This is a genomic window from Tistrella mobilis (assembly GCF_039634785.1).
Taxonomy (GTDB): Bacteria; Pseudomonadota; Alphaproteobacteria; order Tistrellales; family Tistrellaceae; genus Tistrella; species Tistrella mobilis.
The window spans coordinates 286,537-344,207 of sequence record NZ_JBBIAB010000006.1 but is presented as its reverse complement, the minus strand read 5'-3'; the positions used below and the strand labels follow the sequence as shown (position 1 = coordinate 344,207).

Annotated in this window: 49 protein-coding genes and 1 other RNA gene (2 of these 50 only partly in view); 10 read left to right on the top strand and 40 right to left on the bottom strand. The window is 68.7% G+C overall.

Annotation, left to right across the window (positions count from 1 at the left end):
* From WI697_RS11415 to WI697_RS11335, 17 genes are all read right to left on the bottom strand, one after another.
* Nucleotides 1–467, bottom strand: partial view of a DUF6920 family protein gene (locus WI697_RS11415; protein WP_345958533.1) — the 5' portion only. The gene continues 388 nt to the left of window position 1, outside the view; 467 of the gene's 855 nt are visible here — the first part of the coding sequence; the start codon lies at nt 465–467; the stop codon falls past the left edge of the window.
* A 62-nt stretch (nt 468–529) separates the two neighbouring features.
* Nucleotides 530–1,153: a TetR/AcrR family transcriptional regulator gene (locus tag WI697_RS11410; protein WP_345958532.1), complete on the bottom strand. Its 624-nt coding sequence runs from the start codon at nt 1,151–1,153 to the stop codon at nt 530–532.
* Between the two features lie 76 nt (nt 1,154–1,229).
* Complete coding sequence (locus tag WI697_RS11405; protein ID WP_345958531.1) at nt 1,230–2,351, bottom strand: ABC transporter permease; 1,122 nt, start codon at nt 2,349–2,351, stop codon at nt 1,230–1,232.
* 3 nt (nt 2,352–2,354) lie between these two features.
* Entirely contained in the window at nt 2,355–3,479 is a 1,125-nt protein-coding gene (locus WI697_RS11400) for an ABC transporter permease (protein WP_345958530.1), read from the bottom strand.
* Nucleotides 3,476–5,230, bottom strand: coding sequence for an ATP-binding cassette domain-containing protein (locus tag WI697_RS11395; protein WP_345958529.1), 1,755 nt, complete (start codon nt 5,228–5,230; stop codon nt 3,476–3,478). Before WI697_RS11395 ends, WI697_RS11400 begins: the two co-directional genes overlap by 4 nt.
* A gap of 4 nt (nt 5,231–5,234) precedes the next feature.
* On the bottom strand, nt 5,235–6,254 hold the full coding sequence (gene hlyD, locus WI697_RS11390; protein WP_345958528.1) for a secretion protein HlyD: 1,020 nt from the start codon (nt 6,252–6,254) through the stop codon (nt 5,235–5,237).
* Complete coding sequence (locus WI697_RS11385; RefSeq protein WP_345958527.1) at nt 6,251–6,913, bottom strand: CerR family C-terminal domain-containing protein; 663 nt, start codon at nt 6,911–6,913, stop codon at nt 6,251–6,253. The genes hlyD and WI697_RS11385 overlap by 4 nt, the downstream gene beginning before the upstream one ends.
* Before the next feature lie 133 nt (nt 6,914–7,046).
* On the bottom strand, nt 7,047–8,162 hold the full coding sequence (locus WI697_RS11380; protein WP_345958526.1) for a ferritin-like domain-containing protein: 1,116 nt from the start codon (nt 8,160–8,162) through the stop codon (nt 7,047–7,049).
* Between the two features lie 214 nt (nt 8,163–8,376).
* Complete coding sequence (locus WI697_RS11375; protein WP_062767534.1) at nt 8,377–9,129, bottom strand: Phenylacetic acid catabolic protein; 753 nt, start codon at nt 9,127–9,129, stop codon at nt 8,377–8,379.
* Between the two features lie 317 nt (nt 9,130–9,446).
* Nucleotides 9,447–9,926, bottom strand: a complete 480-nt coding sequence (locus WI697_RS11370) for a hypothetical protein (RefSeq protein WP_062767532.1) — start codon at nt 9,924–9,926, stop codon at nt 9,447–9,449.
* Nucleotides 9,923–11,188 (bottom strand): radical SAM protein, encoded by a 1,266-nt coding sequence (locus WI697_RS11365; RefSeq protein WP_296721108.1) that lies wholly within the window; start codon nt 11,186–11,188, stop codon nt 9,923–9,925. The genes WI697_RS11370 and WI697_RS11365 overlap by 4 nt, the downstream gene beginning before the upstream one ends.
* A gap of 219 nt (nt 11,189–11,407) precedes the next feature.
* Complete coding sequence (locus WI697_RS11360) at nt 11,408–12,589, bottom strand: aromatic ring-hydroxylating oxygenase subunit alpha (protein WP_296721111.1); 1,182 nt, start codon at nt 12,587–12,589, stop codon at nt 11,408–11,410.
* A 320-nt stretch (nt 12,590–12,909) separates the two neighbouring features.
* Nucleotides 12,910–13,380 carry a PaaI family thioesterase gene (locus WI697_RS11355; RefSeq protein ID WP_345958525.1) on the bottom strand — a complete coding sequence of 157 codons (471 nt, stop codon included), beginning with the start codon at nt 13,378–13,380 and terminating at the stop codon, nt 12,910–12,912.
* Nucleotides 13,377–13,862, bottom strand: a complete 486-nt coding sequence (locus WI697_RS11350) for a MaoC family dehydratase (protein ID WP_345958524.1) — start codon at nt 13,860–13,862, stop codon at nt 13,377–13,379. The genes WI697_RS11355 and WI697_RS11350 overlap by 4 nt, the downstream gene beginning before the upstream one ends.
* 91 nt (nt 13,863–13,953) lie before the next feature.
* A complete protein-coding gene (gene ligA, locus WI697_RS11345; RefSeq protein ID WP_345958523.1) occupies nt 13,954–16,065 on the bottom strand; it encodes an NAD-dependent DNA ligase LigA in 2,112 nt (703 codons plus the stop codon).
* 94 nt (nt 16,066–16,159) lie between these two features.
* Nucleotides 16,160–17,836 (bottom strand): DNA repair protein RecN, encoded by a 1,677-nt coding sequence (recN, locus tag WI697_RS11340; protein WP_345958522.1) that lies wholly within the window; start codon nt 17,834–17,836, stop codon nt 16,160–16,162.
* 76 nt (nt 17,837–17,912) lie between these two features.
* Nucleotides 17,913–18,791 (bottom strand): outer membrane protein assembly factor BamD, encoded by an 879-nt coding sequence (locus tag WI697_RS11335; RefSeq protein ID WP_385998281.1) that lies wholly within the window; start codon nt 18,789–18,791, stop codon nt 17,913–17,915.
* Between the two features lie 819 nt (nt 18,792–19,610).
* Here WI697_RS11335 and WI697_RS11330 point away from each other — a divergent pair.
* Complete coding sequence (locus tag WI697_RS11330) at nt 19,611–20,093, top strand: helix-turn-helix domain-containing protein (RefSeq protein WP_145978423.1); 483 nt, start codon at nt 19,611–19,613, stop codon at nt 20,091–20,093.
* 95 nt (nt 20,094–20,188) lie between these two features.
* Here the strand turns inward: WI697_RS11330 and lpxC are convergent, their stop codons facing one another.
* From lpxC to WI697_RS11215, 23 genes are all read right to left on the bottom strand, one after another.
* Nucleotides 20,189–21,154, bottom strand: a complete 966-nt coding sequence (gene lpxC, locus WI697_RS11325) for a UDP-3-O-acyl-N-acetylglucosamine deacetylase (RefSeq protein ID WP_345958521.1) — start codon at nt 21,152–21,154, stop codon at nt 20,189–20,191.
* 349 nt (nt 21,155–21,503) lie between these two features.
* On the bottom strand, nt 21,504–23,069 hold the full coding sequence (gene ftsZ, locus WI697_RS11320) for a cell division protein FtsZ (RefSeq protein ID WP_062762405.1): 1,566 nt from the start codon (nt 23,067–23,069) through the stop codon (nt 21,504–21,506).
* Between the two features lie 80 nt (nt 23,070–23,149).
* Nucleotides 23,150–24,385 (bottom strand): cell division protein FtsA, encoded by a 1,236-nt coding sequence (ftsA, locus tag WI697_RS11315; RefSeq protein ID WP_014747835.1) that lies wholly within the window; start codon nt 24,383–24,385, stop codon nt 23,150–23,152.
* A gap of 114 nt (nt 24,386–24,499) precedes the next feature.
* Nucleotides 24,500–25,444, bottom strand: a complete 945-nt coding sequence (locus WI697_RS11310; protein ID WP_062762406.1) for a cell division protein FtsQ/DivIB — start codon at nt 25,442–25,444, stop codon at nt 24,500–24,502.
* Complete coding sequence (locus WI697_RS11305; protein ID WP_345958520.1) at nt 25,432–26,346, bottom strand: D-alanine--D-alanine ligase; 915 nt, start codon at nt 26,344–26,346, stop codon at nt 25,432–25,434. Before WI697_RS11305 ends, WI697_RS11310 begins: the two co-directional genes overlap by 13 nt.
* Nucleotides 26,343–27,353 carry a UDP-N-acetylmuramate dehydrogenase gene (murB, locus tag WI697_RS11300; RefSeq protein ID WP_345958519.1) on the bottom strand — a complete coding sequence of 337 codons (1,011 nt, stop codon included), beginning with the start codon at nt 27,351–27,353 and terminating at the stop codon, nt 26,343–26,345. The genes WI697_RS11305 and murB overlap by 4 nt, the downstream gene beginning before the upstream one ends.
* Nucleotides 27,353–28,777, bottom strand: coding sequence for a UDP-N-acetylmuramate--L-alanine ligase (murC, locus tag WI697_RS11295; RefSeq protein WP_345958518.1), 1,425 nt, complete (start codon nt 28,775–28,777; stop codon nt 27,353–27,355). Before murC ends, murB begins: the two co-directional genes overlap by 1 nt.
* Entirely contained in the window at nt 28,774–29,997 is a 1,224-nt protein-coding gene (gene murG, locus WI697_RS11290; RefSeq protein WP_345958517.1) for an undecaprenyldiphospho-muramoylpentapeptide beta-N-acetylglucosaminyltransferase, read from the bottom strand. The genes murC and murG overlap by 4 nt, the downstream gene beginning before the upstream one ends.
* Nucleotides 29,994–31,115, bottom strand: a complete 1,122-nt coding sequence (locus WI697_RS11285; protein ID WP_062762412.1) for an FtsW/RodA/SpoVE family cell cycle protein — start codon at nt 31,113–31,115, stop codon at nt 29,994–29,996. Before WI697_RS11285 ends, murG begins: the two co-directional genes overlap by 4 nt.
* Nucleotides 31,112–32,578, bottom strand: a complete 1,467-nt coding sequence (gene murD / locus WI697_RS11280; protein WP_345958516.1) for a UDP-N-acetylmuramoyl-L-alanine--D-glutamate ligase — start codon at nt 32,576–32,578, stop codon at nt 31,112–31,114. The genes WI697_RS11285 and murD overlap by 4 nt, the downstream gene beginning before the upstream one ends.
* Nucleotides 32,579–32,595: 17 nt before the next feature.
* Nucleotides 32,596–33,684 (bottom strand): phospho-N-acetylmuramoyl-pentapeptide-transferase, encoded by a 1,089-nt coding sequence (gene mraY, locus WI697_RS11275; protein ID WP_345958515.1) that lies wholly within the window; start codon nt 33,682–33,684, stop codon nt 32,596–32,598.
* 53 nt (nt 33,685–33,737) lie between these two features.
* Nucleotides 33,738–35,195: a UDP-N-acetylmuramoyl-tripeptide--D-alanyl-D-alanine ligase gene (locus WI697_RS11270; RefSeq protein WP_345958514.1), complete on the bottom strand. Its 1,458-nt coding sequence runs from the start codon at nt 35,193–35,195 to the stop codon at nt 33,738–33,740.
* Nucleotides 35,192–36,682 carry a UDP-N-acetylmuramoyl-L-alanyl-D-glutamate--2,6-diaminopimelate ligase gene (locus WI697_RS11265; RefSeq protein ID WP_345958513.1) on the bottom strand — a complete coding sequence of 497 codons (1,491 nt, stop codon included), beginning with the start codon at nt 36,680–36,682 and terminating at the stop codon, nt 35,192–35,194. Before WI697_RS11265 ends, WI697_RS11270 begins: the two co-directional genes overlap by 4 nt.
* The gene (locus tag WI697_RS11260) at nt 36,669–38,564 is read right to left on the bottom strand and encodes a peptidoglycan D,D-transpeptidase FtsI family protein (protein WP_296715932.1); all 1,896 of its coding nucleotides are present in this window, start codon (nt 38,562–38,564) and stop codon (nt 36,669–36,671) included. The genes WI697_RS11265 and WI697_RS11260 overlap by 14 nt, the downstream gene beginning before the upstream one ends.
* Nucleotides 38,561–39,028 (bottom strand): cell division protein FtsL, encoded by a 468-nt coding sequence (ftsL, locus tag WI697_RS11255; protein ID WP_296715930.1) that lies wholly within the window; start codon nt 39,026–39,028, stop codon nt 38,561–38,563. The genes WI697_RS11260 and ftsL overlap by 4 nt, the downstream gene beginning before the upstream one ends.
* On the bottom strand, nt 39,025–40,029 hold the full coding sequence (gene rsmH, locus WI697_RS11250) for a 16S rRNA (cytosine(1402)-N(4))-methyltransferase RsmH (protein WP_345958512.1): 1,005 nt from the start codon (nt 40,027–40,029) through the stop codon (nt 39,025–39,027). The genes ftsL and rsmH overlap by 4 nt, the downstream gene beginning before the upstream one ends.
* Complete coding sequence (locus tag WI697_RS11245) at nt 40,026–40,574, bottom strand: division/cell wall cluster transcriptional repressor MraZ (RefSeq protein ID WP_385998293.1); 549 nt, start codon at nt 40,572–40,574, stop codon at nt 40,026–40,028. The genes rsmH and WI697_RS11245 overlap by 4 nt, the downstream gene beginning before the upstream one ends.
* Nucleotides 40,575–41,137: 563 nt before the next feature.
* An RNA gene (rnpB, locus tag WI697_RS11240) (RNase P RNA component class A) lies at nt 41,138–41,572 on the bottom strand.
* A gap of 50 nt (nt 41,573–41,622) precedes the next feature.
* Nucleotides 41,623–42,414 carry a peptidoglycan recognition protein family protein gene (locus WI697_RS11235; RefSeq protein WP_345958511.1) on the bottom strand — a complete coding sequence of 264 codons (792 nt, stop codon included), beginning with the start codon at nt 42,412–42,414 and terminating at the stop codon, nt 41,623–41,625.
* Between the two features lie 22 nt (nt 42,415–42,436).
* Nucleotides 42,437–43,369, bottom strand: coding sequence for a DMT family transporter (locus WI697_RS11230; RefSeq protein WP_062763598.1), 933 nt, complete (start codon nt 43,367–43,369; stop codon nt 42,437–42,439).
* Nucleotides 43,366–45,234 carry an ABC-F family ATP-binding cassette domain-containing protein gene (locus WI697_RS11225; RefSeq protein WP_062763675.1) on the bottom strand — a complete coding sequence of 623 codons (1,869 nt, stop codon included), beginning with the start codon at nt 45,232–45,234 and terminating at the stop codon, nt 43,366–43,368. The genes WI697_RS11230 and WI697_RS11225 overlap by 4 nt, the downstream gene beginning before the upstream one ends.
* A 186-nt stretch (nt 45,235–45,420) precedes the next feature.
* Nucleotides 45,421–46,458, bottom strand: a complete 1,038-nt coding sequence (locus tag WI697_RS11220) for a curculin domain-containing protein (RefSeq protein ID WP_345958510.1) — start codon at nt 46,456–46,458, stop codon at nt 45,421–45,423.
* 123 nt (nt 46,459–46,581) lie between these two features.
* Complete coding sequence (locus WI697_RS11215; RefSeq protein ID WP_062763600.1) at nt 46,582–47,328, bottom strand: TerB family tellurite resistance protein; 747 nt, start codon at nt 47,326–47,328, stop codon at nt 46,582–46,584.
* Nucleotides 47,329–47,710: 382 nt separating this feature from the next.
* On the opposite strand from WI697_RS11215, the gene WI697_RS11210 reads away from it, so the two are divergent.
* From WI697_RS11210 to WI697_RS11170, 9 genes are all read left to right on the top strand, one after another.
* Nucleotides 47,711–48,691: a TRAP transporter substrate-binding protein gene (locus WI697_RS11210; RefSeq protein ID WP_062763601.1), complete on the top strand. Its 981-nt coding sequence runs from the start codon at nt 47,711–47,713 to the stop codon at nt 48,689–48,691.
* Between the two features lie 158 nt (nt 48,692–48,849).
* Nucleotides 48,850–49,407: a TRAP transporter small permease gene (locus WI697_RS11205; RefSeq protein WP_062763602.1), complete on the top strand. Its 558-nt coding sequence runs from the start codon at nt 48,850–48,852 to the stop codon at nt 49,405–49,407.
* Between the two features lie 19 nt (nt 49,408–49,426).
* Nucleotides 49,427–50,737: a TRAP transporter large permease gene (locus WI697_RS11200; RefSeq protein WP_345958561.1), complete on the top strand. Its 1,311-nt coding sequence runs from the start codon at nt 49,427–49,429 to the stop codon at nt 50,735–50,737.
* A 76-nt stretch (nt 50,738–50,813) separates the two neighbouring features.
* Nucleotides 50,814–54,455, top strand: coding sequence for a hydantoinase B/oxoprolinase family protein (locus WI697_RS11195; protein WP_345958509.1), 3,642 nt, complete (start codon nt 50,814–50,816; stop codon nt 54,453–54,455).
* A gap of 10 nt (nt 54,456–54,465) precedes the next feature.
* Nucleotides 54,466–55,053: a winged helix DNA-binding protein gene (locus tag WI697_RS11190; protein ID WP_062763604.1), complete on the top strand. Its 588-nt coding sequence runs from the start codon at nt 54,466–54,468 to the stop codon at nt 55,051–55,053.
* 140 nt (nt 55,054–55,193) lie between these two features.
* Nucleotides 55,194–55,658 (top strand): type II RES/Xre toxin-antitoxin system antitoxin, encoded by a 465-nt coding sequence (gene parS, locus WI697_RS11185; protein ID WP_345958508.1) that lies wholly within the window; start codon nt 55,194–55,196, stop codon nt 55,656–55,658.
* On the top strand, nt 55,655–56,158 hold the full coding sequence (locus WI697_RS11180) for an RES family NAD+ phosphorylase (protein ID WP_345958507.1): 504 nt from the start codon (nt 55,655–55,657) through the stop codon (nt 56,156–56,158). The genes parS and WI697_RS11180 overlap by 4 nt, the downstream gene beginning before the upstream one ends.
* Before the next feature lie 93 nt (nt 56,159–56,251).
* Nucleotides 56,252–57,115: a LysR substrate-binding domain-containing protein gene (locus tag WI697_RS11175; protein WP_345958506.1), complete on the top strand. Its 864-nt coding sequence runs from the start codon at nt 56,252–56,254 to the stop codon at nt 57,113–57,115.
* A protein-coding gene (locus WI697_RS11170; RefSeq protein ID WP_231889375.1) for an HPP family protein crosses the window boundary here: on the top strand, nt 57,115–57,671 show its 5' portion. It continues 241 nt past the right edge of the window; 557 of the gene's 798 nt are visible here — the first part of the coding sequence; its start codon is at nt 57,115–57,117; the stop codon falls past the right edge of the window. Before WI697_RS11175 ends, WI697_RS11170 begins: the two co-directional genes overlap by 1 nt.

Here is a 57,671-nt window from a genome sequence, read left to right as displayed (position 1 = left end):
TCGTCGACCACGGTGACGAGGCCCAGGATCCGGGCCTTCATCTCCATCCGGCCGTCGGCGAAAGCATCCCAGGCGCGGGCGTGAATGCCGGGCAGGATCGGCGTGCGGGCGGCGAAGGCGAGCGCCGGCACCCCCAGCGCCACGGTCTGGCTGGCGGTGGTGGGGGCAAAGCCTTCGGTGCGCGGCCGGCGGAAATCGCCCGCCATCTCCATCTCCACCAGCCGCACGCCGGCGGGCGGGCCGTCGGGGAAGGTGAAGCGGAGATAGGCCCGGACCGGCGTCGGCAGGGCCGCCAGCGCCGCGGCATCTGGATCCGGCGGCATGGCGGCCCGGGCCGCCACCCGCACCCGGTCGACATGGGCGGCGATCTCCGCCCCGGTCCGCCAGCTGCCGATCAGCACCGCGATCAGCACGGCCGCCACCACGCCGCCGGCCACCAGGGCCGCGGTTCGCCAGAGTCTGCGCATAAAGCCCCCTTCCCCGCCGTCATCGGCCGGTGGGTGATGCATGGATGGGTTGGAAAGATTGATCAGCCGTCGGGGTGACCGTTCCCCAGGATCAACCCCATAATGGTGTCGACGACGCCCCGGCAGAGCGCCGCCGCGGTCTCGCCCCGGGCCGGTGCGCGGCCGGCGGCGATGAGGGAGGCGGCGCCATGCACCGCCGACCAGAGGGTGAAGGCGACCAGCCCGGGATCGCGCCCGGGCAGCAGCCCTTCGGCCTGCACCGCCTCTACCGCCCCCCTGAGCAGGGTGAGCGAGGTCATGCCCGGATCGGCCGCGAAGGGATCGCCGGCAAGATCCGGCAGCGGCGGGGGCGCGAACATCAGGCGGTAGAGCGCCGGATGTTCCGCGGCGAAGGCCAGATAGGCAAGCCCGCCCTCGCGCAGCCGCGCCACCGCATCGCCGGCCGTGCGGGCGGCGACGGCGAGCTTGGTGTCGTAGAGCCGCCGGAAGCCTTCGTCATGGACCGCCCGGAGCAGGGCATCACGATTGCGGAAATGGTTGTAGAGCGCGGGCGCGCTGCAGCCGATGGCGGCCGCGACCTCGGCCATGGTCAGCGCCATGGGGTCACGCTCCTCCAGCAGGCGGATGGTTTCGACCACCGCCCGGCCGGGAATGTCGATCGCCTGATCTTTGCGCGGGCGTGCCACGACCTGCCTCCGGTTACTGAACGACATTAAATTAATGACATTCAGTAATGAGGTCAAGCCCGGTTGACGCTCTCGCTCACTGCAGCCGGCCACGGACGAAGATCACCGCCACCGTGAGCGTCACCGCCGCAATGACGGCCAGTGGCCAGAGATTGGCTGCCACCTCGGAAGCCGGCAATGCCTTCACGAACGAGCCTTCGACGATGATCAGGAAGTGCTTCAGCGGGATGGCCTCTGCCATCCAGCGCAGCGGCCTCGGCATGTTGTCGACCGGCGTGGCGAAGCCCGACATCAGGATCATCGGCACGACCACTGCGAAAGTGCCGAGAATGGCCTGCTGCTGTGTGGCGCAGAGCGAGGAAATGACCAACCCCACCCCGACGACCGAGAGGATGAACAGCATCAGGCTTGCAATCAGCAGCGGGAAGGAGCCGGTGAAGGGAATACCGAAACCAAAAATGCCCGCCAGGATCATGATCGTGCCGAGCAGGCTGCCGATGATCAGCGCCGGCACCGTCTTGGCCAGGGTGATTTCTCCCGGTGTGGTGGGGGAGACCAGCAGCTGGTCGAAAGTGCCAAGCTCGCGCTCGCGGGCAATGGACAGGGCCGTCAGCAGCAGCGCAATGGTGGTGGTCAGGATACCGGACAGTCCCGGCACCACGAACCAGCGGTAAATGAGATTGGGGTTGAACCAGTGCCGCAGCGCCACCGCCTCGCCCGCCGCAGCCCCTCCGGCTTCTCCACCCCGGATGCGTGCCCCCAGTTGTTGGGCGATGGTGGAAACATAGCCGTTGGTGATCTGGGCCGCATTGGCGCGGCGGCCATCGAGCAACAGCTGCGCCTCGGCGGTCTCTCCACGCTCCACCCGCCGGGAGAAATCGGGCGGGATGGCGAGTGCCGCGATCACCGTGCGGTCGTCGATCAGCCGGGCCAGCGCCGCCTGATCATGGACCGGGTGAAGCCGGTGTACGAAACCCGCCGCTCCGATCCGGGCCACGAGTTCGGTCGACCAGCGGCCCTGATCCTGATCGTAGACGGCGATATCGACATTGCGCACCTCCAGCGTCACCGCGAAGGAGAAGACCAGCAGCTGCATCAACGGCGGCACGATCAATACCGTGCGGCTGCGCGGGTCACGCAGGATGCTGAGCAGTTCCTTGACGATCTGGGCGCGGAGACGCGGCGGAACGAGGCGCATGGGTCAGCTGTCCAGGCTCTTGGCGGTCCTGAGCCGCGCGATGATGAAGAACACCGAGCCGATCGCCAGCATGACCAGCAGATCCGGCAGCAACACCCGCCAGACATCCCCGGCCAGGAACACCGTCTGCAGGGCGGAGACGAAATAGCGCGCCGGTACCAGATTGGTGAGCATCCGGATCGGCCAGGGCATGGAGGCGATCTCGAACAGGAAGCCCGACAGCATGAAGGCGGGCAGGAAGCCGGTGAGCAGCGCCACCTGGGCCGCAACGAACTGGTTGCGGGCGATGGCCGAGATCAACAATCCCTGCCCCAGAGCCGGCACCAGAAAGGCCGCGGTCAGGGCCAGCAGCGTCCCCCACGAGCCCCGCAACGGCACATCGAAGACGTATATGGCGAGAAGTGCACATCCCGTCGTCGTCATGAGCCCGAGCGCGAAATAGGGGAGCAGCTTGCCCACCAGAATCTCGGTCACCGACGCCGGGGTGGAGAGGATCGCCTCCATCGTGCCACGCTCCCATTCCCGTGCCACGACCAGTGCGGTCAACAGGGTGCCGATCATGGTCATGACGATCGCGATGGCCCCGGGAACCAGGGCACGCCGGCTCTCCAGCTCGGCATTGAACCAGAAGCGCGATACCAGCGAGACGGCGGGCGCTGCTGCCCCCTCACGCCCCGCCTGCCAGGCCGCCACCAGCCCCAGCGTGTAGTTGGCGACGAAACTGGCGGTGTTGGGCTGGGAGCCGTCGGTGATCACCTGAACCAGCGGCGTCTCTCCCGTCTGAAGCCTGCGGGTGAAATCCTGCGGGATGACCACATAGCCGCGCAGCCGCCCCGCCACGACGCCGGCTTCGACATCACGCCGGTCGCGGGCGGGGGTGACGGTGAAATAGCGGCTGCCGGCAAAGGCCGCCGCCAGCGAGCGGGCCGCGGCATCATCGGTTTCCGCCACCACACCCACCGGCACCCGGCGGATGTCGAGTGAGACCGCGTCGGCATAGAGAAACAGCATCACCACCGGCAGCACGAAGGCGATCAGGATCGCCGACGGGTCCCGCAGAATCTGCAGGCTCTCCTTGACGATCAGAGCCGCAAGCCGTCCGGGGTCGAAGCGCCGCACCGGTGTCATGCACCCGCCTCCTGGTCTGCGTCATGCGCCTCGATCAGCCCGATAAAGGCTTCCTCCATGGTCGGCTCCGGCAGATCCCGGGTCACGACCCGGGCCTTGAGCGCATCGGGCGTGTCGAGGGCGATCAGTTTCGACCGGTACATCAACGCCACCCGATCGCAGTATTCGGCCTCGTCCATGAAATGGGTGGTCACCATCACCGTCACCCCCTTGCGGACCAGGCCGTTGATATGGGTCCAGAATTCGCGGCGGGTGATCGGATCGACGCCCGAGGTCGGTTCGTCGAGGAACAGCACCGGCGGCCGGTGCATCAGGGCACAAGCCAGCGCCAGCCGCTGGCGGTAGCCAAGCGGCAGATCTCCTGGCGCCCCCGTCAGATGACGGCCGAGCTGGAAGGTCTCGATCATCTCCTCGACCCGCGCCCGCCGCACCCGCCCCTCCAGCCCGTAGACACCGGCCGAGAACTCAAGGTTCTGACGGACCGAGAGCAGGCCATAGAGCGAAAATTTCTGCGCCATATAACCAAGCTGCCGCTTCGCCTCGCTGGTCGCCCGGCGCAGATCCAGCCCGGCGACCTCCGCCGCACCGGCGCTTGGCCGCAACAGGCCGCAAAGCATCTTGAAAGTGGTCGATTTGCCCGCACCGTTCGGACCGAGCAGGCCGAAGATCTCGCCGCGGCTGACCTCGAAGCTGACATCCTCGGTGGCGGTGAAGGTGCCGAAGCGCCTGGTGAGATGGTGGCAGGATACCGTCACCTCCGTCTCCAGCCGCACCGGATCCATGCGTTCGGCGAGCAGTGAAGTGCCGCCAGGGCCGCCGCCGAGCAGATCGATGAAGGCGTCCTCGAAGCGCGGCGTCACCGTCTCGACCCGCGCACCGGTTTCGGCGGCGATCGGTGCCAGCAGATCTGGCGTACCGCCCTCGCGCAGCACCAGGCGGACGGCGTCACCCTGAATGACCCCGTCGCTCACGCCCGGCAGGTCCAGCGCCTGGGACAGGACCTGCCGGCGATCACGCCGCGGCCCGGCCAGACGGAAGCTGCGGTCATGGAGCCGCGCGGTCAGCCCGGCCGGCGCACCGTCATATTCCAGCCGGCCTTCATTCAGCAGCAACACGGTCTCGCAGCGCTCGGCCTCGTCGAGATAGGCCGTGGACCAGACCACCGCCATCCCCTCCCCGGTCAACGCCTCGACCATCCGCCAGAGGTCCTGGCGGCTGACGGGATCCACCCCCACACCGGGCTCGTCGAGCAGCAGCACCCGGGGTGTACCCATCAGCGCGCAGGCAAGTCCCAGCTTCTGCTTCATGCCGCCCGAAAGCCGCCCGGCCAGTCGGCTGGTGAAAGGGCCGAGCCGCGTGAAACCGAGCAGGCGCTCGAAAACCGGTTGCGCCCTCCGCGGCGCGATGCCGCGCAACCTGGCATAGAGGCGCAGATTCTCGATCACCGAGAGGTCTTCATAGAGCCCGAAGCGCTGCGGCATGTAGCCGATCGACGGCGCCACCCGGTCGCGGTCGTGGCTGACATCGACCCCGGCCAAACGGATGGTGCCGGCATCGGGAACCATAAGTCCTGCCATCAGTCGCATCAGCGTCGTCTTGCCGGCACCATCCGGCCCGACCAGCCCGGTCAACCGGCCACGCAGGATCCGGGCATCGATGCCCTTCAACGCCTCGACACCGGGGAAGCTCTTGACCACACCCGCGACATCGACCGCGACGGCGTCATCCCCTGCCGGCGCGGCTGCCGCCATGGCGTCAGCCCTCCCTGTCCAATGTCACCGTTACCGGCATGCCCTGGCGCAGCCCGTCATCGGCATCGGTGACCACGATCCGCAGCCGGTAGACCAGATCCGTGCGAAGCGCCGTGGTCTCGACCGATTTGGGCGTGAACTCGGCGCGGGGAGAGACGAAACCGATCCGCCCGTCATAGACCCGACCGCCGCTATCGGTGGTGACCCGAACCGCCACGCCCGGCACGGCACGTCCAAGATCCGGTTCCGCCACATAGGCGCGGACATAGACCGGATCCTTCAACGACAGGGTATAGACCGGCGTGCCCGCGGCGGCCATGCTGCCCGGTTCCAGAATCCGGGCGAGGATGGTACCGGCGGCAGGCGCCGCAAGCCGGGCATCCTCCAGCGCCGTCAGCGCCTGATCGCGCGCCGCCCCGGCCGCCGCCAGTGCCGCCTCGCCGGCGGCGATGTCTTCGGCCCGCGCACCGGCTTCGAGCAGAGCAAGCGCCTGACGGCGCGCCTCCAGAACTGCCGCCGCCTCGTCGCGGGCGGCACGGGCGGCATCTGACTCGCTTTCGCTCACCACCCGGGAGCCGACCAGAGAGCGCTTGCGCCGATAATCGATCTCGGCGAAACGCAGGGTCGCCTCGGCCTGGGCCAGCAGGGCGGCGGCTTCGGCGATCTCTTGCGGCCGGTTGCCATTGCGCAGCCGGTCGAGCGATGCCTGCGCCTGGGCACGTTCGGCTTCGGCGCGGGCGGCCGCATCGCGGAGCGGCCGGTCGTCGAGCACCGCCACCACATCGCCCGCCTGCACGGCATCACCTTCCTCGGCCGCCATTTCCGCGACCCGCCCCCCCTGGCGGAAGGCGAGCGCCACCTCGCGGATGTCGACATTGCCGTAGAGCACCAGCCGGCCATCGTTGGCCGCCCCGGACACAAGCCGGTCCCGCAGCCACCCATTGGCCGGCGGCCAGAACAGGCCGATGCCGACCGCAGCAGCCACCCCCCCCAGAAGCAGAGCGACACGCAACGCGGGTTTCATGAGCGATCTCCGGCCGGGACAAGCATGGCGGTAAGGTTGCGGCGAAGCTGCCCCTGGATTGCGACGATCTCGTCCGGACCGATCGCCGGCCGGTCAATGATCCGGAGCACCGCGGCCCGTGCGACCCGGAAGACCAGCATCTGGCCCATGATGGTCGCCACCACCAGCCGTGGATCCCCTGCCTGTGCCACGGGATCGATATGTTGCACCAGCCGGATCAGACCACGCGAGACTGGCCGCATCAACCCGTCGTGAAGCAGGGCGAAAGCCGCCGTCGGCGATTGCTGTTCACGTACCACAAGCCGCGCCCAGGGATTGCTCTCGGTTCCTGCCATGAGGAGGATGAAAGCGTCGGTCATCCGGAACAGCAGGGCGAGCCCGTCCTCGCGACCCGGAGGAGGGTCGCCATCCAGCGCTGCCTCGATCTCCGCCAGGACGGGGCCGATCCGGGCACGGATCTGCTCGACGATGTCCGCAAACACCGCCAGATACAGGCCTTCCTTGTTCCGGAAGTGATAGCCGATCAGCGCCTGATTGACCTTCGCCGTCTCTGCGATGGTACGCGTGCGGGTGGCATCGAAACCGTCGCGTCCGAACACGTCGATCGCCGCCCGGATCAATGCCTCCCGCGTTGCATCGCCACGTGTGGCCTGTGTCATGGCTCCGGGTGCCCGTGCAGATGGGGTTCAACTCAGTTTGATTGATCAGATGATTTAGTCAAATGATTAAATAGCTGTCGTCGTGAAAAAGGGCTGACCCGGCGGATCAGCCCCCTCATTCGTCTGGACGTGCTCAGGCTGCGGTGTCGTGGCGGCTGCGGCGCGCGGCGTTCACGCCGGCCAGGAATTCCAGGCCCTCGGCAGCGATGGCATCGCCCACCGTGCCCTCGCCCTCCCCCGCCAGCGCGCCCAGATCGACCCACTGAGCATAGAGCGGCCGGGTCCGGTCGGTGATGATGCCCGCATGCAGCAGGGTTTTGACCAGCACCCGGAAGACATTGGTGCTCTCGGACATCTCGGCGCGGCGCACCTCGGAGGTGTAGCTCTCTTTCATGGCATCCCGCACCCATTCCCAATCGAGCCCCAGCGGCGCATAAAGCGCCTGCTTCTGGCTGGGATGGAGCATGTTGAACATCAGGATCTGGAAGCACTGCGCCGCCCAATCCTCGACGCCGTTGCGCGCCTTCTCGTCCATCATCGGCAGGGCGTCGCGGCCCCAGAGCTTGCCGGCGCGATGATGAAAGGCCTCGTCGGTCATCACCAGCTGGGTCAACCGGCGCAGCACCGGGTCCTGGCTCTTGGAATGCAGGCTGGCGAAAATGCCCATGGCGAGGCCTTCGACCAGAAGCTGCATGCCGACGATCTTGCGCGGCACGTCGGTCAGGTCGACCAGTTCCTTCAGCAGCCCGCCCAGCACGTCGGAGGCCGGCATCGGCGCCCCCCAGCGGGTGTGGATATAGCGGCTGAACGCGGTCACGTGGCGGGCTTCCTCGCGCGCCTGGTTGGCGGCATATTCCACCACCCCCGGATCGGCGAGCATGTGGCAGAGGCTGGCCGACAGCGACAGCGCCCCCTGCTCGCCATGCAGCACGCTCGACAGCCACCAGCGCGCGCTTTCATTGGCGAACCAGACCCGCTGTCCGGCGGTCAGCCGGTCGGCGACGGCGCTGTTCAGCTCGGGCACGATCGAGGCCGGCATGACCGTCTCGGTGGCCATGTCGAACGGCTCGTCGAAGCGGATATAGGCGGTGTCGAGCGGGTCCCAGAAATGGCGATGGGTCTCGGCGATGATCTCGTCGAACAGATCGGTGCGCTCGGCATAGCGCGGCACCCGGATCTGATCGAGGAAGCCGGCCGGTCCGACCGCTCGGAAGGCACCGCTCCGGCTGACGCTGGTGGTCTCGGGCATGGATGTCTCGTCCCCTGACTGATACGGACCTGGGCCGATATGGGCCTGGGCTGATACGGGCCTGGCTGCTCCGGCCGGATGGCATCGGACGCGGATCACGCCTCTTGTTCTTGTCTTAAGGATAGAGCGATTGACGTATACGTCAATCATGGGGCGCGCGGCATGATCCGGCCATCGGCCGGCAGCCGCGCGCCCCGACGGAAACCGGTGACGATCAGAGGAACTTCCGGTTCGCCTCGGCCGCCGGCACCTTCAGCCCAAGCACCTCGACCCGCGGGGTGATCTGGGCGATGAAGCGCTGGCGGGCTTCTTCATTGGTGTACTGGCGCAGGCCCCACTTCACATAAAGCGGCGAGCGCTTGCTCTCGGAGCTGCCGAACAGGTCGAGCGTGATCGGCCAGGCCTTTTCCAGCATCGCCTGGGCATCCTTCAGCCCCTCTTCCGTCTGGCAGTATTCCCAGACGATCCGGTAGCCCTGGGCGACGTGGTTGTGCTCGTCGATGATGACGCTGGTGCACATGTCGGCGAGCGGCTTGTACGAGCTCTTCGACATCTCGTGGATCTGCGCCAGCACCGCCGCCTCGCCGATGAACGAGAACATGCCGCGGCCCAGCCAGTTCTCGATCCGGCGCACGCCCTCGGTGCGGTAGAATTCGCGCTGATCCAGATGCTGCTGCAGCATATAGGCGGTATCGACGCCGATCTCGTCCAGCACCGCCTTGCCGCGGATATAGTGATCCATCTCCTCGGCGGCGCGCTCGCAGCACACCTTGCGCTCGAAGGCGGTCGGCGCCATCGGATAGAAGATCTGGATGTAGTCGTCGGCACCGGTCAGCTCGCCCTCGGTATGGGCGCGCAGCTGATGGATCACCAGCTCCTGGTACTCGTCCGGCATCTCGCGGAAGGCCTTGGCATCCGGCACGAGCAGCCGCTCCCCGGCGGCAGCATGAGCGGTCTGTTCGGTCATCTTGAGCGTTCCTTTTTTGGTGGTCCCTCGCCGGGCGGGCGCTGCCGCGCCCTTGGCCGCCGCCTCAATGGCGGCTTGAACCGACCCGGGGGTCGGTTCCGGAGGGAGAGTGGTGGTGGTCATTCCGTAGTCCCTCTGCCCAGGCGGCCACTGCCGTGGCCTTGGCCGCCGCCTCAGTGGCGGCTTGAACCGACCTCGGGGGTCGGTTCCGGAGGGAAGTGGTGGTGGTGGTCATTCCGTGGTCCCTCTGCCCAGGCGGGCGCTTCGTGCCCTTGGCCGCCGCCTCAATGGCGGCTTGAACCGACCCGGGGGTCGGTTCAAAGAGGGGGGCTGATGGATGTCGGTGGCTGGTTGACGGCGGTGACGACGCCCGCAGCGCGGACGCGGGGGCCGCCGCGGGCGTCGGAGATGGTGGCGGCAAGCAGGACCGTGCCGGTGCCGGCCTGGCCCTCGATTTCGGCACGGGCGATCACCCCCCGGGGCAGGACGGGGCCCAGCCAGCGCTGATCCAGCGAGACCAGGCGCGAGGGGGCATCGCCCAGAACGGCGGCGGCGGCGGCCCGCATGGCGCGTTCCATCAGCGCCTGCAGGATGCCGCCATTGATCAGCGCGCGTTCGGCGCCGCCCTTGTGAAAGGGCTGAAGACGGGTGATGGTCGCGATCGCCGCATCGGGGCCGTCGGCCTCGACCCGGATCGCGTTGTGCAGCGCCACCGGCTCGGCCGAAAGCCGGGCCGCAGCCAGGGCGATCCCGGCTGCGGCGTCGGTTTCCGGTGCATCGGCCGGCAGCACGGTCACGCCACCACCTCCGGCGCCCGGACCCGGACCTCGCCCGCCTCTGCCGCCTCGCGGCCGGCAACGGCGGCCAGAAGCGGGTTCGGCAGGGTTTCGCCATGGGCCAGATCGACCGAGACCTGCGCGGCATGGCCGTCGCCGATCGGGTCCATCACCGCCTGGCGGCGGCCGGCATCCTTCGTCCAGTGGAACGGACCCCAGATGAACTGCTTCCAGTAGCTCTCGGCCATCTCGACCCAGGTCTCGAGCATCACCTTGTCGGTGAGGAAGCGGTCCATGCTGACCACCATCCACGAGATCACCGCCTGGCTGTCGCGGCAGCCGTTGCAATGGCCCGAGGTGCAGCAGAACTTCACCGTCTTCAGGTCCGCCGCCCAGGTGTTGAAGAAGGGCAGCACCGGGTTGCCGTTGACCAGCCGGTCGGCATGGCCGGCATGATCCTGCGACAGCGACGGGCAGACGTCATAGCCGAAGCGGCCGAAATGGCTGCGGCCGGTGATCATGGTGCGGATGTAATAGGGCGTGCTGACCACGGTGTCGGGATATTTCGCCCGCACCCGAAGCGCCTCTTCCAGCAGCTCTTCCTGCCGGGCAAGCGCCGTCGGATCCTCGGCGTCATAGGCGCTGTAGAAGTTGAAGTTGACCCGGTTGCCGTTGTCGCGGATCCGGACCACCGTCTCTTCGATATGCTCGATGCCGGTCTCGGTCAGCGCATAGATGAAGCCGGCGCGCGGGTCGTCGCGATAATTGCCGAGCGCGGTCTCGAACAGGCCGCTGAAGGTGCGGCCGCTGGGCTTGATGCCGCGCAGCTGGTCGTCCATCGGCCCGCCGCCGAACAGGGTGAGGCCGATCGCGACGTTCTCGAACCCCTCCATCGGCAGCCGGCGCAGCCCGTTGGACGAGATCGTCACATAGGGCATGTGCTTGACATACAGCCGCAGCCGGTCGGGAAAGAGCGTCGGCTCGCCGCCGATCACCAGGGCGGCATTCACCCGCCGTTCCTTGGTCTCCTTGATCAGAAAGGCTTCCAGCGCCTCGGCATCCTTGGCCTCCCGCGTGGCGGTGTCGTGGCCGTATTCGAAGAACCAGCAGCCCTTGCAACGGATGTTGCAGGCGTTGGTGAGGTGATATTCGCTGACGCGGATCTTGCGGGAGAAGCGCAGCACCGCCTGCAGGCGGTCGCGAAGCTCGTCCTCGCCGTCGAGCAACGCCTCCAGGCGTTGCATGCGTTCGCGCGTTACATTGCGATTTTCGTCGGTCTTCATCCGAGGCAGCCCCTTCGTCGTCGTCGTTTCGCGGTGTCGTTTCGCGGATCGGCGGGGGTCGCAGATTGAGAGCCGGGCGGGCACGCACCTCCCCCGGCCGGGCGCGTGGAACCCACGCGCCCGCAGGAGATCAGGTGGTCGTGTCGCTGTCGTGTCGCCGCGCCGGCTCAGGACCCGGCAATCACGGGGTCCGGGATCATGGGATCACGGGCCCCGGGATCACTCGGCCGCTTCGGCATAGCGGACCCAGTCGGCCTGACCGTTCAGCATCGCCTCCACCTCCTGGTGGAACCAGGCGAGGGCCTGTTCGTAACGGCCGAAGACGAAATGATCGTTGGCACCGGAATTGAGCGCCGCCTGAATGGCTTCGGAGCGGTCGCTGTCCTCTTCGGTCACCTCGAAGACGACATGCATGCTCTTCGACCAGATGTCCTGGGCGGTGGCGCTCTCCAGATATTTCGGCGGCACCAGCGTGTAGGCCGGCAGCTTGCAATTGTCGATGCCGTCGGGCCAGACCTGGAAGATGGCGCAATGATCGGGCAGCACCGCCAGCATCAGATTGGGGAAGATGGTGTAGAGCACGGTGGAATGGTCGCGCAGGTTCCAGGTCTCGCGATCCTGATCGCGGATCTCGGGGATCGAGCGCTTGGGCAGCACCACCCGGGCATGCGGCGACAGCCGGTCGAAGGCGGCGGTGTTGTCCAGGAAGACCGGCCAGATGGTCTTCGTGTGGGTGCGGCGGGTGTGATAGTTCTCGAGGAACGTATCCAGCGCCAGCTTCCAGTTGGTCTTCTTCTCCAGCTGGGCGGGCCGCCAGACGACGTAATCGGCGGTGCCGATATGCTCCAGTTCATGCGCCATCGGCCCAAGCCAGGCATCGACATCCACCTTGGGCGCGGTCGGGTCCACCTGGACGAAGACGAAGCCGTAGCGCTCGGCGCAATGCAGCCGGCGCAGGCCCATCTCCTCGCGCTTCATGTTCGGGAAGCCTTCCGCCGCGGGCACGCCGACCAGCTTGCCGTCGGTGCCGTAGGTCCAGGCATGATAGGGGCAGACGAAGCTGCGCTTGTGGCTGCCGCATTCCTCCCAGACCAGCTTGGTCCCGCGGTGGCGGCAGGCGTTCACGAAGGCGTTGACCGAACCGTCCTGGGTGCGGACCAGCAGGATCGGCACCCCGGTCACGTCCATGGTCTTGTAGTCGCCCGGCTTGGGCAGCTCGCTGCCATGGGCGACGATGATCGGGTTGCGGCGGAAGATGATCTCGACCTCGCGCTTGTAGCGCTCGGGATCGGTATAGCGGCTGACCGGGTTGTGATACTCGGCCGGGTCCATTTCCGTGGTGCGGCGGTCGATCATGTCGAACACACGGTCGATCAGATGCACCTGGGTGGCGTGATCCATGGCGTCCTCATCGAATTATTGATTTTTAGAGCATCGGGTCGTGTCTGCGGACGGGCACGCATCCGGTGTGGACGGCTGGCTGCCCTAGGGACTCAAACTCGGTTCAAAATATACCTGTGGTTGTGGTCTATCGCAATGCACGAAATAGATGAATCATAATCTACCAATGATTCGAAATCTTCGACTCCGGTGCGATCCGGATGATGGACGTGTGCAGACGCCGGAAAGATTTCGGGGGACAGCCCCGGCCGTGCATATGGCAGGCGGGTCCGTCCCCCGGATGCGGGCATGGATGCAGGTATGCAGAGGCCGGAGCCCCGTCACTTGCGCGGGTGCAACACCGCGCAGGTCGTCGTCGCATGGGCGTAAAGCGTGCCGTCGGGACCGATCAACCGGCCTTCGGCCGTTCCCAGCATGCGGCCGGTATGAATGGCGCGGCCGATGGCGCGCACCGGGCTGACCGTCACCGGCAGGGCCCGCACCATGTTGACCTTCAGCTCCACGGTGGTGGAGCCGACCCCCGCCGGCATCAGGCTGTGGATGGCGCAGGCGACCGCGGCATCCAGCAGGGTCGCCATATAGCCGCCATGGGCGACGCCCATGCCGTTCAGCACATGCGGCCCGGGTTCGGCGACGATTTCCGCCTCGCCGGCTTCGATCCGTGCCAGGCGGAAGCCCAGCGTCTCGGCGATCGGCGACAGCGAACGGCCGCCATCGATATAGGCCTGCAGCTGCGCCAGCCCGTCGAGGCCGGCGATGTCACGGGCTTCGGCGTCTCCGGTCGCGCTCATACCACCACCACCCGCCGACGGAGCATCCACATGCTGCGCATGGTGCAGATCACCTCGTCATTCTGGTTGTAGGTCTTGTAGAGCAGTTTGACGATACCGCGGTCCGGCTTCGACCGGCTGGGGATCACCTCGGTCACCTCCAGCTCCAGACGGATGGTATCGCCGGGACGCATCGGCTTCAGCCAGCGGACCTCGTCGAGGCCGGGCGAGCCCATCGACGCGGTCGAGACGATCTGCGCCTCCAGCACCAGCCTGAAGCCGAGCGCGAGGGTATGGAAGCCGCTGGCGATGATCCCGCCATAAATGCTGGCGGCAGCCGCTTCGCGATCGACATGGAAGGGCTGGTTGTCGAACTGGCTGGCGAAGGCGATGATCTCGTCTTCGGTGACGCTGCGCGCGGGCGTGCGGAAGACCTGCCCGGCGGCGAAATCCTCGAAATGGAGATCTTTAACGGGCGGGGTGGCGGCGATGTCTGCGGACATGGGATCGGGCTACCTTGCTGCGGGTCTCTTCCTGCGGACCTTTGAAACGAACGTTTGATCCGCAGGAGTATGCCCGTTTCCGGCGGCCCCGTCAGCCTTCGCCGTTCTCCGCCGCCCCGCCGGTCGCTTCAAGGAACTCGTCCTCGGTCCAGACCTCGACGCCCTTCTCGCGCGCCTTGGTGAGCTTAGAGCCCGCCGCCGCCCCGGCAACCAGGATGCTGGTGGCCGACGAGACCGAGCTTGCCACGGTGGCGCCGTGCTGCTCGGCCCGGCGCTTGGCGGAATCGCGGGTCAGCTTTTCGAGCTTGCCGGTGAAGACCAGGGTCTTGCCCGACAGGCTGCCCGATACCTGCGCCGGGATGTCGGCCTCGATCACCTCCACCTCGGCGATCAGGGCCTCCAGCACCTCGCGGTTATGCGCCTCGGCCATGAAATCGGTCAGCGCCTCGGCGACCACCGGGCCGATGCCGGCGATGGCGTCCAGATCGGCCCGGGCCGGGCTTTCCGGGTCGGCGGCGGCTTCGAGCCCGGCGCGCCAGGCATCAAAGGTGAGGTAGTTGCGCGCCAGCAGCTTCGCCGTGTTCTGGCCGACATGGCGGATGCCCAGGGCGAAGATGAAGCGGTCGAGCGGCAGCCGGCGCCGTGCCTCGATCGCCGCCAGCAGGTTGTCGACCGATTTGCGGCCCCAGCCGGCCCGCTTCGTGAGGTCGATCTCGCCGGTTTCCTGGCGCTGCGGCAGGGTGTAGATGTCGACCGGGCTGCGGATCAGCCCGTCCTCGAAGAAGGCTTCGACCTCCTTGCGGCCCAGCCCCTCGATATCGGTGGCATCGCGGGAGACGAAGTGCTTCAGCCGCTCCACCGCCTGGGCCGGGCAGATCAGCCCGCCGGTGCAGCGCCGCACCGCCTCTCCCGGCTCGCGCACCGCATGCGATCCGCAGGCGGGGCAGACGGTCGGCGCCTCGAAGGGCCGGGTGTCGTTCGGCCGTTCGGCGACCACCACCTCGACCACCTGCGGGATGACGTCGCCGGCACGCTGCACCACCACCAGATCGCCGATCCGGATGTCCTTGCGCGCGATCTCGTCCTCGTTGTGCAGGGTTGCGCGCGAGACGACCACGCCGCCCACCGTCACCGGCTCCAGATGCGCGACGGGGGTAAGCGCCCCCGTGCGGCCGACCTGGATCTCGATGCCGAGCAGGCGGGTCTTCGCCTGTTCCGCCGGGAATTTATGCGCGATCGCCCAGCGCGGCGCCCGTGCCACCTGGCCCAGCAGCGCCTGCCAGTCCAGCCGGTCGATCTTGTAGACCACGCCGTCGATGTCGTAATCGAGCGCATGGCGCCCGTCGCCGATCTCGCGATAGCGTTCCAGCAGCTCGTCGGCCCCCCGGCACAGCCGGCGCAGCGGGTTGACGGTGAAGCCGAACTGCTCAAGCCGGTCGAGCGCCCCCCACTGGGTTGCGGCCAGCGGCGCCGAGACCTCGCCCCAGGCATAGGCGAAGAATTTCAGCGGCCGCTTGCGGGTGATCTCGGGGTCCAGCTGGCGCAGCGATCCGGCGGCGGCATTGCGCGGATTGGCGAACAGCGCCTCGCCCGCCTCGGCCCGGCGCTCGTTCAGGGCGGCGAAATCGGCCTTGCCCATATAGACCTCGCCCCGCACCTCGACCAGATCGGGGGCGTCGTCCGGCAGGGTGTCGGGCACGTCGTCGATGGTCAGCATATTGCGGGTGACGTCCTCGCCCTCGGTGCCGTCACCGCGGGTCGCCGCCACCACCAGCCGGCGGTTCTCGTAGCGCAGACTGGCCGAAAGCCCGTCGATCTTGGGCTCCGCCACCACCGCAAGCTCGTCGTCTTCCCTGAGGTTCAGGCCCTTGCGCGCCCGGGCCAGGAACTCGACCACGTCCTCGTCCTCGAAGGCATTGGCAAGGGAGAGCATCGGCCGGGCATGGCGGACCTTGGCGAAGCCCTCGGCCGGGGCCGCGCCCACCGTCCGGGTCGGGCTGTCCGCCGTCTGGAGTTCCGGGTAAAGCGTCTCCAGCCTGATCAGATCGGCGCGCAGCCGGTCGTAATCGCCATCGTCGATCTCGGGCGATGCGTCTTTATAGTAGCGCTGATCGTGATAGCGGATGCGCTGGACCAGGACCTTGTGGTTCTGACGCGCCTCTTCGAGCGTGGGCTGCATCACGGTCTCGTTGCGGTCGGTCATGGCCGGAAGGCTCCCTCAAGGACGCGATAGCGAAGGATGGGGGCGCGAGATGTACGACGAGCCGGCGCCGGGGGCAAGCCCGGCGGTCCGCCGCTCAGCTGCGCACGGCCAGGCTCATCAGCCGGTCGGCGGCGGCCCGCGCCTCGGCGGTGAGTTCGGCGCCGGACAGCATGCGGGCGACCTCTTCGCGCCGCTCGGCCGCGGTCAGGGCCCGCACCTCGGTGAGCGTGGTCTCGCCTTCGACCCGCTTTGCGACCCGCAGATGCAAGTCACCACGTGCCGCGACCTGCGGGTTGTGGGTGACGACCAGAACCTGAGCATGGCCGCCCAGGCGCTGCAGCCGCTCGCCCACCGCATCGGCGACCGCACCGCCGATGCCGCTGTCGACCTCGTCGAAGACCAGGGTGCCGGCGCTGGCGGTGCGGGCCAGAACCACCTTCAACGCCAGCATCAGCCGCGACAGCTCGCCGCCGGATGCCACCCGGGCGAGCGGCCCCGCCGGCGCGCCCGGATTGGTGCGGACCATGAACTGGCAGCGCTCGATGCCCTCCGGACCCCAGGCGTCTTCCGGCAGCGGATCGAAGGCGACCGCGATCTCGACCCGGCCCATGCGCAGCGGCCCGAGTTCGGCCGCGATCGCCTTGATCAGCTCGTCCGCCGCCGCCTTGCGGGCCCGGCTCAACCCCTCGGCCGCCTTGCGATAAACCGCGCGCGCCTCGGCGGCCGCGGCGGTCAGTTTGGCCGCGACCGTGCCGCCACCGTCGATCAGCTCCAGCCGGGCGCGCAGCTTCCGGGCAAGCTCGGGCAGGTCTTCGGTCGTCACCTGATGGCGGCGGGCAGCCGCCCGCAGGGCATAGAGCCGGTCCTCCACCACCTCCAGGCTGTCCTCGCCCAGATCGAGGTCGGCAAGCAGCCGCTCGACCCCGGCCACCCCTTCGCCGATCTCGATCGAGGCGCGCTCCAGCCCGGCCCGCAGCTGGCGGACCCGCTCGTCGGTTTCGGCATCGGGCAGGCGCTGCAGGGCGCGATCGGCATCCAGCAGCCGCACCTCGAGCGTCGGCTCGCCGTTCAGCGCATCCAGCGCCGCGTTCAGCGCCGCCACGATCCGATCGGCATTCTGCAACCGCTGGCGGCGGTGGACCAGATCCTCCTCCTCCCCCGGCTGCGGCTTCAGCTTGTCGAGATCGGCGAGGCTGGTGCGGAGATGATCCTCTTCGCGCCGCACGGCCTCGGCCTCGGCCTCGGCGCGGTCGCGGGCGGCGTCGGCCGCCTGCATTTCGCGGAAGCGGCGCGCCACCTCGGCCTTCAGCGCCTCGTGGCCGCCGAACTGGTCCAGCACCTCGCGATGGGTGCGCGGGTCCAGCAGGCCGTGCTGATCGTGCTGGCCGTGGATTTCGACCAGAACCTCGCCCAGCTGGCGCAGCAGACCCACGCCGACCGCCCGGTCGTTCACCCAGGCGCGGCTGCGGCCATCGGGGGTGACGGTGCGCCGCAGGATCAGCGGCAGCGCCGCCGGTATCTCCTGCTCGGCCAGCATGGCCAGCGCCGGATGATCCTCCGCCACCTCGAACACGGCGGTGACCGAGGCCTGGGCGGCACCGGCGCGCACCAGCCCGCTGTCGCCCCGCGCCCCCAGCGCCAGACCCAGCGCGTCGAGCAGGATCGACTTGCCGGCACCGGTCTCGCCGGTGAGGACGGCAAGGCCGGGGCCGAGGTCGAGATCGAGCCGGTCGATCAGAACCACGTCGCGGATCGAGAGACTGGCGAGCATCCGGTCTTCCGTGACGATTGCGAAGGAAACAGCGGGTCGGGTGGGTGGCGGAACGGGACGGCGGGCGGGTAACGGATCAGAAGACCGATTTGAAGGCCCGGCTGATCCACGACCCCTTGTCTTCCACCGGCTGAAGATTGCGGCCGGTGAGCAGGGCATAGCTGTCTTCGTACCAGTCGCTGCCGGGATAGTTGTAGCCCAGCACCGCAGCGGCCGTCTGGGCCTCGCGCTCGATGCCCAGCGACAGATAGGCCTCGACCAGGCGGTGCAGGGCCTCGGGCACATGGGTGGTGGTCTGATAACGCTCGATCACCGTGCGGAAGCGGTTGATCGCCGCGATATACAGGCCGCGGGTCAGATAGTAGCGGCCGATCTCCATCTCCTTGCCGGCCAGATGGTCGCGGGCAAGGTCGATCTTCAGCCGGGCGTCGCGGGCATAGGCGCTGTCGGGGAAGCGGCGCACCACCTCCTGGAAGGCCTCCAGCGACTTGCGGGTCATCTCCTGGTCGCGACCGACATCCGAGATCCGCTCGTAATGGCAGAGCCCGACCAGATAATAGGCATAGGCGACATTGGGATTGCCGGGATGCAGGTCGATGAAGCGCTGCGCGGTGGCGATCGCATCCTCGTACTGATTGGCCTGATAATAGGAATAGGCCGCCATCAGCTGCGCCTCGGTGGCCCAGGTCGAATAGGGGTGCTGGCGTTCGACCTCGTCGAAGCTCTGGGCGGCCTTGCGATACTCACCCTGATCGAGTTCGTTCGCCGCCTGGGCGTAGATCTGCTCCACCGGCCGCTCGACATAGGCGGGACGGTCGTCATCGTCGCTCGAGCATGCGGCAAGCGCCGCCACGCACGCCGCCAGAAGGCCGGCCCGCAGGATCCTGTGGACCCGGGTCACGGCTGTCGCCGTCCGCATCGCGATCGCCCGTTCCGTTGCGACTGCCTTCGCCATCCGTTCCCCGTCATGCTGCTCGGTGTCATGTCACGTCTCTGCCGGCCCTGGCCGGGCGGCCGCTACTATATCATTCCTGATCCGCACGAACAGAGGCGTGGCACCCTCTCCGCATATCCGTGCCAGCGCCTGCGGCCATACAAGGCCAGCGCCCGCGGCCATGAGGGACCAGCGCCCGCGGGCACGCAGGATATGTGAGGAGACCTCCTCATTTCGAGGCCGGAACACTTGCATTCCCTGTGAAAAGACCCGGCGCCCCGATCCGGGGACGGGAACGATGCGGCCGACGACCGCCGTCCAGCGATGGTGCAACATGCACAACGTCAATGCCTTCGCGTGATGTACACCCCGCCGCAGCGCGCCGCCCTGCGCAGCCCGGCGCCTTGGTTTCAAGTCCTGAACCCTGTCCCCTGCGCTCCGGATATGGTCGCGGAGCGGCATTTAAAGTCTGTCGGCAGCTGGCTCAAGAAACGCCATGCTCACATCCCGAGAAATGGGCCAACATCCGATATTTACCATTTCTTCACCACGCCAAGGATTTCTGAGTTCATTCTACAAAATCCTTGATTCGCGTCGATATATTCCCATAAACCCAACGACGATCCAATAATTACACTATTGCGTTTTGCAAATCGTCACAAAAGAAGCCAGATGCCATAAGCCCTGCCATTTGATGGGCAACCGAGGGTGTTATCAGTTTACGGCAGTTTCTAGCGAAAATGCCATAAACGATTGTTTTGGTGCCCGCTATGTCTCTTAGCCCACCAAGAATGATTACTCGAAGTTCTGTTTGACAAAGTTGTTCATGAGACCGCAAATATGAGCAACAAAAACATGCATAGAGACGCCTGCGCTATGGGGGAACTGGCTAGACGTGTCGATAATTTCGTCGGGGAGCGGATCCGGCTGCGGCGGACGCTGCTTGGCATGACCCAGGAACACCTGGCGGCGGCTCTCGATATTTCGTACCAGCAGGTGCAGAAATACGAAACCGGACTCAATCGTGTGAGTGCGGGCCGCCTTTACGAAATCTCGACCAAACTTGGCGTACCGGTCGCCTTCTTCTTCGACGGTCTGGAAGAGATTGCCGACAGCATCGATCCGGATGCGCCGAAAGAGCATGGCGGCAAGAACCGCTCGACCATCGAACTCGTCCGGTATTTCACCGACATCACCGACCAGACCCTGCGGACGGCCATCATCCGTCTGATCAAGGCCCTGGCCGAAGGCAATGGTCAGCGGGGCGAACGCTCGGACGACCTCGACATGACCGACCTTATGGATGACGACCGGCCGCATTGAGCGCCGGTTCGCCATCCGACGACACATCAAAGGCCCGCATCGTATCTCACGATGCGGGCCTTTGATCGTTTCCGGCTGGTGCCGCGGTGGCCGGTTCAGGCGGCCTCGACCGCCCGTGCCGTATCGACCTCGTGGCAGCTGGTGTAGCGCCAGGCGGTCGGGTCGGCAAAAAGCGCATGCAGCAGGGCGTTGTTCACGCCATGGCCCGGGGCCACGCCTTCGAACCGCGCCAGCAGAGGGGCACCGGCAAGATAGAGGTCGCCCACGGCGTCCAGCGCCTTGTGACGCACGAATTCGTCGGCATAGCGCAGGCCTTCGGGGTTCAGCACCCGATCGCCTTCGACCACCACCGCATTGTCCAGCGAGCCGCCGCGGCCGAGGCCGGCTGCGCGCATCTGCTCCACCTCGTGGGCAAAGCCGAAGGTGCGGGCCGCGGCCAGCTCCGACGAGAAGCCCCGGGCGGTGAGGTCGATCACGATCCGCTCGCGCCCGATCACCGGGTTGGCGAAATCGATGGTGACGTCCAGGGTCCAGCGGTCGGCCGGCAGCAGGCGCACCACCGAACTGCCCTGCACCAGCTCCACCGGCTTCAGCACCTCGATGAAGCGCCGGGCAGCCGGCTGCTCGATCATGCCGGCCCGCTCGATCACCTGAATGAAGGGGCGCGAGCTGCCGTCCATCACCGGCACTTCCGGGCCGTCGATGTCGATGATCAGATTGTCGATGCCCATGGCGGCCAGCGCCGCCATCAGATGCTCCACCGTCGACACCGTCGCCGCCGGCCGGTCGCCGGTGGCGGGCACGCCCAGCATGCTGCACAGCCGGGTGTTCACGATCGTGTCGTGGCGGGCGGGCACCACAACGCCGCCCATATCGGTGCGGCGAAAGATGATGCCGGTATCTGCGGCGGCCGGGCGCAGCACCATTTCCACCGGCGCACCACTGTGAAGGCCAACGCCGCTGCACCGCATCGGCACGGCCAGCGTCCGCTGGCGCACCACGCCCTGCGGCGCGGTGGTGCGGAGGAAATCGGCGCTGTCGCGGATGTCGTTCAGGTACACGGGTTTTGCTCCGTTGCGGTCACGTCCGGATCGGGTGCGATCCGTCAGTGAACAGGTAGCAAGCCCGGCGTACAGGCTCAAATCACTCTTTGTTACCGATTGTAACAACACCGCTGCATGAAAACGCCGGCCCGTGCCGCAAGGGCACGAGCCGGCGCCCGCCTGCGCGATGCCGAGCGACCGGACGCGCAAGAGCGTTCGCAACCACCCGCCCCGCCGGCGGAGGCTGCCGGGGGCGGGGCCGGGGGTGGTGCGTTCATGTCGGAGGGACCGGCCGCACGCATGATTGAGCGCGCGCAGCCCGGGGTTCCCTTGGTATCGTCGTCGATCCGCGGCGTCGCCGCAGCCGTCAGTTCGCCTGGCGACGCAGGAAGGCCGGGATTTCCAGCAGGTCGTTCTCCTCGTCAGCCGGCTGCTGACGCGAAGTGGCGCCGCCATCGACATGGTCGAGGCGCGGCGCACGCCGCGGCTCTTCCGCCGCCGGACGGGCGGTCGCCTCGCTCTCGCGGCGATGGGCGCCGGTCATGCGCTGCAGGAACGAGAACTTGCGCGGCGCCGCCTCGGTCGCCGGGCGGTCATCGACCACCGCCCGCGCAGGCTGCTGCTCCACCGCGCGCGGTGCCGGCTCCAGCGCCAGCGGCTCTTCGGCCGCCTCGATGCGGGTGGGCTGACGCTCGGGCGCACGCACCGGCTCGGGCGCGATGAAGCTGCCGTCCTCGACCTCGCCGCGGGGCATCTGCGGCTGCGCGCTGCGGCCACCCTCGCTGCGGGCGGTGGTGACCACCGGCGCCGGGCTCTCGACCACGGTCCGGCGGGTACCGCCCGACGCCGCCATCTGCGGCGCCTGCTGCATGGCGGCCGCCTGCTGGTTCTCGTTGCGGGCCTGCGACTGGCCGCGGGCGGCGGCTTCCGCCTCCTGCTCGCGACGGGCGCGCTGGCGGGCGACCTCTTCGGCGTCGATGCCGGTGGCGACCACCGACACGCGCACCGTGCCTTCCAGGCTGGGATCGAAGGTCGAACCGAAGATGATGTGCGCCTCGGGATCGACTTCCTCGCGGATGCGGTTGGCGGCCTCGTCGACCTCGTACAGGGTCATGTCGCCACCGCCGGTGATGTTGATCAGCACGCCGCGCGCACCCTTCATCGACACGTCGTCGAGCAGCGGGTTCGAGATCGCGGCCTCGGCAGCCTCGATCGCGCGGTTGTCGCCACCGGCCTCGCCGGTGCCCATCATCGCCTTGCCCATCTCGCTCATCACGGTCCGGATGTCGGCGAAGTCCAGGTTGATCAGGCCGGGCATGACCATCAGGTCGGTCACGCCACGCACGCCGGCATAAAGCACGTCGTCGGCCATCTTGAAGGCGTCGGCGAAGGTCGTGCGCTCGTTGGCGACCCGGAACAGGTTCTGGTTCGGGATCACGATCAGGGTGTCGACATACTTCTGCAGCTCGTCGATGCCCGAATCGGCCAGCCGCATGCGGCGGGTGCCCTCGAAGTGGAAGGGCTTGGTGACCACGCCGACGGTCAGGATGCCCTTCTCACGCGCGATCTGGGCGATGACCGGCGCCGCGCCGGTGCCGGTGCCGCCGCCCATGCCGGCGGTGACGAACACCATGTGGCTGCCGTCCAGATATTCGGAGATTTCCTCCATCGTCTCCTGGGCGGCGGCGCGGCCGACCTCGGGACGCGCACCCGCGCCCAGGCCGTGGGTGATCATCTGGCCAAGCTGGATGCGGCGTTCGGCCTGGCTCTGGTTCAGCGCCTGCGCATCGGTGTTGCAGACGATGAACTCCACGCCTTCCAGCTGTGCGTTGATCATGTTGTTGACGGCGTTGCCGCCGGCGCCGCCCACACCGACCACGGTGATCCGCGGGGTCAGCTGCATGCTGTCGGGGATGCTGAGATTAAGGGACATGACGTGTTGCCTCCTGGTCGCTCGGACTTGGATCCGCCCCCGCCGCGATCGCCGACACGGGAGCGGGAAACTTCGGGTCTTCAGAAATTCGACTTCAGCCAGCGGCCCAGCCGGCCGAAGGTGCCGCGGCCGGCATCGGGCCCGGCATCGCGCTCGCCCACCTCGCCCCAATCCGCCACGGCATGGGCGATGAGGCCGGTGACGACCGAGAAGCCGGCGCCGCCGGACTGTTCCAGCTCTCCCGAGGCCGCGATCGGCCGGCCCAGCCGGACCTGACGGCCCAGCACCCGGCCCGCCAGTTCGCGCAGCCCCTGAAGCTGCGACGCCCCACCGGTCAGCACCACGCGCTTGGCACCCACCTCGGCAAGGCCGCTCTTCTCAAGGCGCTCGCGGATCAGCTCCAGCGTCTCCTCCACCCGGGGGCGGACGATGTTCACCAGCAGCGAGCGCGGGACGTTCTGCACGCCGTCGGGTTCACCCACCCGCGGCAGCTCGATCAGTTCGCGGGCATCCGACGGGGTCGCGATCGCCGATCCGTACAGCGTCTTCATCCGCTCGGCATGGACCAGCGGCGTCTCCAGCACCTGGGCGATGTCGCGGGTGACGTGCAGCCCGCCGACGCCGAAACCGTCGACATGGATCAGGCTGCCGTTGAAGAACACCGCCATGGTGGTGGTGCCGCCGCCCATGTCGACCACGGTGGTGCCCATATTGCGCTCGTCCTCCACCAGGCAGGCGAGGCCGGCGGCGAAGGGCGAGGCGACCACCGCCTCGATCTCCAGATGGCAGCGGGCGATGCACAGCTCCAGATTGCGCCACGGGCTCGACTGGGCGGTCACGACATGCATGCTCACCCCCAGCCGTTCGCCATACATGCCGCGCGGATCGCGGATCCCGCCGGCATCGTCGATCGAATGATCGACCGGCAGGGCATGCATCACGGCCCGGTCGTCGCCCAGGAACATGCGCCGGCCTTCGGCATAGATCCGGCGGATATCGGCATCGGCCACCGCATGGCCGGCGATTTCGACCTCCAGATCGATCAGATGGCTGGACATCACGGTCGAGGGCAGCGCCACCACCACCCGCTCGATGGTTTCACCCGCCATCTGTTCGGCCGCATGGACCGCCGCCAGGATCGAGGCCTCGGCCTGGACCATGTCGACGATCATCCCGGCGCGCAGGCCGCGCGCCGCCTGATGGCCGATGCCGCGGACGCGCCAGCGGCCATGGCCGTCACCCTCGGCGATGAAGCACACCACTTTGGTGGTGCCGATGTCGAGTGCCGCAATCAGGCCGCCGCGCCCCTTCGCCATGTTTTCCCACCTTCCCGCTTGCGCGATGCACACTGAGTGGCCCCTGGGGCCGTTCGCAGTCGTCGTTATCGTTGCCGTCGTCGTCGTCTTCGCCGTCGGGCATCCGCCCCGGGGTCAGGCATCGAGCCCGGGGCCGGTCGCGGCCGCACCCGGCGGCCGCTTGACCTCGGGCTTCATCCGTTCGGTCAGCGCCGCCGCATCGGTCAGACGGACGGCGAACTGGCCGGCGATCCTGAGATCGACCGAGGTGATCGCCTTCTCGAGGATGCCGTGATCGCGCTCCACCTCGGCCAGCCGCTTCCAGGCCTCGACGGCGCCGCGGGCCGGCAGGCGCACCACCACGCCGTCCTTCAGATGCACGTCCCAGCGCCGGCCGCCGACCCGGACCCCCGCCACGAAGCGGTCGGCCAGATCGGGGGCGGTTTCGACCAGGTCCAGCAGCTGCGCCACCAGCTGCGGGGCATCATCGCCCACCACCACCGGCAGATAGGCGAAGCGGCCCACATCCACGCCTTCGATCAGCGCGCCCTTGCGGTCGACCAGGATATGGCCGTCGCCGACCTGCCAGAGGGCGGCGGCCTGACGCTCGCGGATGCGGACGTAAAGCGTGTCCGGCCAGCGCCGTTCTATCGAGGCGCGCTCCACCCAGGGCAGCTGTTCCAGCCTGAGGCGCATCTGGTCCAGGTCCAGCGCCAGCATCGGCGTGCCCTGGTCAACAGCCATTGCCCCAAGTACCTGTCCGGGCTTCGTTTCGTACCGCCCTTCCAGATAGATTTCCTTCACGGCCAGCCCCAGATGGCCGGCCTGAACCACCGCGAAATCATGGACGCCGTCGGCCGCCGCCCCGGCGGTGCCGGACGACCACAGCCACCAGCCGGCGCCGCCGACCAGCGCCAGCACCCCCAGCCTGCGCCCCCAGATGGCCGCGGGCCGCAGCCATTTCGGCCGGCGACGGCGACGGCGCAGGGCTTCCGCCAGGGCGGCGGCTTCCTCCGCCCCTTCGAAGCCATGGGTCGTGACCCGCTTGACGCGGATGTCTTCGGTGCTCAGGCGTCGCATGCGGCGTGCTCCACCATCCATCTGACCAAAGGCCCGAACGCGATCCCCGCGGCGGCGGCCTGCTCGGGCACCAGCGACAGCGGGGTCATGCCCGGCTGGGTGTTCACCTCCAGCAGGATCAGCCCCTCGGTGCCGGGTTTCGTATCGTCCCAGCGCAGATCCGCGCGGCTGACACCGCGGCAGCCGAGCGCCCGATGGGCCGCCTCGGCGATCTCTTTCGCCCGCACGGCCAGTTCCTCGGGCACGGGCGCCGGCACCAGATGCACGGCGCGGCCGTCGGTGTACTTGGCCTCGTAGTCGTAGAAGTTCTGCACCGGCCGGATCTCGGTCAGCCCCAGCGCCCTGCCGTCCATCACGCCGACCGTCAGCTCGCGGCCGGGGATGTAGCGTTCCACCAGCACCACCGGCCCGTGGGTCCAGCTGCGGTTGCCGAGCGGGGTCTCGCTTTCGTCGCGCACGATCCGCACGCCGACGCTCGACCCCTCCTGGGCGGGCTTCAGCACATAGGGCACCGCCATCGGATGCTCGCGGCCGATCTCGTCGATATGCATCACCCGATCCTCGGCCACCGGCAGGCCGGCGGCGGCGTAGAGCCGCTTGGCGACCGGCTTGTCCATGGCGATGGCGGATGCCAGCAGGCCGGAATGGGTATAGGGCAGCCGCATCAGGTTCATCACGCCCTGCACGCAGCCATCCTCGCCGAAGCGGCCATGCAGGGCGTTGAACACCACATCCGGACGGATCTCGGCCAGCTTCGCGCCAAGATCGGCACCGGCATCGATCTCGGTCACCCGATAGCCCTCGCCGCGCAGCGCCTCGGCACAGGCACGGCCGCTGGTCAGCGAAACCTCGCGTTCCGCCGACATGCCGCCCATCAGTACCGCCACATGCTGCGTGGTCATGCCTTGCTCCCGCTCTCGTCCGTGGTTGCCCCCGGCACCGCACCGGCCGGACGGCCGATGCGGCGGATTTCCCAGGTCAGTTCAATGCCCGAAGCGGCCCGCACCCGCGCGCGCACCTCTTCGCCCAGGGCCTCGATCTCGGCGGCCGTGGCACCGCCGGTGTTGATCAGGAAGTTGCAGTGCCGATCCGACACCTGGGCGGCGCCGATCTTCAGGCCCCGGCAGCCGGCCCGGTCGATCAGCTCCCAGGCCCTGGCCCCTTCCGGGTTGCGGAAGGTGCTGCCGCCGGTACGGGACCGGACCGGCTGGCTTTCCTCGCGCTGCGCCCGGATCTCGTCCATCCGCGCGCGGATCGCCGCCGGATCGCCCGGCCGGCCGCGCAGACGGGCGCCGGTGAAGATCCAGTCCGCCGGTGCCGCCGCGTGGCGATAGCCAAGGCCCAGCGCCGCGGCCGGCACCTCGTGGATGCGCCCGGCCCGGTCGACCGCGGTGGCAGAGACCAGGACATCGGCGATCTCGGCACCATAGGCCCCGGCATTCATCCGCAGCGCGCCGCCGATGGTGCCCGGAATGCCCGACAGGAATTCAAGCCCGGCAAGCCCCGCCCGCTGGGCGATCTCGGCCACGTTCACATCCAGCGCCCCGGCACCGGCGATCACCTCGGTGCCGTCGACCTCCATGTCGACGAAGCCGCGGCCCAGCCGGACCACGACCCCGGCCACACCGCCATCGCGCACCAGCAGGTTGGAGCCGACACCGATCACGGTGACCGGCACATCGGCCGGCAATGCCGCCAGGAAATCGGCCAGATCCTGCACGCCGGCCGGCTTGAACAGCGCCTCGGCCGGCCCGCCGACCCGGAACCAGGTCACCCGGTCCAGCATCGCGCCATGGCTGATCCGCCCGCGCACCGCCGGCAGGCGGCCGGCCAGCGGCAGGGCGGCGGCACCGCCCTCCCCGTCGGCGGCGGCATGCCGGATGGTCTGCGTCAGGGCGGCATCGGTCATCACGCGCCGGCCTCCCCGTCGGCCGCGGCCAGCTCGCGCGGCAGTTTTTCGGCCCAGGCGGTGATGTTGCCGGCGCCCAGGCACACGACCATGTCGCCGTGCGACACCAGCGGCTTCACCACGGCGGCCAGCGTCTCCGGCCCGTCCAGCGCCACCACATGGCGATGGCCGCGGGCGCGCAGCCCCTCGATCAGGGCGTCGCGGTCGATGCCCTCGATCGGGGTCTCGCCCGCCGCATAGACATCGGCCACCACCACGGTGTCGGCGTCGTTGAAGCAGGTGCAGAATTCCTCGAACAGGCTCATCAGCCGGCTGTAGCGGTGCGGCTGGACCACCGCCACCACCCTGTGGTCCTGGGCGACACCGCGGGCGGCGCGCAGCACCGCCGCGATCTCTACCGGGTGGTGGCCGTAATCGTCGATGACCCGCACGCCGTTCGCCTCGCCGGTGACGGTGAAGCGGCGCTTCACCCCGGCGAAACCGGCCAGCGCCTTGCGCACAGCCTCGTCGGGAATGCCCAGCTCGTCGGCGACGGCGATCGCCGACAGCGCGTTCTGGACATTGTGCGGGCCGTGCATGGCCAGATGCAGATCGGGGATCCGCCGTTCCGACCCCGCCCGCCGGTCGCGGATCACCGCGGTGAAGCGGGCGCCGTCGACGTCGTGGCGCACGTCCACCGCCCGGATATCAGCCTGCGGGTTGAAGCCGTAGGTCACGATCCGGCGGTCCTGGATCTGGCCGATCAGGGCCTGAACCTCGGCATGGTCGCTGCACAGCACCGCCAGACCGTAGAACGGGATGTTCTCGACGAAGGTCCGGAAGGCCTCGCGCACCGCGGCGAAGCTGCGGTAGTGGTCCAGATGCTCGGGGTCGATATTGGTGACGATGGCGATCGTCGCCGGCAGCTTCAGGAAGCTGCCGTCGCTTTCATCCGCCTCCACCACCATCCACTCGCCCTCGCCCGGGCGGGCATTGGTGCCATAGGCGTTGATGATGCCGCCATTGATCACGGTGGGGTCGATGTCGCCGGCATCCAGCACCGCCGCCACCAGAGAGGTGGTGGTGGTCTTGCCATGGGTGCCGCCCACCGCCACCGCGGATTTGAGCCGCATCAGCTCTGCCAGCATCTCGGCGCGGCGCACCACCGGCAGGAAGCGCCGGCGCGCCTCGACCAGTTCCGGATTGTCCTGGCGGATCGCCGAGGAGACGACGACCACCGCGGCATTGGCGATGTTCTCGGCCGCATGGCCGATGGCGACGCGCACGCCCTTCGCGCGCAGTCGGCGGACATTCGCGTTCTCTGCGATGTCGCTGCCCTGCACGTCGTAGCCGAGGCCCTGAAGGATCTCGGCGATGCCCGACATGCCGATGCCGCCGATGCCGACGAAATGCAGCGTGCCGATGGTGAGCGGAATGCGCCTCATGCGGTCTCCTCGCGCCCGCCGAACGGCAGCGCGCCGCCCGTCGGGGTCTGGTTGGTCGCGGCGGCCCGAAGGCCACCCTCGGTATCGGCCGGCAGCGCCCGGCCTTCGGCCAGGGCCTCGACCAGATCGGCAAGCCTGGATGCGGCATCGGCCCGGCCGACGCCCAGCGCCGCCTCTGCCATGCGCGCCAGCCGGGCGGGGTCTTCCGCCAGATCGGCGATCGCCCGGGCCAGCGCCTCGGGCGTCGCCGCAGGCTGGGCCATGGCGATCGCAGCACCGGCATCGACCAGGGCGCGGGCATTGGCGGTCTGGTGGTCGTCGATCGCCCCCGGCAGCGGCACCAGCAGCGACGGCCGGCCGGCGGCCGCCAGTTCGGCGACGGTGGAGGCACCGGACCGCGCCACCACCAGATGGGCCGCGGCCAGACGCGCCGGCATGTCGGCGAAGAACGGCGCCAGTTCGACCGCGGCGAAGCCCTGGCCGGCCAGCGCCGCCTCGGCGCCGGCCATGTCCTCGGGCCGGACCTGGATCACCAGCCGGGTGCGGGCCTTCAGCGCCGCCGGCAGCAGGGCGGCTGCCCTGGGCAGGGTGGTGCCCAGGAAACGCGCGCCCTGGCTGCCGCCGGTTGAGAACAGCACGAAGTCCTCCCCCGCCGCCGGGGCGGCATAGGGCATGTCGGCGACCGCCGCCACCTCGGCCCGGACGGGGTTGCCGGTCACCCGCACCCGCGGGCGCGCCGCATCCGGCACCGCCCTGGTGTCCGCCACCGACAGCGCCAGCAGCCGCGCCTTGCGGCCGAGCAGACGGTTGGCCCGGCCCAGCACCGCATTCTGTTCATGCAGACCCACCGGCAGCCCGGCGAGCAGCGCCGCCAGCGTCGCCGGCAGGGCGGCGTAAGATCCGAAACCGATCACGGCGGCCGGCGCCAGACGGCGCATCAGGCCGCGGGCCCTGGCCACACCGCGCAGCAGTTCGACGGCGCCCTTGATCCGGCGCCCCATCCCCATGCCCGAAACGCCGCCGGCGGGCAGCGCATGCACATCCACGCCCTCGGGCATGCGGACATGGGCGACGCCACGGGCGTCGGTCGCGAAATCGACCGTCCAGCCGCGCCGGATCAGTTCGGCCGCGAGTGCCCGGGCCGGGAAGACATGGCCGCCGGTGCCGCCGGTGGTGACGACGATGCGGCCGCGGGTCGGGAGGGTGCGGAGAGCGGTCATCGCGTGCCCTCCAGATAGCGGCGGCGGGTCAGCGCCAGCATCATGCCGAGCCCGGCCGCGGTCGCGACAAGCGACGAGCCGCCATAAGAGATCAGCGGCAGGGTCATGCCGGTGGTCGGCATCAGATGCACCGCGACGCCCATATTGATGAAGGCCTGCAGACCGAAGCTGCCGAGCAGGCCCGAAACCGCCAGCACCACGAACAGGTCGCGTTCCTGCATCATCCGCATATAGCCGCGCAGGATGATGCCGCCGAAGGCCGCGATCATCAGCAGGCAGGCCAGCGCACCGAATTCCTCGGCGGTGACCGCGAAGATGAAGTCGGTATGGGCGTCGGGCAGCACCGCCTTGACCAGGCCCTCGCCCGGGCCACGGCCGATCAGCCCGCCATTCTGGATCGCCGAAAGCGAGGTCATGATCTGGTAGTTGTCGCCGCTCGACGGATCGAGGAAGCGGTCGATGCGGCTCGCCACGTGGTCGAGCATCAGATAGCCGCCGACCAGGCCGGCCAGGCCGCCGCCAACCACCAGCGCCACCAGGATCCAGGGCAGGCCGGCGACGAAAACCTGGATAGACCAGGTACCGAGCACCAGCATGGTCATGCCGAAATCGGGCTGGGCGACGATGAAGCCGACCACCGCCACCAGCATGGCGACCGTGACCAGATAGCCGGTCAGATTGCGCCGCACCCGCGCATCGGCCAGGGCCCAGGCGGTGACGATGCAGAAGAAGGGCCGCACGAACTCCGAAGGCTGCAGGGCGATCGGGCCGGCACCGATCCACTGGCGCGCGCCCTTGATCTCGGTGCCGACCACCGGCACCAGGGCCAGCAGCAGCAGGAACAGGCCGAAGCCGATCGCCCCCGCCGACTTCACCTGATCGGGGTTGAGCAGCGACAGGCCGATCATCACCAGCACCGCCGGGATCACGAACAGCGCCTGGCGGATGACGAAATGATAGGTCGGCGCGCCGATGCGGTTGGCGACGGCGGGCGAGGCCGCCATGGTCAGCACGATGCCGGCCAGCACCAGCAGCAGAATCAGCAGCAGGGCGACCCGGTCGACGGTCCACCACCAGCGGGCGACGAGGCTGGTATCGGTACGGGCGAAGGCGATCATGACCGTCCCTCCAGCCGGGCGGCGACCGCGGCACGGAACACGTCGCCGCGATGCTCGAAACTCTTGAACTGGTCGAAAGAGGCACAGGCCGGCGACAGCAGCAACGCCGTGCCCTCCCCCGCCTGGGCGTCTGCGGCGATATCGGCCAGCGCCTGATCCAGCGCCGCCTCCAGCGTGCCGCTGACCGTCCACCGCACCTCGTCGCCGAGCGTGCGCGAGAAGCCTTGGGCGGCCTCGCCGATCAGATAGGCATGGGCGACGCGGTCGAACCACGGCCGGAGCGATGCGATGCCGCCCGCCTTGGCGACCCCGCCCGCAATCCAGTAGATCCGCCGGAAGGCATCCAGCGCCGGGCGGGTGGCCTCGGCATTGGTCGCCTTGCTGTCGTTGACGATCGCAATCGGGCCGACATGGCCCACCGTCTCCAGCCGATGGGCCAGGCCCGGATAGCTGCGGATGCCGGCGGCGATGTCGTCGGGGGCAAGGCCGAGCGCCCGGGCGGCGGCATAGGCGGCGGCGGCATTCTGGCCGTTATGGCGGCCGCGCAGCGTGTCGATACCGGCCAGGCTCATCACCGGCCGGGCGCCGCCGTTCAGGTCGTCGATCAGCCGGAAATCCTCGTCGACCCAGACACCGCCGGCCACCGGGCGGGTGGCGGCGATCGGGATCACCCGCAGCCGGCCTTCGGCGGCCAGCGCATCGAAGACCTCGATCGACGGGCCGTCGTCGCAGCCGATCACCGCGGTGGCGCCGGCCCGCTGCTGGTCGAACAGCCGGCGCTTGGCCGCGACATAGCCGGCGAAGTCGCCGTGACGGTCGATATGATCGGGGCTGAGGTTCAGCAGCACGCCGACATCGGCCGCAAACCGGCTGGTCAGGTCCAGCTGATAGGACGACAGCTCCAGCACGTAAAGCTCACCCGCGCCCAGCGCCGGCAGGGCCAGCGGCGCGATGCCGAGATTGCCGCCGACCGCCGCGCGCGCCGGCGCGCCCTCGGCGGTGCTGCCGACGATCCGGCCGATGATATGGCCCAGAAGCGCGGTGGTGGTCGACTTGCCGTTGGTGCCGGTGATGGCGGCATAGCGCGCCTCGCCGCAGGCGGCGAAGAGCAGGTCGACATCGCCGGTGATGGCGACATGGGCGGCCCGCGCCCGGCGCACGGTCTCGTGCGGGCGGGGGAAATGCAGCGGCAGGCCGGGGGCGGCGACCAGCAGGTCGACCGTCTTCCAGTCGATGGCATCCGGCGCCAGCACCTCGGCCCCGGCCTCGGCACCGGCCATGCGGGCCGGCTGGTTGTCGTCCCAGGCGATGACCCGGGCACCGCCGGCCTTCAGCGCCCGGATGGTGGCGAGCCCCGACCGCGCAAGCCCCGCCACGACCACGCACCGCCCCGCAACGCCGGGCACGACCGGGGTCGGCAGCGTGGCATCGGGGATGAGAGCAGAGATCGGGTTCGGGCTCATGGGACGGGCTCGCCTCTTCAGCGCAGCTTGAGGGTGGACAGGCCGATCAGGGCCAGGACGAAGGCGATGATCCAGAAGCGGATCACGATGGTGCTCTCGGCCCAGCCCTTCTTCTCGAAGTGATGGTGCAACGGCGCCATGCGGAAGACGCGCTTGCCGGTCAGCTTGAACGAGGCGACCTGGACCATCACCGAGACGGTCTCCAGCACGAACAGCCCGCCGATCACCGCCAGCACCAGTTCATGCTTGGTCACCACGCTGATCGCCCCCAGCGCACCGCCCAGCGACAGCGAGCCGGTATCGCCCATGAACACCATGGCCGGCGGCGCGTTGAACCACAGGAAACCCAGGCCGGCGCCCACCAGGGCACCGCAGAGCACCGTCAGTTCACCCGTGCCGGGCACGTAGTGGACCTGCAGGTATTCGGCATAGATCGCATTGCCCACCAGATAGGCGATGAAGGCGAAGCTCGACGCCGCGATCATCACCGGCACGATGGCCAGGCCGTCGAGCCCGTCGGTGAGGTTCACCGCATTGCTCGACCCGATCATCACGAACACCGCGAAAGGCACGTAGAGCAGGCCCAGATCCAGCAGCACGTTCTTCACGAACGGGATGGCAAGACCCGAGGCCTGGTCGTCGAGGGCGATGTACTGCACCCAGACCGCGGCGGCGACGCCGATCAGGGTCTGAAGCAGCAGCTTTGCCTTGCCGGGCAGGCCCTTGGGGTTGCGCCGGACGACCTTCAGATAGTCGTCGGCGAAGCCGATCAGGCCGAAGCCCAGCGTCACCATCAGCACGATCCAGACATAGGCGCTGGTCAGGTCCGCCCAGAGCAGGGTGGAGAGGCCGGCGCCGGTCAGGATCAGCACGCCGCCCATGGTGGGGGTGCCGCGCTTTTCGATCAGATGCCGCTCGGGGCCGTCGCTGCGGATCGGCTGACCCTCGCGCTGCTTGCGACGCAGCCAGCGGATCAGACTGGGGCCGAGCACGAAGCTGATGAGCAGCGCCGTGATCAAAGCGCCGCCCGTCCGGAACGTCAGGTACCGGAAGACGTTCAGGAAGCTCAGATCGCTCGAAAGCGGATAGAGCAGATTGAAAAGCATGCGTGCTCCAAAACCGTGTCGGCCACCGGCAGCCCTGCCGGTGCCGCGGCCCGTTAACCCTTGTCCGTATCCGTGTCCGCAGGCCGGGCGCCCGCAGCCTTCAGGGCCGCGATCACCCGTTCCATGCGCATGCCGCGCGACCCTTTGACCAGCACCACATCCCCCGGAGCGACGCCCCGGACGACGGCAGGTGCCAGATCTTCCGACGTGTCGGCATGGCCGCCCCGACGATCGGGATCGAGCCCGTCGTGGAGATGCATCATGGCCGGCCCGGCGGTGTAGACGACCGCCACCCCCGCGTCAACGAGGGGAGCTGTGAGTTCTCGATGAAGACGCTCGGCGTGGTCGCCCAGCTCCAGCATGTCGCCCAGAACCGCCACCAGCCGGCCGCCTTCGGCCCGGGCCAGATCGGCCCCGAGCGCGATCGCCGCCCGCATCGATTCCGGGTTGGCGTTGTAGGTTTCGTCGATGACCAGCAGCCCGCCGCCGGCTGTCGGGATGCGGATCTGGGTGCCGCGGCCTTCGGGCGCTTCCAGCGCCGCCAGCGCCGCCGCCCCCGGGCCCGGCTCCAGCCCCAGCCCGTGCAGCACGCCCAGCACCGCCAGCGCGTTTTCCACCCAATGGGCGCCGGGCACGCCGATCACGAAATCCACCGGCCGGCCGGCCACCTCGGCCGCGACCGCCGTGCCGCCACCCGCCGGCGTCGCCTTGATCAGGCGGATCATGGCGCGCTGGGCACCGTGGCGGCTGGCGGCGAAATCGACGATGCGGGTCGCGGGATGGCCCAGCAGCACCGCCGCGGCCAGCCGGTCGAAATGCCGGTTGTCGCGGTTCAGCACCGCCACGCCGTCGGCTTCCAGCCCGTTGAAGATCTCGGCCTTGGCGTCGGCGATCTCTTCCTCGTTGCGGAAATTGCCGAGATGCGCCGGCGCCACCTTGGTGACCAGCGCCACATGCGGCCGGGCAAGGCGCGAGAGCGCGTCGATCTCGCCCGCATGGTTCATGCCCAGCTCCAGCACCGCATAATCGGCATCGGCCGGCATCCGCGCCAGCGACAGCGGCACGCCCCAATGATTGTTGAAGCTGCGCAGGCTTTGATGGACCACCCCATAGGCGCCGAGCGCGCGGGCGATGGCGCCGCGGGTGCCGGTCTTGCCGACACTGCCGGTCACCGCCACCACCCGGCCGCCGAACCGCGCGCGGGCAGCCGCACCCAGCGCCTGCAGGGCGGCCATGGTGTCGCCCACCCGGATCAGTTTTGCGGCCGCATCGGCGGGCAGACCTTCGGGCAGCCGGTGGACCAGGGCTGCGGCCGCGCCATTGGCCAGCGCCGCCGACAGATAGTCGTGGCCGTCATTGGTGTCGCCCAGAAGCGCCACGAACAGATCGCCGGGCCGCACCTCGCGGCTGTCGATCGCGACACCCGAGATGGCGGCATCGGCACCCGAAACGGAACCGCCGGTTGCTGCGGCGACCGCTGCGATCGTCCAGAGAGGCCGGTTGCCGGTCATGCCGCCCCTCCCCCGATCACCGTGCCGCCCCCGATCACCGTACCGCTATGGGACCGAAGCGCCGCGCGCGCGACCTCGCGGTCGTCGAAGGGCAGCACCCGGTCGCCGATCTTCTGGCCGGTCTCGTGGCCCTTGCCGGCGATCACCAGCACGTCGCCGGCCCCCAGGCCGGCAATCGCGGCATCGATCGCCGCCGCCCGGTCGCCGATCTCGACCAGGCCGGGACCGGCCGCCAGGATCTCGGCGCGGATCGCGGCCGGGTCCTCGCTGCGCGGATTGTCGTCGGTGACGATGGCATGGTCGGCCTCGCGGAGCGCGATCCGGCCCATCGCCGGGCGCTTGGTGCGGTCGCGATCGCCGCCGCAGCCGAACACCGTCACCACCCGGTCATGGGCATGGGGGCGCACCGCCTTCAGCACCGTCTCCAGCGCATCAGGGGTGTGGGCATAGTCGACCAGAACCGGCGCGCCGGCGGCACTGGTGCCGACCTGCTCCATCCGGCCCGGCACCGCCTTCAGATAGGGCAGCGCCGCCACCACCGCTTCGGGGGATGCGCCGCAGCCGATGGCGAGCCCCATGGCGGCCAGCACGTTGTGCGCCTGGAAGCTGCCGGTCAGGCCCAGGCCGAATTCATGGCGCTGGCCGCGATATTCGATCGCCACATGCAGCCCGCCGCCGGCCATCGGCTCCACCGAAACCAGGCGCAGAACACGGGCCTTGCGGCCGTAATCGATCACCGCCAGCGGCCGCTTCAGCGCCGCGCGGACAAAATGGTCGTAATGGCTGCTGTCGGCATTGATCACCGCATAGCCGGCCGGCGCCGCGATCTCGGCGAACAGCTTCAGCTTGGCGTCGCGATAGGCCTCGATCGTGCCGTGATAGTCCAGATGGTCGTGGGTCAGGTTGGTGAAGGCGACCGCGACCGGCGCGATCCCGTCCAGCCGGTGCTGATCCAGCCCGTGGCTGGAGGCTTCCATCGCCAGATGCCCCACCCCGGCCCGGGCCGCCTGATCCAGCAGGCGATGCAGGGCCACCGGGTCGACCGTGGTCAGCCCCGGCGCCGCCAGATCGCCCGGCCCGTCATATCCCAGCGTGCCGAGGCTGGCGGCGGCCAGTCCCAGCCGCACCCAGATCTGACGGGTGAAGGCCACCACGGAGCTTTTGCCGTTGGTGCCGGTCGCCGCCGCGATCACGCCCGGACGCTTCGGGTAGAAGCGGCTGGCCATGCGGGCGAGCGCGCCACGCACCTCTCCGGTCTCGACCAGCGCCACACCGGCCGGCACCACCGTACCCGTGGGGGCGAGCACCGCCACGGCCCCCGCCGCCACGGCTTCGGGAATGAAGTCACGCCCGTCGCGCACCGTGCCCGGGATGGCGGCGAAGAGCATGCCCGGCCGCACGGCGCGGCTGTCGGAGGTGATGCCCGTGATCCGGGTATCACCGCCGATCGCGGTCGCATCGCGGTCGATCAGCTCAATAAGCCGCATTCGTCACCTCGGTGTCCGACTGGGGGAGATCGGCGGCGACGGAGGCTTCGTCTTCGTCACCGACCAGGGCATAGCGCAGATCGTCTTTGCGGTCCTGCGGCAGCACCGGCATGGGATTGGGGCTGCCATCGATCGACATCGGCCGCACGCCCAGGATCGGCGCGATCCGGCGGATCAGCTCTCCTGCGGTCGGGGCGGCGTTCCAGCCCGAGGTCGCATAGCCATAGGTCTTGGGCGTGGGCTTGGGCTCGTCGAGCGTGACCAGCACCACATAGCGCGGATCCTGCATGGGGAAACCGCCCAGGAACGAGGTCAGCAGCGCCTTGCGCCGATAGCCGCCGGCGCCGGCCTTCTCGGCCGTGCCCGTCTTGCCGCCCACCAGGTAGCCCGGCACCTGCGCCTTCCTTGCGGTACCCTCCTGGACGACGCCGACCATCATCTTGCGCACCAGGGCGGTGACCTGCTCGTTGATGATCTGCTCGCGCACCACACGCTCGCCCGGCTGATGTTTGATCAGCGTCGCCGGCACCTTGTAGCCGCCATTCATCAGCGCGGCCATCCCGCCCACGGCCTGAAGCGGGCTGACCGCGGCACCATGGCCGAAGCCGATGGTCATGACGTTGACCTCGCGCCACGGATGGGGCGCCTGGGGCAGGCCCACCTCCGGCAGTTCGATCCGGGCCGGGGTCAGGAAGCCGAAGCGGCGCATATAGTCCTGCTGCCGGGTGGCGCCCACCGCCAGCGCCATCTTGGCGGCGCCGATATTGGACGAATAGAGCATGATCTCGGGCACGCTCAGCCAGCGCCGCTGGGGATGGGAGTCGCGGATGGTGAAGCGGCCGATCTTGATCGGGTCGGTGGCATCGAAGCCGCCATCGATCTTGACCACGCCCGCATCCAGCGCCTCCGCCGCGGTGAAGGCCTTGAAGATCGAGCCCATTTCATAGACGCCGAGCGTCGCCCGGTTGAACATCGCCGGGTCTTCGGGATTGACCGGCGCATTCGGGTCGAAATCGGGCAGCGAGACCATGGCCAGGATCTCGCCGTTGTGTGCATCCATCACGATGCCGGTGGCACCGATCGTCTGGAATTCCTGCATCGCATCGCGCAGCACGTCGCGCAGCACCTGCTGAACGCGGATATCGAGCGAGGTGACCAGCGGCCCGCGGCCGGTTTCGGCGCGTTCCCGCAGCGTGCGGTCCAGCCCCTGTTCCAGCCCGCCGCGGCCGGTGTTGTCGATATTGGTGAAGCCGATGACATGAGAGGTCAGCCGCCCCTGGGGATAGATCCGGCGCTGCTCGCGCTGGAAATAGAGCCCGGGGATACCGAGGGCGTTGATCTCGTATTGCTGTTCGGGCTTCAGACCACGCTGGATCCAGACGAAACGCCGGTCGCCCGACAGCTGGGCGATCAGATCGGTCTGGTTCAGATGCGGCAGCACCGTGCGCAGCTTGACCGCCGCCTCCACCGGATCCAGCACCAGCTTGGGATCGGCATAAAGCGAGGCGGTGATGAGGTTGGAGGCCAGCAGCACCCCGTTGCGGTCGGTGATGTCGGCGCGGTCCAGCACCAGCTGCGGCGGCGGCGCACCACGGGCGACCCGGGGCTCGCCGCCTTCATGCAGCACGCCTACCGCGATCAGCTTGATCGAGAGCGCGATGAAGGCGAGCGCGAAGAAGGCCGCGGTGAACAGCACCCGGTTGCGGCCGGTCTCCAGCGCCTGCTTCACATTGCCGTCGAGCTTGACCGCCCGGGCGACGCCCAGCCGCACCCGGCGGGCGCGCGGCAGCGGCACGCGCGGCTTGCGCGGCGCCTCGGGCGCCGTGTTCTCGGGGTGGCCGCGATCGTCGCGGCGGGGACCGAAGCGGTCGTCGCGGGTCATCGCGCCCCCCCTGTCAGCACCACGCCGCCCTGATCGAGAACACTGTCCACGGCCGCATCGATGGAGGATCGCGGCGCCGGCTGTGCCGCGGCCACGGTCGTATCGCGCGGCGCCGGCACATGGTCGACCAGCGGCCACGAGGCCGGCGGCGTGCCGGGCTTGGATTTCGGCCGGGGCTCGGTCTCGGAGCGCGGCAGCGGCAGAGAGGCCAGGCTCACCAGCTGGCGCCCCTCGAGCGGCTTGATCTCCAGATATTCACCCGCCAGCCGCTCCAGCCGCTCGGGATTGTTCAGATAGGCCCATTCGGCCTTGAGCACATGGATCGCCTCCTGCTCGCGCAGCAGCTCGGCATTGCGCGCGACATAGGCGTCCTCCAGACTCGCGACCCGGTACTTCACCCAGAACAGACCGGCCGCGATCGCGGCGGTGCAGCCCAGAAGCAGGACGGTGCCGGGACGGATCATCGGGCAGGCTCCCTGAACAGGCCCTGGGCATCGGCGGGGGCATCCCAGGCGGCGGCATCGGTGCGCCGGGCGGCACGCAGCTTGGCGGAGCGGGCCCGCGGATTGGCGGCGGTCTCGGCCTCGCCCGCCACGGTCGGCCGGGTGCCGGCAATGGCGAAGCTGGGGGCCGTGCGGTCACGATCGGCCACGATCGCGACATGGCGCGACGGATTGGCGCCGCGGCCGGCCCGCGCGGTCAGGAACCGCTTCACCAGCCGGTCTTCCAGGCTGTGGAAGGTGACCGCCGCCAGACGGCCGCCGGGCTTCAGCCGGCGCTCGGCCGCCACCAGCCCGCGCAGGATCTCGCCCAGCTCATCGTTCACATGGATGCGGATGGCCTGGAAGCTGCGGGTCGCGGGGTCGATCTGGTCGCGGCCGCGCGGCGGCAGGGCGGAACGCACCGCCTCGGCCAGCGCCGCCGTGGTCTCGAACGGCCGGCCGCGGGTGATCGCCCGCGCCACCCGGCGCGAAGCCCGCTCCTCGCCATAGATCCAGATCACGTCGGCGATCTCGCGCTCTTCGGCGGTGTTCACGAAATCGGCGGCGCTCATGCCCGCCCGCTCCATGCGCATGTCGAGCGGCCCGTCATGGCGGAAGGAAAAGCCGCGCTCCGCCTGATCCAGCTGCATGGACGACACGCCGAAATCGAAGGCGACCACGTCGACCATCGGCTCGCCTGCGGCATCGAGCAGCGCTTCCATGTCGCCGAACCGGCCCTGCAGAAAGCGGAAGCGGCCGCCGCTTTCGGCCTCCAGCGCCCGGCCCGCCTCGGCGGCCGTCGGGTCGCGATCGATGCCGTAGACCCGGGCGGCGCCGGCCGCCAGATAGCCGCGGGAATAGCCGCCGGCCCCGAAGGTCGCATCGACCACCACCGCGCCCTCGACGGGGGCGGAGGCGGCCAGCACCTCGGGCAGCAGCACGGAAACATGGGGAGCGGTGGTCGCGGGCATGGACATGATCATGCGCCCTCCCCGCCATCGGAGGGCCCGCCATCGGAGGAGTCGGCCGCGGCCGATGCGGGAGCGGGGGCGGCAGGCCGGGTGATCGCAGGCGCGCGCGTGGGATCGAGCCGCAGCCGGCCGCGATTGGCCAGCGCCAGCTCGCGCGCCGCCGCCTGATGCTCGGCGAAACGCTCCGGCTGCCACAGCTCGAAGGTACGGCCCTTGCCCACGAAGATCACCTTGTCTTCCAGCCCCGCGATCTCCATCAGCCGCTTCGACAGCACCACCCGGCCTTCGGTATCGAAGGGCAGCTGCTGGCATTCGGCGAGGATGGCGGTCGCGAAGGCGTCACGCTCTTCCGAGAACGGATCGAACGTCTCGATACTTTCCGACAATTGAAGGATACGATCGTAGCCGGAGGCTTCGACCGCCGGATTGATGAACGACGGATAGGCGACGATACCCTTGAACTCCTGGTTGCCAAGAGCAGCACGGAACTGAGGGGGCACCGACACGCGAGCCTTCTTGTCGATCGGCTTTTCGAATGTCGACAGGAACAGCGCCACCCGGCGAACTCCTCGAGACCACTCTGCTCCGGAGGGACCGGAGCCCTGCTGGCGTTGCCCTCCATGGCTGACCGGTCCGATCGCCCGGGGCGATCTTTCAGGCCAGGCCCCGAAATCTGGACCAGGACTTTCCGAAGCGGACCCCTCTGCCCTGGCGCCCGTTTCCGCCCGCCGCTCTGGAACGGATTGGGAGGAGGTGGGCAGACCTGGGAATTTTTGGATCCTTGAGCCGAAGGTATCGAATGGCCCTTAGGGGGTCAAGCGGACATTCCGCTGGAAGTCCTTGAAAATTCTTCGATGAAACAGATGCTTGGCAAATGCTGCGCACATATATCAGGAACAGGGCCCAGGGCCTTGAAATCACGGGACAGTGTTCGATCAACCGTGAACAAAACGTGAACTTATGAATCCTTGCAGGATGCAACAGTGGCAGCGTCGCCCAGCATAGAGCGGGAGAGCACCCTCTCCCAGATTTTCCCAAAAATGATTCAGCCGTCCCATCCCTGCCCAAGGCCGGGGCCGGGGAAGTGCGGGCGGCGCCAGGTGCGCACATATGGGGTAAGGGGATCAGACGGCCTGTAAGCCGGGTTCTGTCCACACCCCCGAAGGGGCGCTGGATGACCATTCCTCTGGGACGCCCGTCGCCGGACGCCTCTCGCGACCAACCCGAACCGCCAGGCCGGAAACAGGCCCTGCCGCAACCGAAGGTTTCGATCCGGCACGCGGTTCCTATTCGGTCTTGCTCCCGGTGGGGTTTACCATGCCGCCCCCGTTGCCGGGGGCGCGGTGCGCTCTTACCGCACCCTTTCACCCTTACCCGGCACGCACAGGCAACCCGAAGGTCGCATGTCCGCCGGCCGGGCGGTCTGCTCTCTGTGGCACTTTCCCTGGGGTCGCCCCCGCCGGGCGTTACCCGGCACCGTGTTTCCGTGGAGCCCGGACTTTCCTCCCCGCCATCCGCCCGAAGGCGCCGGCAGGGCGGCCATCCGGCCGTCTGAACCCGGCGCCACCATGCAGCAGCGCCCCCGGCCGGTCAAGAACAGGCTGCCTAGTCTGCGCGCGGATCCCGGGCGAACAGCTGCTCCACCGCGAAGATCATCTGGGCGGTATCGGGCCCGCAGATGCCGCCGGCCAGCCCCAGGAAGCGCGACTGGAAGGCGTGGACCACCGATCGGGTGACGAGATCATAGATGCCGTCGACCTGGATCCGGTAGCCGATCGCCGCCAGCGCCCGCTGGATGTCGGTGACGGCCTGGCCGGTATCGCCTTCGCCGAGCGTCAGGCCCATCTCCCCCGGCACCGGCCGGTTGGCCGGCATCAGGGCCAGCCCTTTCGCCGCCAGCCGGTACCAGTCGAACCGCTCGCCCGGATCGTATTTGCGGGAGGGCGCGATGTCGGAATGCCCCACCACCCGGGCCGGCGCGATGTCGTGGCGGGCCAGAATGCCGCCCAGCAGCGACTCCACCGCCTGCATCTGCGGCTCCGGAAAGTCGCGATAGCCCCATTCATGGCCGGGATTGACGATTTCGATGCCGATCGAGACGTCGTTCAGCCGCTCGCGCCCGCGCCACCACGACACGCCGGCATGCCAGGCGCGGCGGTCTTCCGGCACCATGCGGGTGATGCGGCCGTCTTCTTCCACCACCCAATGGGCGCTGACCCGCGAGGCCGGGTCGGCCAGCCAGTCGATGGCGACCTCGGCCGTGGGCATGCCGGTATAGTGCAGCACCACCATGTCGGGCCGCGCCCCGTCGGGCCGCGCATCGTGATTGGGCGAGGGCCGGTCGGCCAGCGGGAAGCGGGCGAGTTCGGGAAAATGGTCGGCGATTTGGGCAGACATGGGACGGAACCCCCGATCGGGATCAGCGCAGCCGCCTGAGCGGCCCCGGCAGACGACGAAGCTGGACCACGGCAACCCCTGAGACGATGAACACCCCGCCCAGCATCTCCATAAGCCCCATGGTCTCGCCCATCAGCAGCACGCCGGCCAGCACGCCGCAGACCGGCACCAGCAGCATGTAGATCGTGACCTGGCCCACGGAGTAGCGGCCGAGCAGGAAATACCAGGCGCCATAGGCGATCAGCGAGGCGCCGCCCAGGATATAGGCCAGCGCCACCACCGTCGCCCAGTCCAGATTGGCCAGCGCATCCCGCTGCCCGTCTTCGAACAGGAAGGACAGGATCAGCAGCGGCCCGACACAGAACGGGCCGAGCCAGGCATTCAGCATCTGCGGCGACAGCGCGCCATGCCGGCCCAGCTGTTTGATCTGGACATTGGCATAGGCCCAGAGCCCGCCGGCCATCAGCCCCACCGCCAGCCCGTCGAGCCGGGTCAGCACCTTGGGATCGCCCGCCACCAGCGCCACGCCGATCATGCCCAGCGCCAGGCCCGCGATGTGGCGCTTCGTCAGCCTCTCTCCCAACACCGCCCAGGCGCAGACGGCGGCGAAGGGCACCTCGATCTGGATCGCGACCGACATGGTCGAGGCATCGACGCCCAGCGACAGCGCCACGAACATCAGCCCGAAATGCCCGACGCCCAGCGTCAGACCGATGCCCGCCAGCAAAGGCAGCTGGCTGCGCCGCGGCCAGGGCAGGAAGGGCGCCAGAATCAGGAACAGCACGCCGAAGCGCAGCGCCACCAGAAACAGCGGCGGCACGGTCGCGGTCGCGATCTTGACCGCGACGAAATTGCCGCCCCAGATCGCCACCACCAGCAGCGCCAGCAGCACATGGCCGGGCGTCATCGGCGTGATGGCCGGTGCCGCAACCGGCGCGGAGGCGGTGCGGCTCACGGCCGGGCCTTCGCGGCGGCGATCGCCTCGCGCTTCTCTTCCAGTTCCAGCCAGCGTTCCTCGGCCGCGTCCAGTTCCGCCCGCGCGGCCGCGGTGCGTTCGGCCGCCGCCTGGGCGGCTGCGGGATCGCGGGCATAGAGGCCGGGATCGGCCATCTTCTCGGCCAGTTTCGCGATCTCGGCTTCCAGCTTCTCCATGGTCTTCGGCAGCAGCTCCAGCTCTCGCGCTTCCTTGAAGGTCAGCTTCTGCGGCGCCTGGGCACGGGGCTTCTCCTGAGGTTTCGCCTCGGCCCTGCGGGCGGCCGCCTCCACCCGTCCGGCCTCGCGCGCTGCCTCGGCGGCCTTGCGGCGCTGGGCGTCGGCATCGGTCCAGCCGCCGGCATATTCGGTGATCACGCCGTCGCCATCGACCGCAATCACCGAGGTCGCCAGCCGGTCGAGGAAGGCACGGTCATGGCTGATCAGCAGCACCGTGCCGTCATACTGATCGAGCACGTCTTCCAGCAGCTCCAGCGTGTCGAGGTCGAGATCGTTGGTCGGCTCGTCCATGACCAGCAGGTTGCAGGGCTTCAGGAACAGCTTGGCCAGCAGCAGGCGGTTGCGCTCGCCGCCCGACAGCGCCTTGACCTTCTGCCGGGCCTGGCCCTCGTCGAACAGGAAGTCGCGGAGATAGGCCACCACATGGCGGGGCTGACCGCGCACCACCACCTGGTCGCCGCCGCCATCGGCCAGCGTATCCCAGAGCGTCGCCTCGGGATCGAGTGCGGCGCGGTGCTGGTCGAAATAGGCGATTTCCAGATTGGTGCCGAGGCGCACCTCGCCCTGATCGGGCTGAAGCTCGCCGATCAGCATCTTGACCAGCGTGGTCTTGCCGGCGCCGTTGCGGCCGATGATGCCCACCCGGGCGCCGCGCATGATCCGGGTCGAAAACCCGTCGGCCACCGTGATCGGCCCCGAGGGCGTATCGAAATGCTTGACCAGGTTCTCGGCCTCGATCACCAGCCGGCCGCTGGTATCGGCGGTGGCGACCGCGATGCCGGCACGGGCTCGGGTGCGCTCGATATCCTGGCGCTCGGTCGCAAGCGTTGCACGCAGTTCGTGCACGGCGCGGGCGCGGCGCTCGTTGCGCTTGCGCCGGGCGGTCAACCCTTCGTTCAGCCACAGGGTCTCGCGGGCCAGCTTGTCCGCCATCTTGGCCAGACGCTGATCCTCTTCGGCGCGCAGATCCTCGATCTGGGTCTCGAAGGCCTGATAGCCCATGTCGTAGCGGGTCAGCCGGCGCCGGTAGAGCCAGGCGACCGATCCGGCCACCCGCTCCAGGAAGGCGCGGTCATGGCTGATCACCACCAGCCCGCCGCGGAAACGCTGCAGCTCGCCTTCCAGCCATTCGATGGTCGGCAGGTCCATATGGTTGGTCGGCTCGTCCAGCATCAGCAGCTCGGGCTCGATGGCCAGCGCCCGCGCCAGCGCCGCCCGGCGCCGGGTGCCGCCCGACAGCTCGCTCATCTGCCGTTCTGGATCCAGCGACAGCGGCACCGCCACCTGGTCGACCCGGTAATGCCGGTCGCCCTGCCCCGCCTCGACCAGCCCCTCTTCTATATAGGCTCGCACGGTGGTGCCGGCGGGGGTCTGCGGATCCTGGGCCATATAGGCGGCGCGCAGGCCCGGCCGCCGGGCGATCTCGCCGCCATCGGGCTCGATCAGCCCGCCCATGATCCGGAGCATGGTCGACTTGCCGGCACCGTTGCGCCCGACCAGCGCGATCCGGTCGCCGGCCGAGACGGCGATGGTCGCCTCCTCGATCAGGTCGCCGCCACCACCCAGGGTGACGCGGATGCCGGTGAGAGAGATGAGCGGTGCGGACATGGGATGACGGGCTTCCGGACGAAGGACGGGGATCGCGGCATGGCCGCTGGAGACGCGTGGCGAGGCGGCCGCAGGATGCGACGGACGCTCCGCCGGTTCAAGGCCCGCCTGCGCATGGCGCGCCTGCAAGCCCGTCCGCCGGCCGAAAGTGTCTCTGAAGGAATTGCGCGGCGATACAGGGCCGGTTCAGAACCGCCGGAGCGGACCACCATGCCGGCTGGACCAGACGGCCCTGCCATCGGGTTCGTACAGACAGAGATTGCCGTCATCCTGCATGACCAGGGTGCGACCCGGCCGGTTCAGGTCGATGGCGGGGTCGTGAAGCGCCATGATCGGGACCGCCTGATCGTCATAGATCACCAGATTGCCGTCATCCTGGACAGCCAGTGCGCCCGGCCTGCGGGTATTGGACCAGCTTCCCGAGGCCCATTCGACCTCCTGCCGGACAGGTTTGTCCCGCCGGTACACCACCGCATGGCAATCCTCCTGAAAGACGAAATCGTAATTGCCATCGGGAGCGCACAGGCTCTCGCCCGGCAGCAGCGCCTGACCGGCAACCAGACGATCGGATCGCCCGAAACGGTACCAGCCGGCGCCCGGATCAGCCTTGAACAGATCTGCACCATATTGCTGCCGTGTGATCAGATTCCGCCCCACGATCCAGGAGTAGTCCGTATTGGTATGGAACATGGCCCGGCGGCTGAACGAGGCATCGGTGATGAACAGGCTGATGGTGGATCCGCCGGTGACGTTCGCCCAGCCCGTCGGCCCCAGATAGGAGAGCGGGTTCCACAGCCCGGTATCCAGGACCCTGACCGACTGTTTCGGGGCGATCTGGAGGGCGTTTTCGTCGAAGAAGGTCTTCACCGTCGCGATCTCCGCCGCCGCCTTGTTGCGGCGTTCTCGCTCCTGGATGGTCAGATTGGCACCCTTGACCCATTTATAGGCCTGGCTGCCGGCCGAGGCCACCTCGCGCAGCGGGGCCGAAACCCGCCAGATGGTCTGCAGCAACGAGACCAGCCTTTGCAGCCGGCTCAGATTGTTGACCGCAGTGGCGGCCGTCGCCGCACCGGCGCCGGCGCCGAGCCCGGCTGTCGCCACGGTGATCAGCACCCCCATCGCAACGCCGCTCAGGATTTCGCCGAAGACGTAATCCTTGTTGGGCGACACGATCACGTATATCGGCTCGTCCAGCGTGTTGGTGATATGGATCGCATGTGACATGACAAATCCCTCTCCGGAAAACGCAAGAGAATCCCGTGGCCTCTGCCACGGATTTCCGGAAGTTTACGACACGTCACATGAGAGCGCGAGATAGTATCATTCTATTGAATTGTTCGCGTGGGATCAGCGCGCCCCGCGCAGCCTCAGGATCCGGTCATAGGCCTCGTTGATCGCGGCGATCTTGCGGGTCGCGATCTGGATCATCTCTTCGGGCAGGCCTTCGGCCACCAGGCGGTCGGGGTGGTGTTCGCGGGCGAGGCGGCGATAGGCGGCCTTCACCTCGTCCATCGGGGCGTCACGCGAAATGCCCAGAATGGCATAGGGGTCGGCATCGCCGCCGGGTTCGATGCCGCGCATGGCCAGCAGCCGGTCGAGCACGGCGCGGTCCAGGCCGAACAGCCGGGCGACCTCGGCCAGGAAGCGGCGTTCCGCCTCGCCCACCTGGCCGTCGGCGCGGGCGATTTCCAGCAGGGCGTCGAGCAGTTCTTCCAGCACCGCCGGGCGGTCGTGGAACAGGGCCGCGATCTGGCGGGCATAGGGCTCGAAGCCCTCGGCATCCTTTTTCGCCTCGTCGAAGATCTGCGCGACCCGGCCGACCTCGTGCTCCGGCACCGTGAAGACCCGGCGGAAGGCGGCGATCTCGTCGCGAGTGACCTGGCCGTCGGCCTTGGCCATCTTGGCGCCCAGCACGATCACCGCGATCGCGAAGGCCTGTTCGCGATGGGCGCGGTCCAGCGGCAGGGCCGTGGCTTCGCCGGCCTCGTTATAGCGATCCACCGCGTGCCCCATGACGGCACCGACCAGCGCGCCGATCGGGCCGCCCATGGCGAAACCCGCCGCCCCACCGACGACCTTGCCCCAGAAACTCATCTGCGCCGGACCCCCGCGCCCTCTGCTGCGGCCACAGCGCGGCCCTGCTGCCGCGTTGCACCATGGGGTGGAGCAAACACCAATCGGCCCGCGCGCGCAAGGACACCCTGGGCCCCGCCCGACGATCATCCGGCAGGGCGGGGGCCGATCGTTTCGCCAAAGGGCTTCACCCGAAAAAGATGAGACATTTTGCCGACGATTTATTGACATTTTATCGCTGAGACGCGATCGTTTCCGGGACGGGCGCTGCCGGGGAGGCGGCGCCGTCGGGTCCGAACCGGCCGGGTGCCCCCGCGCATCACCAGAGCCGAACGGATCGGGGTTTTACGGCAACACATGACGCGCCGGCGGCCGCCGGCCGCGTGAGGGGAGACGAGCAGAGATGTTCAGGACGTGGATCGGTGCGGCGCTGGTCGCCGGCATGGTCGGTTTCGGTGGTGCCGCGGCACAGGCGGCGGAAGCCTGGGACATGCCGATGGCCTATCCCGACGGCAACTTCCACACCAGGCTTGGCCGCGAATTCGCCGAGAAGGTGAAGGCCGACACCAATGGCGAGGTGGTGATCACCGTCCATGGCGGCGGCTCGCTGTTCAAGGGCGACGAAATCAAGCGCGCGGTTCAGCGCGGCACCGCGCCGATCGGCGAGCGGCTGATCTCGGCCCTGTCGAATGAAGACCCGCTCTTCGCGCTGGATGCCGTGCCCTTCCTCGCCACCGATTACGATCAGGCCTGGAAGCTTTATCAGGTGTCCAGGCCGGCGCTGACCGAGCGTCTGGCGAAAGAGAACCTGCACTTCCTCTATGCCATCGCCTGGCCGCCGCAGGGCATCTACGCCAACAAGGCGATCGAGAGCGCGGCCGACATGAAGGGCCTGAAGTTCCGCACCTACAACGCCACCATGGCCCGCCTGGCCGAACTGCTGCAGATGGTGCCGACCCAGATCGAGGCGGCGGAGCTGTCGCAGGCGCTGGCCACCGGCACGGTCGAGGCGATGATCACCTCGGGCGCCACCGGCGTGGACAGCCAGGTGTGGGAGCAGGTGAAGTACTTCTACGACGTGCAGGCCTGGCTGCCCAAGAACATGGTGTTCGTGAACAAGCGCGCCTGGGACAAGCTGGACCCGAAGGCGCAGGAGGCGATCACCAAGGCCGCCGCCGAGATCGAGGCCAAGGGCTGGAAGATGAGCGAAGAGCTGGCCCAGGGCTACCTCAAGACCCTGGCCGAGCACGGCATGACCGTGTCCAAGCCCTCTGCCGCACTGGCCTCGGACATGGCCGCCATCGGCGAGAAGATGACCGGCGAATGGGAAGCGGGTGCCGGCGATGCCGGCAAGAAGATCATCGCCGAGTATCGCGCGAAGTGATCCTGCCGCCCGCGTGACCGGATGGAGGTGCGGGGCGCGCGATCCCGCCCCTCCCCCCGGCCCCGCCCGCCGCGGAAGACGGCCGCTCGCCCCCCGCCGGCCCGTCGCCGATCAGATACCCGTCCCTGACCCGACGCCCGACGACGGTGGAGGCCCCAATGGCCCTCTCACGACCGGCCCATTCCGGGCTGGCCCTCTCGCGACTGCTCGACCGGATCTATGATGCCGCAGGCGTGCTCGCCGGCGTTGCGATGATCGCGATCGTGCTCATCATCCTGGCGCAGGTGGGTGCCCGCCTCGCCGCCTACCCCTTGCGCGGCGGTGCGCAGTTCGCAGGCTACGCCATGGCCGCCGCCACCTTCCTGGCCCTGCCCCATGCCTTCCGGCGCCACGCCCATATCCGCATCACCATCCTGCTGCAGGCCCTGCCGGATCGCGCCCGCCTCGTCCTCGACGTGATGGGGCTGACGGTCGCGACCGTGATCGGCTTCTGGTTCGCCTGGTGGTCTTACGACCTCGCCTACATCTCGTGGGAAATCGACGAGATCTCGCAGGGCGATGTCGCGGTGGCGATGTGGATCCCGCAGATCGTCATGGTCGTGGGCGGCGCGCTCTTCGCCCTTTCCCTGCTGCACACACTGATCGAGACGCTCGTCACCGGCCGGCCCTTCGTTCCCGAAGGCGAGACCGGGCTGGACGCGGCCGCGGATCGCTGAGACGGGACCTCGACCGATGATGGACCAGACCTATCAGCTGATCGTGCTGCTCGTGGCCCTGCTCGCCCTGCTCGGCGGCGGCATCTGGGTGGGGCTCTCGCTCATGGGCGTCGCCTATATCGCCATGGCGCTGTTCAGCCCGCGGCCGATCGGCGAGGCGATGGCGATCAATGTCTGGACGGCCTCGTCCGGCTGGACCCTGACCGCCCTGCCGCTTTTCGTGTGGATGGGCGAGATCCTGTTCCGCACGAAGCTGTCCGAGAACCTGTTCAAGGGCCTGAACCCCTGGATGCGCCCGCTGCCCGGCCGGCTGCTGCATGTCAACATCCTGGGCTGCGCGCTGTTCGCGGCGATTTCCGGCTCGTCGGCCGCCACCACCGCCACGGTCGGCCGGATGGCGCTGCCCGAGATGAGGCGCCGCGGCTATCCTGAAAAGATGATGATCGGCACGCTGGCCGGCGGCGGCACGCTGGGCCTGCTGATCCCGCCCTCGATCATCCTGATCGTCTATGGCGTCGCGGCCGAAGTGTCGATCGCCAAGCTGTTCATGGCCGGCATCCTGCCCGGCATCGTGCTCGCCAGCCTGTTCATGGGCTATATCGTGGTCTGGTCGCTGCTCCACCCCGACCAGATCCCCGCCGATGACGAGGCGCCGGGCTGGGGCCAGAAGTTCCGGGCGCTCGGTGAACTGCTGCCGGTGGTGGGGCTGATCGCCTTCGTGCTGGGATCGATCTATACCGGCATCGCCACCGCCACCGAGGCCGCGGCCTTCGGCGTGATCGGCTCCTTCGCCGTCGCCGCGATCGGCCGGGACCTGAGCTGGGCCAATTTCTCGGCCAGCCTGATGGGCGCCGTGCGCACTTCGTGCATGATCTCGCTGATCCTGGCCGGCTCCGCCTTCCTGACGCTCGCCATGGGCTTCACCGGCATCCCGCGGGCGCTGGCCGATCTGATCGCGAGCCTCAACCTCTCGCCGCTTCAGCTGATCGTGGCGCTGGCGCTGTTCTATATCGTGCTCGGCTGCTTCCTCGACGGCATCTCGGCGGTGGTGCTGACCATGGCCGTGGTCATGCCGATGATCACCCAGGCCGGCATCGACCTGATCTGGTTCGGCGTCTTCATCGTGATCGTGGTGGAAACCGCCCAGATCACCCCCCCGGTCGGCTTCAACCTCTTCGTGCTCCAGGGCATGACCGGACGCAGCATCACCTATGTCGCCCGGGTCGCCGCACCCATGTTCGCGGTGATGGTGGTGATGCTGATCCTGATCACGCTGGTACCTGAAATCGTCACCCTTCTGCCCGGCGGCATGGTGCGGGGCGCGGGCTGACGCCCGCCCCTTACCCCTGTCCCGGCACGACCTTCCGTCCTCAACCCACCCCCGCGCATCGGATCGAGTTTCAACGATGACCGCTTCCGCTCCCCTCACCCGCGACGCCTGGCAGTTCTGGATCGATCGCGGCGGCACCTTCACCGACGTGGTGGCCCGCGCCCCCGGGGGCACGGTGCACACGATGAAACTGCTGTCCGAAAACCCCGAGCGCTATGACGATGCGGCGCTGGCCGCGATCCGCGCCTTCCTGGAGGTCGAGGCCGGTGCCGCGATCCCGGCCGAGCGGATCGCCGCGGTCAAGATGGGCACCACCGTCGCCACCAATGCGCTGCTGGAACGCAAGGGCGAGCGCACGGCGCTGGTCATCACCCGCGGCTTCCGCGACGCCCTGCGCATCGGCTATCAGAACCGCCCCGACATCTTCGCCCGCGAGATCACCCGCCCCGAACTGCTGTACGAGCGCGTGGTCGAGGTGAACGAACGTGTCGCCGCCGACGGCCGGGTGCTGGAGGCGCTGGACGAGGCCGCGGCCGAGGCCGCCCTGCGCGAGGTTTACGAGACCGGCATCCGCGCGGTCGCGATCGTGCTGATGCACGGCTATCGCTGGCATGATCACGAGCTGGCGCTGAAGGCGCTGGCGGCGAAGATCGGCTTCACCCAGATTTCGGTCAGCCACGAGGCGAGCCCGCTGATGAAGCTGGTCGGCCGCGGCGACACCACGGTGGTCGATGCCTATCTGACCCCGATCCTGCGCCGCTATGTCGACAAGGTGGCAGGCGCGCTGGGCGGCGCGCCGCTGATGTTCATGCGCTCCAATGGCGGCCTCACCGATGCCGATCTGTTCCAGGGCAAGGACAGCATCCTGTCGGGCCCGGCGGGTGGTGTGGTCGGCGCGGTGCGCACCGCCGCCATGGCCGGCTTCGACAAGCTGATCGGCTTCGACATGGGCGGCACCTCCACCGACGTGATGCATTTCGCGGGCGAGTATGAACGCGCCTTCGATACCGTGGTCGCCGGGGTGCGCATGCGCGCGCCGATGATGCGCATCCACACGGTGGCGGCCGGCGGCGGCTCGATCCTGGGCTTCGACGGCGCCCGCTTCCGGGTCGGCCCCGACAGCGCCGGCGCCAATCCCGGCCCCGCCTGCTATCGCCGCGGCGGCCCGCTGGCGGTGACCGACTGCAATGTGATGGTCGGCAAGGTCCGGCCGGAATACTTCCCCAGGATCTTCGGCCCCGAGGGCGACCAGCCGCTGGATGCCGGGGCGGTGCGCGCCGCTTTCGAGGCGCTGGCCGACCGGATCGAGACCGCGACCGGCGAGCGCCGCGCGCCCGAGGCGATCGCCGACGGTTTCCTGAAGATCGCGGTCGACAATATGGCCAATGCCATCAAGCAGATCTCGGTTCAGCGCGGCTATGACGTCTCGTCCTATGTGCTCGCCTGCTTCGGTGGCGCCGGCGGCCAGCATGCCTGCCTGGTGGCCGATGCGCTGGGCATGACCCGGGTCTTCGTCCATCCGCTGGCCGGCGTGCTTTCGGCCTATGGCATGGGCCTGGCCGACATCCGGGCCATGCGCGAGCGCGCGGTGGAGCAGGAAATCTCGGCCGGGACGATCGCCGGGCTCGACGCCCTGCTGACCGACCTCGCCGCCGAGACCACGGCCGAGCTGACCGGCCAGTCGATGCCGGAAGAGCGGATCACCGTCGCCCGCCGGCTGCATGTGAAATATCGCGGCAGCGACAGCACCATCTCGGTCGACCATGGCAGCGCCGACGAGATCGTCGCGCGCTTCGAAGATGCCCATCGCCAGCGCTTCGGCTTCGTGATGTCGGGCAAGCCGCTGGTGGTCGAGGCGGTCGAGGTGGAGGCGATCGGCGCCACCGACCAGCCCGAGGATCCGGTGCTGCCCGCCGCCCCGGCCGGCCACAAGCTGACCGCCATGGCCGCCACCCGGTTCTATTCCGACGGCGAGTGGCACGAGGCGCCGGTCTATGACCGCGAGGTCATGCAGCCGGGCGACCGGGTGCAGGGCCCGGCGATCGTGATCGAGGCGACCGCCACCACCGTGGTCGAACACGGCTGGGCGGCCGAGCTGAACGAGCGCGGCCATCTGATCCTGACCCGCGTCATCCCCCGGCCCAAGCGGGTCGCGATCGGCACCGATGCCGATCCGGTGATGCTGGAGATCTTCAACAACCTGTTCATGTCGATCGCCGAGCAGATGGGCGCCACGCTCGAAAACACGGCGCATTCGGTGAACATCAAGGAGCGGCTGGACTTCTCCTGCGCGATCTTCGAAAGCGACGGCGCGCTGGTCGCCAATGCCCCGCATATGCCGGTGCATCTGGGCTCGATGGGCGAAAGCGTGCGGGCGGTGATCCGCAAGCATGGCAGCGCCATGAAGCCGGGCGACGTGTTCGTGCTGAACGCGCCCTATAACGGCGGTACCCATCTGCCCGATATCACCGTCATCACCCCGGTCTTCGCCGAGGATGCGGCGGCGGGCGACGAGCCGCTGTTCTTCGTGGCCTCGCGCGGCCACCACGCCGATATCGGCGGCAAGACCCCGGGCTCGATGCCCGCCGACAGCCGCCATATCGACGAGGAAGGCGTGCTGATCGACGGCATCCGCCTGGTCGATCAGGGCCGGCTGCTGGAAGCGGAGATGCGCGACCTGCTGTCGTCGGGCAGCTATCCCTCGCGCAATCCGGATCAGAACATGGCCGATCTCAAGGCCCAGATCGCGGCCTGCGAGAAGGGCGTGACCGAGATCCGCCGCATGGTCCGCCAGTTCGGTCTGGACGTCGTGAAGGCCTATACCATCCACGTCCGCAAGAATGCCGAAGAGGCGGTGCGGCGCGCGATCGCGAAGCTCGACGGCGGCAGCTTCGCCTACGAGATGGATGACGGCGCGGTGGTGAAGGTGACCATCACCATCGACCGCGAGGCCCGCGAGGCGGTTGTCGATTTCGAGGGCACCTCGGCCCAGCGCGACAACAACTTCAACGCCCCCTCGGCCGTCTGCCGGGCCGCGGTGCTCTACAGTTTCCGCACCCTGGTCGACGACAAGATCCCGATGAATGACGGCTGCCTCGAGCCGATCCGCCTGCGCATCCCCGAAGGCTCGATGCTGAACCCGCTTTACCCGGCGGCGGTGGTGGCCGGCAATGTGGAAACCTCTCAGGTCGTGACCGATGCGATCTATGGGGCGCTCGGCGTGCAGGCGGCCGCCCAGGGCACGATGAACAACCTCACCTTCGGCAATGCCCGCCACCAGTATTATGAAACCATCTGCGGCGGTTCCGGCGCCGGCCCGGATTACGACGGCACCGATGCGGTCCACACCCATATGACCAATTCGCGCCTGACCGATCCCGAGGTGCTGGAATGGCGCTTCCCGGTGGTGCTGGAAGCCTTCGAGATCCGCGCGGGCTCGGGCGGGGCCGGCCGGCATCACGGCGGCAACGGCGCCCGCCGCCGGCTGCGCTTCGAGGAAGAGATGACCGTCTCCCTGCTCTCGAACCGCCGCCGGGTGGCGCCTTTCGGCCTTGCGGGTGGTGCCGATGGCGCGCCGGGCCGCAACTGGGTGGAACGTACCGACGGCAGCCGCGAAGACTTCGGGGCCTGCGCCACGGTCGAGATGACGCCCGGCGACGTGTTCGTGATCGAAACGCCCGGCGGCGGCGGCTATGGTGAGCCGCCCCAGGACAGATGAGACCCTCCCCATGACGACATCCGGCTCCAGCAAGGCGGCCCCCCGGGCCGCCGCCCTCCCCGACCCCGCCCTTCCCGCCGCAGCGCGGCCGGGGGGTGGGCGCGGGATCGTGAACTCCGCCCATCTGGTCTCCGACAAGAGCCCCGAACTGTCGGAGTTCGAGTTCGGCCTGATCATCGCCGCCCACGGCTTCCAGCGCTGGATGACCCGGTGTATGGGGGCAGCCGGTCTGCGCGATCTGGGCCAGCTCGACGTGCTGGTGCTGCACACCGTCAACCACCGCGCCCGGCTGAAGAAGCTGGCCGATATCTGCTTCGTGCTGAACATCGAAGACAGCCACACCGTCGCCTACAGCCTGAAGAAGCTGCAGAAGGCGGGGCTGGTCTCGGCCGCCCGCAAGGGCAAGGAAGCGCTTTACGCCACCACCCCCGCGGGCGAGCAGGCCTGCCTGACCTATCGCGAGGTGCGGGAGCGCTGCCTGATCGACTCGCTCCACTCCCTCGGCCTCTCCAACCAGGAGATCGGGGATCTGGCCCAACGCCTGCGCGCCCTGTCGGGCCTCTACGATCAGGCGGCCCGGGCGGCGACGTCACTCTGACCGGGCGGGACCACCGGCGGTATCGGCTGGTGGTCCCGGCGGGCAAACTGCATCGGGTCGGCCTGACGCGTTTGCCGTGATCACTTGAATGCACCGCCGGCAGATGTCATGTCTTGCGCGACACATGTCGGAGTCAGGCCATGTCGGAAACGATGGTACGCCCAGCAGAGCTGGAGCAGGCAGGGCAGATGCTGGGGGGCCGAAAGGTGCTGAAGCATCTGCCGGCCACGGAGCTGGAAGCCCACGATCTTGTCAGACGTGGTCTCCCCGCCGAAGCCCTTGGTCATCTCGTCGATGCCCTGGTTATCCTTAAGCGGCCAGAGCAGCTGGAGGCAGCACTCGGGGTCAGCATCCGCACCTTCCAGCGGCGCAAGACCGATTCAAGGCCGCTCGACCCCGACCAGAGCGGGCGAGCCTGGCAGTTCGCCAGGATCCTGGCACGAGCGACGGAGGTTTTTGGCAGCCAGGAAGCCGCTGAGCGTTGGCTGGAGATGCCGGCTCTTGCCCTGGATCGGCGCCGGCCAATCGACCTGCTCAGCACGCATGAAGGGCTGACGCTGGTCGAAACACTGCTCACCCGCCTGGATTACGGGGTCTATACGTGACCCCGTTGCCGGGCAGGCTGGGCACGGGTGAGATCCATGGCTGGCGAATCGACACCCAGCGACATGCCCCGGCCTGGGACAGCGGCGAAGGTGCCTTCCGGGTCGGCGGGCGCTGGAACGGACGGGGTGTGCGTGCCGTCTATGCCTCCATCGACCCGGCAACGGCCATCGCCGAGGTCGCCGTGCACAAGGGCTTCGACACGCTCGATACCGTCCCGCATGTGCTTACGGCCTTTCGGATCGATGATACGGCTTCGATCCATGTCGTACAGCCGGATGATCTCCCCAATCCGAACTGGCTTATGCCTGGGCCGCCGACCAGAGGCCAGCAGGCCTTCGGCAACGAACTGCTCGCCGCTCATCCGTTCATCCTGATTCCGAGCGTCGTCTCCCGCAACAGTTGGAACCTGATATTCACCGCCGGCGCCGCAGCCGGCCGGTACACGCTTCTCGGCCAGGAACGGCTGGCCATCGATCCACGCTTCGTACCACCCCTGTAATACCAGCCCTGCGCCCACCCGTCTTGACAGGCCCATCTCGTTCTGAGACGTAATGCCCCGGTACGTTCTCAAAACAAGATGATCCCGTCCGCCATGGATCTCGTCTCCCTCGACATCTTCCGCACCGTTGCCGAAGAGGGCAGCGTTACCGGCGCCGCCCGGCGGCTGGATCGGGTGCAGTCCAACGTCACCACGCGGCTGCGCCAGCTGGAAGCCGATCTGGGGGTGGCGCTGTTCAGCCGCGACGGCCGGCGCATGACGCTGACCCATGAAGGCCGGGTGCTGCTGGATTATGCCCATCGCCTGCAATCGCTGGTGGCAGAGGCCCGCGCGGCGCTGGTGCCGGGGACCGAGCGGCTGCGGATCGGCACCATGGAGAGCACGGCGGCGAGCCGGCTGCCCGGGCCGCTGGCACGGTTTCGCGCCGCCCGCCCCGATGCAATGATCGAACTGGTGACCGGGGCCACCGATGCGCTGGTCGAAGATGTGCTGGGCCACCGGCTGGATTGTGCGCTGGTCGCCCGGCCGCCGCTGCAGCTGGCGACCGACGACCCCCTGCCCCATCCGGAGCTGGCCGAACGCGCGGTGGTGACCGAAGAGCTGCTGGTGGTGGGACCTGGCGGCGCAGACGACGACCGGCCGCCCGCCGCGCTCGCGGTGCTGGAGCCCGGCTGCACCTATCGCCGGATCGCCGAAAGCCTGCTGGTCCGTCCGGCGGCCGCCCGGGGCCGGGTGGTGCGGGTGCAGCAGCTGAATTCCTATCACGCGGTCATGGCCTGCGTGGCGGCCGGCACCGCGTCGGGCGTGATGCCGCGGTCGGTCTTCGATCTGCTGAAGGCGCCAGAGGGCGTGCGGATCCAGAGCCTGGGGCCGGTGGAGACGGTGCTGGTCGCGCGTCGCGACTATCGCAGCGCCGGCTTCGAAACGCTGGCCGCCCTGCTGGCCGGGGTGGCCTGATGACCGCATCCCCCCGCATGTCGTCATCATCCCGCCGCAGCCGTGGCCTGAAGCGCCGCCTGAAGGCGCGCCGGCGCCTGGCCGCGCGGATCTTCACCCCCATCCTGCCCGGTGCGACCGTCCGCGCGCGGGCGATCGGCGCCATGGGCGCGCTGACGGCGGTTGCCGTCACCAGCCTGGTCGCCCATTGGATCCTGGGGCCGGGCTGGCATCTGCCGGTGCTGGTCGCCCCGACCGGCGCCTCGGCGGTGCTGCTCTTCGTGCTGCCGTCCAGCCCGATGGCACAGCCCTGGCCGATCGTCGGCGGCACGGTGATCTCGGCCCTGGTCGGCATCGCCACCGCCCGGCTGGTGCCGGATGCGACACTCGCTGCCGGGCTCGCGGTCGCCGCTGCGATCGGCATGATGTCGGTGCTGCGCTGCCTGCACCCGCCGGGCGGCGCGGTCGCCCTGTCGGCCGTGCTGGGCGGCCCCACCATCACCGAAACCGGCTTCGCCTATGCCTTCGTGCCGCTGGGGCTGAATGCGCTGATCCTGGTGGCGACCGGCTTCCTGTT

What these genes read in the sequence shown, in the direction of transcription:
- WI697_RS11405 (WP_345958531.1), bottom strand. Translation starts at nt 2,351, where the DNA reads ATGCGCCTCGTTCCGCCGCGTCTCCGCGCCCAGATCGTCAAGGAACTG.
- WI697_RS11400 (WP_345958530.1), bottom strand. Translation starts at nt 3,479, where the DNA reads ATGACACCGGTGCGGCGCTTCGACCCCGGACGGCTTGCGGCTCTGATC.
- WI697_RS11395 (WP_345958529.1), bottom strand. Translation starts at nt 5,230, where the DNA reads ATGGCGGCAGCCGCGCCGGCAGGGGATGACGCCGTCGCGGTCGATGTC.
- hlyD (WP_345958528.1), bottom strand. Translation starts at nt 6,254, where the DNA reads ATGAAACCCGCGTTGCGTGTCGCTCTGCTTCTGGGGGGGGTGGCTGCT.
- WI697_RS11385 (WP_345958527.1), bottom strand. Translation starts at nt 6,913, where the DNA reads ATGACACAGGCCACACGTGGCGATGCAACGCGGGAGGCATTGATCCGG.
- WI697_RS11380 (WP_345958526.1), bottom strand. Translation starts at nt 8,162, where the DNA reads ATGCCCGAGACCACCAGCGTCAGCCGGAGCGGTGCCTTCCGAGCGGTC.
- WI697_RS11375 (WP_062767534.1), bottom strand. Translation starts at nt 9,129, where the DNA reads ATGACCGAACAGACCGCTCATGCTGCCGCCGGGGAGCGGCTGCTCGTG.
- WI697_RS11365 (WP_296721108.1), bottom strand. Translation starts at nt 11,188, where the DNA reads ATGAAGACCGACGAAAATCGCAATGTAACGCGCGAACGCATGCAACGC.
- WI697_RS11360 (WP_296721111.1), bottom strand. Translation starts at nt 12,589, where the DNA reads ATGGATCACGCCACCCAGGTGCATCTGATCGACCGTGTGTTCGACATG.
- WI697_RS11355 (WP_345958525.1), bottom strand. Translation starts at nt 13,380, where the DNA reads ATGAGCGCGACCGGAGACGCCGAAGCCCGTGACATCGCCGGCCTCGAC.
- WI697_RS11350 (WP_345958524.1), bottom strand. Translation starts at nt 13,862, where the DNA reads ATGTCCGCAGACATCGCCGCCACCCCGCCCGTTAAAGATCTCCATTTC.
- ligA (WP_345958523.1), bottom strand. Translation starts at nt 16,065, where the DNA reads ATGACCGACCGCAACGAGACCGTGATGCAGCCCACGCTCGAAGAGGCG.
- recN (WP_345958522.1), bottom strand. Translation starts at nt 17,836, where the DNA reads ATGCTCGCCAGTCTCTCGATCCGCGACGTGGTTCTGATCGACCGGCTC.
- WI697_RS11335 (WP_385998281.1), bottom strand. Translation starts at nt 18,791, where the DNA reads ATGGCGAAGGCAGTCGCAACGGAACGGGCGATCGCGATGCGGACGGCG.
- WI697_RS11330 (WP_145978423.1), top strand. Translation starts at nt 19,611, where the DNA reads ATGAGCAACAAAAACATGCATAGAGACGCCTGCGCTATGGGGGAACTG.
- ftsZ (WP_062762405.1), bottom strand. Translation starts at nt 23,069, where the DNA reads ATGTCCCTTAATCTCAGCATCCCCGACAGCATGCAGCTGACCCCGCGG.
- ftsA (WP_014747835.1), bottom strand. Translation starts at nt 24,385, where the DNA reads ATGGCGAAGGGGCGCGGCGGCCTGATTGCGGCACTCGACATCGGCACC.
- WI697_RS11310 (WP_062762406.1), bottom strand. Translation starts at nt 25,444, where the DNA reads ATGCGACGCCTGAGCACCGAAGACATCCGCGTCAAGCGGGTCACGACC.
- WI697_RS11305 (WP_345958520.1), bottom strand. Translation starts at nt 26,346, where the DNA reads ATGACCACGCAGCATGTGGCGGTACTGATGGGCGGCATGTCGGCGGAA.
- murB (WP_345958519.1), bottom strand. Translation starts at nt 27,353, where the DNA reads ATGACCGATGCCGCCCTGACGCAGACCATCCGGCATGCCGCCGCCGAC.
- murC (WP_345958518.1), bottom strand. Translation starts at nt 28,777, where the DNA reads ATGAGGCGCATTCCGCTCACCATCGGCACGCTGCATTTCGTCGGCATC.
- murG (WP_345958517.1), bottom strand. Translation starts at nt 29,997, where the DNA reads ATGACCGCTCTCCGCACCCTCCCGACCCGCGGCCGCATCGTCGTCACC.
- WI697_RS11285 (WP_062762412.1), bottom strand. Translation starts at nt 31,115, where the DNA reads ATGATCGCCTTCGCCCGTACCGATACCAGCCTCGTCGCCCGCTGGTGG.
- murD (WP_345958516.1), bottom strand. Translation starts at nt 32,578, where the DNA reads ATGAGCCCGAACCCGATCTCTGCTCTCATCCCCGATGCCACGCTGCCG.
- mraY (WP_345958515.1), bottom strand. Translation starts at nt 33,684, where the DNA reads ATGCTTTTCAATCTGCTCTATCCGCTTTCGAGCGATCTGAGCTTCCTG.
- WI697_RS11270 (WP_345958514.1), bottom strand. Translation starts at nt 35,195, where the DNA reads ATGACCGGCAACCGGCCTCTCTGGACGATCGCAGCGGTCGCCGCAGCA.
- WI697_RS11265 (WP_345958513.1), bottom strand. Translation starts at nt 36,682, where the DNA reads ATGCGGCTTATTGAGCTGATCGACCGCGATGCGACCGCGATCGGCGGT.
- WI697_RS11260 (WP_296715932.1), bottom strand. Translation starts at nt 38,564, where the DNA reads ATGACCCGCGACGACCGCTTCGGTCCCCGCCGCGACGATCGCGGCCAC.
- ftsL (WP_296715930.1), bottom strand. Translation starts at nt 39,028, where the DNA reads ATGATCCGTCCCGGCACCGTCCTGCTTCTGGGCTGCACCGCCGCGATC.
- rsmH (WP_345958512.1), bottom strand. Translation starts at nt 40,029, where the DNA reads ATGATCATGTCCATGCCCGCGACCACCGCTCCCCATGTTTCCGTGCTG.
- WI697_RS11235 (WP_345958511.1), bottom strand. Translation starts at nt 42,414, where the DNA reads ATGTCTGCCCAAATCGCCGACCATTTTCCCGAACTCGCCCGCTTCCCG.
- WI697_RS11225 (WP_062763675.1), bottom strand. Translation starts at nt 45,234, where the DNA reads ATGTCCGCACCGCTCATCTCTCTCACCGGCATCCGCGTCACCCTGGGT.
- WI697_RS11220 (WP_345958510.1), bottom strand. Translation starts at nt 46,458, where the DNA reads ATGTCACATGCGATCCATATCACCAACACGCTGGACGAGCCGATATAC.
- WI697_RS11215 (WP_062763600.1), bottom strand. Translation starts at nt 47,328, where the DNA reads ATGAGTTTCTGGGGCAAGGTCGTCGGTGGGGCGGCGGGTTTCGCCATG.
- WI697_RS11210 (WP_062763601.1), top strand. Translation starts at nt 47,711, where the DNA reads ATGTTCAGGACGTGGATCGGTGCGGCGCTGGTCGCCGGCATGGTCGGT.
- WI697_RS11205 (WP_062763602.1), top strand. Translation starts at nt 48,850, where the DNA reads ATGGCCCTCTCACGACCGGCCCATTCCGGGCTGGCCCTCTCGCGACTG.
- WI697_RS11200 (WP_345958561.1), top strand. Translation starts at nt 49,427, where the DNA reads ATGGACCAGACCTATCAGCTGATCGTGCTGCTCGTGGCCCTGCTCGCC.
- WI697_RS11195 (WP_345958509.1), top strand. Translation starts at nt 50,814, where the DNA reads ATGACCGCTTCCGCTCCCCTCACCCGCGACGCCTGGCAGTTCTGGATC.
- WI697_RS11190 (WP_062763604.1), top strand. Translation starts at nt 54,466, where the DNA reads ATGACGACATCCGGCTCCAGCAAGGCGGCCCCCCGGGCCGCCGCCCTC.
- parS (WP_345958508.1), top strand. Translation starts at nt 55,194, where the DNA reads ATGTCGGAAACGATGGTACGCCCAGCAGAGCTGGAGCAGGCAGGGCAG.
- WI697_RS11175 (WP_345958506.1), top strand. Translation starts at nt 56,252, where the DNA reads ATGGATCTCGTCTCCCTCGACATCTTCCGCACCGTTGCCGAAGAGGGC.